The sequence below is a fragment of the Enterobacter sp. HK169 genome (assembly GCF_001719105.1).
GTDB lineage: Bacteria > Pseudomonadota > Gammaproteobacteria > Enterobacterales > Enterobacteriaceae > Enterobacter > Enterobacter asburiae_B.
The window spans coordinates 1,367,729-1,425,399 of record NZ_CP017087.1 but is presented as its reverse complement, the minus strand read 5'-3'; the positions used below and the strand labels follow the sequence as shown (position 1 = coordinate 1,425,399).

Genomic DNA, 57,671 nt, shown 5'->3' with positions numbered 1-57,671 from the left:
CCGGTGCCATTACCTTTGTGGCCGAAGTGGCGCAGATGGCGATCATTCTGCTCATTGCCCGTCCGTTTGAAGATGCGCTGCACCTGGTCAGCAGCATTGCCGCTCCGATGATGGTCACCAACACCGTGGGTGCGGCGCTGTTTATGCGCATTCTGCTCGACAAGCGCGCCATGTTTGAGAAGTACACCTCGGCGTTTTCCGCCACGGCGCTGAAGGTCGCCGCCTCGACCGAAGGGATCCTGCGCCAGGGGTTTAACGAAGAGAACAGCATGAAGGTCGCGCAGGTGCTTTACAAGGAGCTGGATATCGGCGCGGTGGCCATAACCGACCGCGAGCGGCTGCTGGCCTTTACCGGCACAGGGGACGATCACCATCTGCCGGGTAGACCGATCTCCTCAGCCTATACGCTGCGCGCCATTGAAACCGGTGAGGTGGTGTATGCCGACGGTAACGAAGTGCCTTACCGCTGCTCGCTGCATCCGCAGTGCAAGCTGGGCTCCACGCTGGTGATTCCACTGCGCGGGGAAAATCAGCGGGTGATGGGGACTATCAAGCTGTATGAGGCCAAAAACCGTCTGTTCAGCTCCATCAACCGCACGCTGGGGGAGGGGATAGCCCAGCTGCTGTCCGCGCAAATCCTCGCCGGGCAGTATGAGCGGCAGAAAGCCCTGCTGACGCAGTCTGAAATTAAGCTGCTGCATGCCCAGGTCAACCCGCATTTCCTGTTTAATGCCCTCAACACGCTCAAAGCGGTGATCCGCCGCGACAGCGATCAGGCCGCGCAGCTGGTGCAGTTTCTGTCGACCTTTTTCCGTAAGAACCTGAAACGGCCGTCTGAGATCGTGACCCTCGCCGATGAGATTGAGCACGTGAATGCCTATCTACAGATCGAGCAGGCGCGTTTCCAGTCGCGCCTGCAGGTGTCGCTCTCCGTTCCGGACGAGCTGGCGTATCAGCATCTCCCGGCCTTTACCCTGCAGCCTATTGTCGAAAACGCCATTAAACACGGCACGTCACAGCTTCTGGGAACGGGGGAGATAACCATTGCCGCCAGCCGTTTCAACCACCATCTGGTGCTGGATATTGAAGATAATGCCGGGCTTTACCAGCCTTCCGCCTCGGGCGGTTTAGGGATGAGCCTGGTGGATAAACGCCTGCGCGCCCATTTTGGCGACGACTGCGGCATTACCGTCGCCTGTGAGCCAGACCGATTTACCCGTATTACCGTACGACTGCCGCTGGAGGAAAACGCATGTTAAGAGTGCTGATTGTGGATGACGAGCCGCTGGCACGAGAAAACCTGCGCGTTCTGCTGCAGGAGCAGCCCGATATTGAGATTGTGGGGGAGTGCGCGAACGCCATTGAGGCCATCGGCGCGGTGCACAAGCTGCGCCCGGACGTGCTGTTCCTCGATATTCAGATGCCCCGCATCAGCGGGCTGGAGATGGTCGGCATGCTCGACCCGGCGCATCGCCCCTATATCGTGTTTCTGACGGCGTTCGACGAATATGCCGTTAAGGCCTTTGAGGAGCACGCGTTTGACTATTTGCTCAAGCCGATCGAAGAGAAGCGTCTGGAAAAAACGCTCACCCGTTTACGCCAGGAGCGAACCGTACAGGACGTCACGCTGCTGCCGGAAAACCAGCAGCCGCTGAAGTTTATCCCCTGCACCGGGCACAGCCGGATTTATCTTCTGCAGATGGATGATGTGGCGTTTGTCAGCAGCCGCCTGAGCGGGGTATTTGTCACCAGCGCGGAAGGGAACGAAGGGTTTACCGAGCTGACCCTGCGCACGCTGGAGAGCCGCACGCCGCTGATCCGCTGCCACCGCCAGTATCTGGTGAACATGGCGCACCTGAAGGAGATCCGCCTGGAAGATAACGGCCAGGCCGAGCTGGTGCTGCGTGCCGGGCAAACGGTACCCGTCAGCCGTCGCTATCTCAAAAGTTTGAAAGAGGCGATTGGCCTGTAAAACTGGTACACTGCGCGCCATTGCATCATCGACATTCGAAGGCTCTATGCTAAGTAACGACATTCTTCGTAGCCTGCGCTACACCCTGAAAGCAAACAACAACGACATGGTGCGCATTCTTGCGCTGTCGGACATGGAATCCACGTCTGCCGGTTTCGATACCTGGATGACCAAAGAAGACGAAGAGGGCTTCGTTCGCTGCCCGGATATTATTCTGTCGGGTTTCCTGAACGGCCTGATTTACGATAAGCGTGGCAAAGATCCGGCCGCGCCGGAGCTGGCGCTGGAGCGTCGCGTGAACAACAATACGGTGCTGAAAAAGCTGCGCATCGCGTTCTCGCTGAAAACGGACGATATCGTGGCGATCATGACGGAGCAAAAATATCGCGTATCCGTGCCGGAAGTGACCGCCATGATGCGCGCGCCGGATCATAAAAACTACCGCGAATGCGGCGATCAGTTTCTGCGTAACTTCCTGCGCGGGCTGACCCACCGGGTGCATCACCCGAAGGCGTAAAGGCGGTAGGGGGCGGCCTGATGCCCTCACCCCGACCCTCTCCCACGGGGAGAGGGAGAAAACAAAACGCCATAAAAAAAGCCGGAGATTATCTCCGGCTTTTTTGTTATTTCACCTGCTGGCCAGGCTTCGCGCCTTCGTCAGGGCTTAACAGGAAGATATCTTTCCCGCCGGGGCCTGCGGCCATCACCATCCCTTCAGAGATGCCGAAGCGCATTTTGCGCGGCGCCAGGTTCGCCACCATCACGGTCTGACGACCGATCAGCACCTGCGGATCCGGGTAGGCTGAACGGATGCCGGAGAAGACGTTACGCTTCTCGCCGCCCAGATCCAGCGTCAGGCGCAGCAGCTTGTCAGAACCTTCCACGAATTCCGCGTTTTCGATCAGCGCCACGCGCAGGTCAACTTTGGCGAAATCGTCAAAGGTAATGGTCTCCTGAATCGGATCGTCTGCCAGCGGGCCGGTCACCGGTGCCGCAGCCGCTTTAACCTCTTCTTTAGACGCTTCCACCAGGGCTTCAACCTGCTTCATCTCGATGCGGTTGTACAGCGCCTTGAAGGTGTTCACCTTGTGGCCGAGCAGCGGCTGCGCCATGGCATCCCAGGTCAGTTCGGTGTTCAGGAACGCTTCAGCGCGGGCTGCCAGCTGCGGCAGAACCGGCTTCAGGTACGTCATCAGCACGCGGAACAGGTTGATGCCCATGGAGCAGATGGCCTGCAGATCGGCATCACGACCTTCCTGTTTCGCGACAACCCACGGTGCCTGTTCGTCCACATAGCGGTTTGCCAGGTCGGCCAGCGCCATGATTTCGCGCACGGCTTTACCGAACTCACGGGTTTCCCACGCGTCGCCAATGGTGGCTGCCGCGTCGGTAAAGGTTTTGTACAGGGCAGGGTCAGCCAGTTCAGCCGCCATCACGCCGTCAAAACGCTTGGCGATAAAGCCCGCGTTACGGGAGGCCAGGTTTACCACCTTGTTGACGATGTCCGCGTTCACGCGCTGCACGAAATCTTCCAGGTTCAGGTCGATATCGTCGATGCGGGAAGAGAGCTTCGCGGTGTAGTAGTAGCGCAGGCTGTCCGCGTCGAAGTGGTTCAGCCAGGTGCTGGCCTTAATGAACGTCCCGCGAGACTTGGACATCTTCGCGCCGTTCACCGTCACGTAGCCGTGAACGAACAGGTTGGTTGGCTTGCGGAAGTTGCTGCCTTCCAGCATCGCCGGCCAGAACAGGCTGTGGAAGTAAACGATGTCTTTACCGATGAAGTGATACAGCTCGGCCGTGGAATCTTTCTTCCAGTATTCGTCGAAGCTGACGGTGTCGCCACGCTTGTCGCACAGGTTCTTGAAGGAGCCCATGTAGCCGATTGGCGCGTCCAGCCAGACGTAGAAATATTTGCCCGGCGCGTTCGGGATTTCAAAGCCGAAGTACGGCGCATCGCGGGAGATATCCCACTGCTGCAGGCCGGATTCGAACCACTCCTGCATTTTGTTCGCCACCTGTTCCTGCAGCGCGCCGCTGCGGGTCCACGCCTGCAGCATTTCGCTGAAGGACGGCAGGTCGAAGAAGAAGTGCTCGGAGTCACGCATGACGGGCGTGGCGCCGGATACCACGGATTTCGGCTCGATAAGCTCGGTCGGGCTGTAGGTCGCGCCGCACACTTCGCAGTTATCGCCGTACTGGTCCGGGGATTTACATTTCGGGCAGGTGCCTTTGACGAAACGGTCCGGCAGGAACATGCCTTTTTCCGGATCGTACAGCTGAGAGATGGTGCGGTTTTTGATAAAACCGTTCTCTTTCAGACGGGTGTAGATCAGCTCCGACAGCTCGCGGTTTTCGTCGCTGTGCGTGGAGTGATAGTTGTCATAGCTGATGTCAAAGCCAGCAAAATCAGTCTGATGCTCCTGACTCATTTCGGCAATCATCTGCTCCGGGGAGATCCCCAGCTGCTGCGCTTTCAGCATGATCGGCGTGCCGTGAGCATCGTCCGCACAGATGAAGTTAACCTCGTGGCCGCGCATTCGCTGGTAACGGACCCAGACATCAGCCTGGATATGCTCCAGCATGTGGCCGAGGTGGATTGAGCCGTTGGCGTACGGGAGTGCGCACGTTACCAGAATTTTCTTCGCGACTTGAGTCATAGTAGGCATTACTTCTTTTAACTGTGAAAAGGGTTTTTGATGTTACCCGAAAGGTAATAACTACGCCAAGTGATAAGGGCATTAATCCATAAATGAATAATTGTTACCTCTGGGGTAAACTTGGTAATTACACGTCTTTTTTCAGAACAACTACAAAGGAGTCGGGATGAGTTCTCAATCCCAGGCCAAATCACCGGAAGCCTTACGAGCAATGGTCGCCGGGACGCTGGCTAACTTTCAGCATCCAACCCTGAAGCACAATCTCACTACGCTGAAAGCGTTACACCACGTTGCCTGGCTGGACGATACCCTGCACATTGAGCTGCAGATGCCGTTCGTCTGGACCAGCGCTTTTGACGCGCTGAAAGAGCAGACCAGCTCTGAGCTGCTGCGTATTACCGGTGCGAAGGCGATCGACTGGAAGCTGAGCCACAGCATCGCCACGCTGAAGCGCGTGAAAAACCAGCCTGGCGTGAACGGCGTGAAAAATATCATTGCCGTCAGCTCGGGCAAGGGCGGGGTAGGGAAATCTTCTACCGCCGTTAACCTGGCGCTCGCGCTGGCAGCGGAAGGGGCAAAGGTCGGTATTCTGGATGCGGATATCTACGGTCCGTCTATTCCTAACATGCTGGGCGCGGAAAACCAGCGCCCCACCTCGCCGGACGGGACCCACATGGCGCCAATTATGGCGCACGGTCTGGCGACCAACTCCATCGGTTACCTGGTGACTGACGATAACGCCATGGTCTGGCGCGGCCCGATGGCCAGCAAAGCGCTGCTGCAGATGCTGCAGGAGACGATGTGGCCGGATCTGGATTATCTGGTGCTGGACATGCCGCCGGGCACCGGTGACATTCAGCTGACGCTGGCGCAGAACATTCCGGTCACGGGAGCGGTCGTCGTGACTACGCCGCAGGATATCGCGCTGATCGACGCCAAAAAAGGCATCGTGATGTTCGAGAAGGTGGAAGTGCCGGTGCTCGGTATCGTCGAGAACATGAGCATGCACATCTGCAGCAACTGCGGTCACCACGAACCTATCTTCGGTACGGGTGGTGCAGAAAAACTGGCCGCGAAGTATCACACCCAGCTGCTGGGACAGATGCCGCTGCACATTACCCTGCGTGAAGATCTGGACAGCGGAAAGCCAACGGTGGTCAGCCGTCCGGACAGCGAATTTGCGGAAATGTATCGCCAGCTGGCGGGACGCGTTGCGGCGCAGCTCTACTGGCAGGGTGAAATCATTCCAGGGGAAATCGCGTTCCGCGCGGTGTAATTCCTCAGCTCCTAATTGCCGGGTGGCTTCGCTTACCCGGCCTACAAATGGCACCATCACCTAGGTCGGGTAAGGCGAAGCCGCCACCCGACTTTAACCCAACCGATAGTGCATCAAATAATACTCTCCGTCCGGAGAATTACCCGTCGCCTCTATGTGCCAGCCGTGTCGCTGGTAAAACGCAATAGCCCGCGCATTCTTCACCAGGCACTTAAGTGAACCCGTACTGGTAAACGTCTTCTGTACGTGTTCAAGCAACTCATGCCCGACGCCCAGGCTCTGATACTGCGGATCGACAAACAGGTTGTGCAGGAAATTATCGTTCGTCCAGACGGAGGCAAAACCCAGGCGATGACCGTTCTGAACAGCAACCCAAATCACTTCGTCGCGGGTTGCCGCGTCAAAGTCTTCAAGCTGCCAGTCCGCGTTGTCCAGCCATGGCCAGGCTTCACGCCGGGCGTGGAGGTAGAGCGTGCGCAGGAAAGGGCGGTCGCTTTCCTGCCAGGGGCGAATCAGAATTGCGTTAGCGGTGATAGAAAATATCTCCATTGTAGGCTTTGTAGATCTTGCCATCAGCATCGCCGATCAGCACGTAGTTCTCACCCATGTAGGTCCAGTGGGTTCCGGCATCCGGAGCCGGCAGGTTACGCAGCTGGTACTGTTTGATAGTGTACTCCGGTGTTTGATACTGCGCCGGCGCGGTATCGCCAATCTTGAATTTCGTAAAGTCAGCGATGAACTCTTGTTCTTCATAGGCCTTGATGCCCGATGGCGCAGCGGCCGTTTGCGGGGCAGCGAATGCGGATCCCGCCAGAGACAGTAATACACCCAGAAGCAGCAATTTACGCTTAGCCATTTTTTCTCCAGTGATATCGTTACAGATACTTTTCGTCTGCAGGTCGTGCAAAGCGGAGCAGACAGTCCATTTTAAGTATCAACGCAGGGTATGTTTGAAAAAAAATGTAACAAAAGTGGACGGTTTTGTGTAGTCAAACTGGATGATGTTTATCATTGTGGTGAATATTTTCTGTGTTATGTATTTTTAATATTTATTATTTCATTCATTAATTCTAAAAATAACTTTCTAATTCAAAATTGGACTTCTATACGAATGCTTTCTCACTCAACAAGATTTAATATCGTCGTCGGGTGAAACGTACTCACTTACTTTTTAGAAGGCTGAGTATTCTCATTGTTTTTACTAGAGAGCTGATGGGTTGCGGTTAATTATGCCATAAACTCATGTTAAGGAAAATAAATAATTAAATTTCATGGTGTTAGCTCGAATCTCTTTGCAGGTTTAACAATAAACATAACGTTAAAAAACGAATATTTATATAAATGAAAAATATAACTGCGTTTTCTCTGTTATTTCTCACTGTTAGTCAGTTGGCAGGGTGTGTTTTTTCCTCAGGTCAGAACTTAAGCGTATCCGGGAAAAAAGTCATTTCTGTGGAAGAGAACAATTATCAGCTTGATAAGCGCGTGGAGATTTTTCCACTGACGCCGGGATTAATTGAAAAACTACTTCCGACCGTGTCGAAATCTCAGGCAAATCCTAATCTGGATGAGCAGATCAAAAACTGGGAATACCGTATTGGCACAGGCGACATCCTGACGGTCACCGTCTGGGATCACCCTGAATTAACGACGCCCGCGGGACAATATCGTAGTGCGAGCGATGCCGGCAACTGGGTCAACGCCGATGGTACGCTCTTTTATCCCTACGTCGGTAAGCTGCGGGTGGCGGGAAAAACGGTTTCACAGGTACGTGAAGAGATTACATCTCGACTGGATAAAGTCATTGAGAGCCCGCAGGTGGACGTCAGCGTTGCCGCCTTCCGTTCCCAAAAAGCCTATGTCACCGGAGAGGTCGAAAAATCAGGCCAGCAACCCATAACCAATATTCCGCTGACGGTGATGGATGCGGTTAACGCCGCTGGCGGTCTTTCTGCGGATGCCGACTGGCGTAACGTCGTGCTGACGCATGATGGCAAGGACTCCCGCCTTTCGCTCTATGCACTGATGCAGCATGGCGATTTGATGCAAAATAAGCTGCTTTATTCAGGCGATATCCTGTTTATTCCCCGAAACGACGCGCTGAAAGTGTTCGTGATGGGCGAGGTGGTTAAACAGAGCACGCTTAAGATGGATCGTAGCGGCATGACGCTGGCCGAAGCCCTGGGCAATGCCGGTGGGCTTAACCAAAATATGGCTGATGCAACCGGCATTTTTGTTATCAGGCAGGTAACGGAAAAAGGCGACACGGGCAAAATTGCCAACATCTATCAACTCAATGCGGAAGATGCCTCAGCCATGGTGCTGGGTACGGAATTCCAGCTGGAACCGTATGACATTGTCTACGTCACCACGGCACCGTTATCACGCTGGAATCGCGTGATCTCCCAGCTGGTGCCTACCATCAGCGGCGTCCATGACCTGACCGAAACCGTTCGTTACATCAGATCGTGGCCGCAGTAATGTTCCAGTCAATCTTAGTGGTCTGCACCGGCAATATTTGCCGTTCACCGATTGGTGAGCGGCTGTTGCGACAGCAATTACCCGGCAAGCAGGTGAACTCGGCAGGTATTTTGGGGCTTGAGGGGCATCCGGCGGATGCGGCTGCGCAGGCTGTGGCCCGGCGTCATGGCGTTTCGCTGGAGGGGCATATTGCCCGCAAGGTGACGCGTAACCTGTTGCAACAAGCCGATTTGATCCTGGTGATGGGGCCGGAACACCTCCGTTTCATTGCCACAATGGCCCCGGAGAACCGGGGAAAATCGCTGCTCTTTGGACAATGGCTGGACATCAGGGACATTCCCGACCCTTACAACAAAAGTCGTGAAGCCTATGAATATGTTTTCGAGCAATTGGGAAAAGCCAGTCAGGAATGGGCTCGTCGTTTGAGTCAATAAGGAATGATGCCGTTATGTCGTCTTCTAAATCAGAGAAATATAAGGCTGCGACACCGCAGAATAATGAGATCGATCTTCTTCAGTTGCTTGCTGAGATGTTTGATCACCGGATGACGATCGCGTGTGTCACGCTCCTGCTCACGGTATGTGCGGGGATATATGCGTTCAGCGCCACGCCAGTTTATCAGGCTGATGCCCTGATACAGGTTGAAGCGAAGCAGAATAACTCACTGCTCAAGAACCTGACTCCGTTCGGGCCCGATCTCTCACCTGACGTCGCGCCGGAACTTTTACTCCTTAAATCACGGATGATCCTGGGAGAAACCATCGATCAATTAGGGTTGACGTACTACGTCAGGCGGCGCGTGTTTCCCGTCATCGGGCCTTTGTTAGAATACGTGCAGGGACGTAAATCCGCTGAAATAACGATCGGCGCGCTGACTATTCCCCTTCTGGAAGGTAAGCCACAAACGCTTTTACTCACCGTACGGGAAAAAGGGCGATATCGTCTTGAGGGAAAAACGCTTGAAGCAGACGGCATCGTGGGGAAAACGCTGGTTAAAAATGGATTATCGCTTCTGGTGACATCCCTCAGCGCGGAACCAGGCACCCAATTTACCCTCGAAACCGTCTCAAGGCTTGACGCCATCAACGCCATTCAGAACAGGCTTACGGTTGTTGAGTCGGCGAAACAGAGCGGCATGATCGCATTAACGTTAATGGGTGAAGACCCCGCCAGGATCGCCACGGTACTTAATACCATTACTGAAAATTTTCTCAGCCAGAATATTGCGCGCCAGGAAGCGAAAGATTCCCGCAGCCTCACGTTCTTACAGGAGCAATTACCTAAGATCAGCCGGGAGCTGGATGAATCCGAAGCGAGACTGAATGCCTACAGAGAGCAACGCGATTCTGTCGACTTATCTCTGGAGGCAAAGTCAGTGCTTGATCAGGTGGTTAACGTGGAAAACCAGCTTAACGAACTGACGTTTCGCGAAGCAGAGGTTTCCCAGCTTTTCAAAAAGGACCATCCCACCTACCGTGCCTTGCGGGAGAAGAAACAAACGCTTGAGCGGGAGCGTGCGCGCCTGAATAACCGCGTCTCATCCATGCCTTCCACGCAGCAGGAAATCTTGCGCCTGAGTCGTGACGTTGAATCCGGGCGTACCATATATCTGCAGCTGCTGACGCGTCAGCAAGAGCTGAGTATATCGCGCTCCAGCGCTATCGGGAACGTGCGGATCATTGACCCCGCCATGACGCAGCCAGAGCCGATCAAACCGCGCAAAGCGCTAATTATCGTACTGGGTATGCTGATGGGGTTGATGCTCTCTGCCGGCATGGTTTTAATGCGCTCAGCCTTTAATCGGGGCATTACCTCGTCTGAACAACTGGAAGTGCAGGGGATACCGCTTCTGGCGACGCTTCCGCGCTCGGTGTGGCTCTGGAAAAAAACGCACCTGCGCAGGAAAACCCTGTTTGCTTCCCGATGGAAGCACAGGACGTCGAATGTTCCTTTTTTGCCCGTTGACCGCCCGGCAGATATGTTTGTCGAGGCGGTGCGCGGGCTGCGCACCAGTCTGCATTTTACCATGATGGATGCCACAAACCGGATCGTCGTAGTGTCTGGCCCCACGCAGGACTGCGGAAAGACGCTGGTCAGTACTTCACTGGCGTCGATTGCCGCTCAGGCCGGACAGCGAGTGCTGTTTATTGACGCTGATATGCGCAAGGGATATGTCCACAGTGTTTTCCAACTGCGCAATCATCGGGGATTATCCTGCGTGCTCGGAGGAGCCGTTGAGTGGCAGGAGGCGGTTCAACGCGTTGAAAAAGGCGGTTTTGATGTATTGACCTGCGGACCCCAACCTTCACATCCCGTTGAGCTGCTCATGAGTGAACGCTTCCAGGCCGTAATGTCGCAGATAGACAAACTGTATGACATCGTGATTGTCGACACCCCACCCGTGCTTGCCGTAACGGATGCCTTGCTGATAGCCAGAGCAGCGGCGACCACGCTTCTGGTCGCCCGCTTTGGTAAAACCAGCGTCAAGGAGATCGAGAACTGCCTGAAGCGTCTGCAGCAGATGGGTGTGCAGGTGAATGGCGCGATCCTCAATGATATCGTGAAATCGGCTGCGCTCTATTACAACTCGGGATATAGCCATTACGACTACGGTTATACCCAGGAGTAAACCTGACGCGACATTTCTTTATAGCGTGATGGCGTATTGCCCGTTAAGATGACCTTCGTTAAAACATGAGGTCACAATGGATAACCGCAAAATCAGTCGACTGCGCCGCTGGGTGCGGGAAGGGATCATATTCGTTCTGCTGACGCTGGCCGTAGTGTGGGGTGTTGATCGGTACCGAAAACCGACACTCCCCGCCAGTTTTAGTGCAACACCGATGCAGAGCATCGACGGCAATATTCACGATATCGCGGCGCTGAGCCAGGAACGCCCGCTGCTGATTTACGTCTGGGCCACCTGGTGCAGCATATGCCGTTACACGACGCCTTCCGTTAATCAGCTGGCAGAAGAAGGCGGGAACGTGGTGAGTATTGCCATGCGTTCCGGCGATAACGCAAAGCTTGCGCGCTGGGTTGAAAAGAAACAGCTGAAAATGCTGGTGATCAACGATGAAAACGGTGCGTTGTCGCAGCAGTGGCAGGTGAGCGTAACGCCGACGCTGGTCATTGTGTCGAAGGGTAATGTGGTCAGCACCACGACGGGCTGGACGAGCTACTGGGGTTTAAAATTAAGGATGTGGTGGGCAGGCGTTTAAAAATAACCCCTCTCCCGGCGGAAGAGGGGTGCTGTATTACTTAGCCAGAACTTCCTGCGCGGTGCGCTCAACCAGAGACAGCAGGATTTTAATATCTTCCAGCGTCACGGTTGGGTTCAGCAGCGTCAGCTTCAGGCAGGTGACGCCGTTGTGCTCGGTCACACCAACGTTCGCACGGCCGGATTCCAGCAGCGCATCACCAATTTTCTGGTTCAGCAGGGCGATGCCCGCGTCATCCATCTGCACCTGTCCGCGGAAGCGGAACAGAACGCTTGCCAGCTGTGGCTGCATAACCAGTTCCAGAGCAGGCTGCTCTTTCACGTAGGCCGCAACCTGCTGCGCCAGGGTCACGCCGTGATCGATGATCGCCGCGTATTGCTCCTGCCCCAGCGCTTCCAGGCTCATCCACAGCTTCAGCGCGTCAAAACGACGGGTGGTCTGCAGAGATTTTGACACCAGGTTAGGCACGCCGGCTTCTTCGTCGAACTCGGAGTTCAGGTAGGCCGCCTGATAGCGCATCAGCTCATAGTGACGCGCTTCTTTCAGCAGGAACGCGCCGCAGCTGATGGTCTGGAAGAACTGCTTGTGGAAGTCCAGAGTGACGGAATCCACCAGCTCGATGCCGTCCAGGTAGTGACGATACTGCTCAGACATCAGCAGCGCGCCGCCCCAGGCCGCATCAACGTGTACCCAGATGTTCTGCTTCGCGGCCAGCTCTGCAATCGCACGCAGCGGGTCGATAGCACCGGCATCGGTGGTACCTGCCGTTGCGACGATCGCCAGAATCTGCTCGCCGTTCGCGTTGCACTGTTCGATTTTCGCCGCCAGATCGGTCAGATCCATGCGGGAGAATTCGTCCGTTTTCACCTGCACGACGGACTGGTAGCCCAGACCCATCAGCGCCATGTTTTTCTGCACGGAGAAGTGTGCGTTTTCAGAGCACAGTACGCGAATTTTGCGCAGATCGCCGACCAGGCCGTCCTGCTGAACGGAGTGACCCTGACGCGCGAAGAACGCATCGCGAGCCAGCATCAGGCCCATCAGGTTGCTCTGGGTGCCGCCGCTGGTGAAGACACCTGCGTCGCCGGCCTGATAACCCACGCGGGTACGCAGCCACTCGATCAGTTTGATCTCGATAATGGTTGCGGACGGGCTTTGATCCCAGGAGTCCATACTCTGGTTAGTAGCGTTGATCAGCACTTCCGCCGCCTGGCTTACCACCAGGCTTGGGCAGTGCAGGTGCGCCACACACTGCGGGTGATGAACGGACAAGCTGTCTTTCAGGAAGAACTCCACGGCGCGTTCAATCGCCGCTTCGTTGCCCAGCCCTTTCGGGTTGAAATCCAGCTTAATACGGTCGCGCAGCTCTGCGACCGTTTTGCCCTGGTACATCTCAGGCTGTTTCAGCCACTGCATCACAGCCTGAGTGCTTTGTTCGATCGCCTGCTGGTAAGCTTCAATGCTCTGCGCAGAGGAGAACAAAATTGGGTTTGAATCAGACATCGTAATCAATAACTCCGGTTACGCCGGGCGAACGCCCGCAGCAAGCAGTGCCTGCTCAAATTTATCCAGGAAGATTTTCAGCTCTTCGTCGCTGATCAGCAGAGACGGCAGCAGACGCAGAACGATACCGTTACGGCCGCCGCGCTCCAGAATCAGACCGGCTTCGAAGCACTTCTTCTGAATCAGTGCAGACAGCTCGCCGTCGCCCGGGAAGCAGCCCATGTGGTCAGCGGCTTCGTGTGGCTTAACGATCTCAATACCGATCATCATGCCCAGACCGCGCACGTGGCCGATAACAGGATAGCGTTTCGCCATCTCTTTCAGCTGGCCTTTCAGCCATTCGCCCTGAGCGGCAACTTTGCCCGCGATGTTCTGATCTTTCAGGATTTTCAGCGTCGTCAGGCCGGTCGCCATCGCCAGCTGGTTGCCGCGGAAGGTACCGGTGTGGTGACCTGGTGCCCATGCGTCAAACTGCTTTTTAATACCGAGAACGGCCAGCGGCAGACCGCCACCTACGGCTTTAGACATCACGATGATGTCTGGCTCAATGCCCGCATGCTCGAAGGCGAAGAATTTACCGGTACGGGCAAAGCCAGCCTGAACTTCGTCGAGGATCAGCAGAATGCCGTGTTCCTGAGTCACTTTACGGATGCGCTGCAGCCACTCAGCCGGAGCCGGGTTCACGCCGCCTTCGCCCTGAACGGCTTCCAGAATCACCGCAGCAGGTTTACGCACGCCGCTTTCAACGTCGTTGATCAGGTTATCGAAGTAGTACGTCAGCGCTTTCACGCCCGCTTCACCACCGATACCCAGCGGGCAACGGTACTCGTGCGGGTAAGGCATGAACTGCACTTCTGGCATCATACCGTCTACCGCTTCTTTCGGAGACAGGTTGCCGGTCACAGACAGCGCGCCGTGGGTCATACCGTGGTAACCACCAGAGAAGCTGATGATACCGCTACGACCGGTCACTTTTTTCGCCAGCTTCAGCGCCGCTTCAACGGCGTCAGCACCGGATGGACCGGTGAACTGCAGGCAGTACTCTTTGCCCTGACCAGGCAGCAGAGAGAGCAGGTATTCAGAAAACGCGTCTTTCAGAGGCGTAGTCAGATCCAGGGTATGTAACGGCAAGCCGCTGGTAATGACATTTTGGATGCTTTTCAGCACATCAGGATGGTTATGGCCAAGCGCAAGGGTCCCTGCGCCTGCTAAACAGTCAAGGTATTCTTTATTATCTGCATCGGTGATCCACACGCCTTCTGCTTTAGTGATGGCTAAAGGCAGTTTGCGCGGATAACTCCTGACGTTAGATTCAAACTCGGCCTGACGGGCCAGATAGGTTTCGTTGCTTTTGTGGGCATCTACGGTGTCAATACGGACTTTATCCGTCATCATATCACTCCTACAACCGCCGCTTCGTTATGAGCCACGATTGAATAAAAAGTTAAAAAACAGATGGGGGCCTGAAAAAAACGCCGCCAATATAGAGCCTTTTGCCACGGGGCTCAATGGTTAATTTGTTTACTGTTTTGTGACATGGCGCTCAGGGGAGGGGATATCCCCTTTTTAAGAAAGAAAATTGCACTTTATGGTAAAGAAAAACAGACTGTTACGTGTGTTCTGCCCTGACTGTAAATTCATAAAAAAGAGTGTGACAAATCGTGCCATTCGCTGACCGAAAAGGAGGCAGACTGCCTCCTTGTTCGCTTTATTTCTGCGACACCTGCAAAATGCCGTGGTTACGCCCCGTCGTCTTATTCCAGGACGCCGCCGTAATGCCGTTCTCATCAATGCTTAGCGATATAACAAAACCATTACCGTGAATCTCATAGAAATGAGCATTCAGACGCTTAACGGTGGCCTTTTTGCCGTTAATGGTGGCGTTAAAAAAGCCATTTGAAATCGTGGCGTTAACCGCATCCGATGTAAAAGTGGCTTCACGCAAAGGGTCGTGGCCCGCAGCTGTTGAGTGCTGCGCCGCATTTTGGGCTTTTGTTTTGTGGATATCACAAGAGCCGTCATTCGCGTTCATCTCAGTACATCCTGAACGTTCTAATTGAGCACGATAATGCGCGTTAATCGCATGAGCCGGTGTTGTCGCTACCGTTAACATCAGTGCAATCCATATTAATTGAGTTTTCATGGCTAAACTTTTGTTCACCTTATAAAACGCACAGATAATAGGAGACGTACATCATGCCGATCCAAATACCGACGCCAATGAGCATCAGATACAGGGTCGCTGAAATAATGATATGTCTGAGCATGTTTTTTCTGTCATCGCTATTCTTGCCGGAGGCAAGCAGGTTATTAACTTAATGGCGTAAGTTAATAATGCTTAAGTTGTATTTCGTTAAAAGCCCATTCCGACGCCAACTGACGCTCCCATATTATTGGCGGTATCATCAGAGAAGCTCACTTTCGCGATCACATGTGAACTAAAGTTAACGGATGCCCCAACGGCAAGGGCGCTTTCACTATTGTATGTGGCTCCGCCAGCAGAGAACATAACATGCTGATTCGTTTGTACCTGCGGTAATCCAGCCATCGCCATGGCACCTGAAATACCGGCATTAGCTTGCTTCTTATTATTATCTACTTCATCGTGCAGTGATTTAAATTGCTGGTTGGTATTGTTATTCATTGCCTGTAACGTCTGTTTCGTTGCCAGCAGATCCTGTGCGGTGGCGGTAACTGCCTGGGTATTATTAGCCACTTTAGTTTGTGTTGCTGCGTCTACCTGCATGTGCGTCACGGTGGTCGTCACGCCATCTTTGCCATCTACGCCGTTAGTGGGTTTAGGGGCATTTTCCAGGCTGTCAAGACGGTTATCTTGCACTTTGTTAACGTTTTCCATATTGATAATTTCTGTGCCGTTCGTCATAACGCCCTGTAAAGCCGCATCGCTTTTTTGATTGGCGGTATCTGCAAGCGCACCAGCAAGCAAGGCTTTTTGGTAAGCGTCATTTGTGGCTTGCTCAATAACCAAAACACCTAATTTAGTGGATTGAAGGTCGCTATCCACCTGCGTTAAGCGATTTTCAGTTGAGAGATCGCGAGCAATGCTATCGACCCTGTTTTGCGTAATTTGGTCTTGATGGTCATTCACAATATCTGTGATTGATGCGTCATCCCAAACGGCAGCAGCAGCGTTGGTAATATTCACGGCGCTACCGGCGACCACCCCAAATACAAAAACAGGAATAACAGATTTATTGAAAATTTTCATTCGAAGGACTCACATCATTAACGTATTAAAAAACAAAATTAAGCAGAACAGTTTTGGCTTTAGTGGCATGTGGATATCTGTATTTCCATATCTCAATACAGGATATTCAATGCCCGGACCTTTTTTAGTAGCGTGAATAAACTATCGATTAAACCCAAATTGATGATTTTGATCTAAATCATAAATGATATGAATAAATGAAAGGGCAGGGTGCGGTATCGAGGAGGTTTATTTAATGTATACATTAACTTATGGATTATGCGATAAATCCAGGGGAGCGTTAAGCTATTGATCAAAGTACAAATGTTTAATAGAGTTAAATAAATTAATACTGTCTTATTCTTTCATGCGAAAGAAGTTTCCCTATCTTATAAAAGCGTAATGAGCACGTAATAAAAAATAAAAATAATAGTCTCAGTAAAAGTACGTAATAAAGTTTTTCAATAACGTATTAACAATTACTGAACCAGAATTAACTAAAGCGTAATAAATGTTGGCAAATAACGGGAAAGAGCGCCTGGAGATTTCCGCGGTGACAACGGCGTGATAAATCGAAACTCCTTGCGCCTGGCCTGGGGCCGCGGTTACACTACATAACGTTAATGAGTTTTATAACTCACTGTTTTAAAAGTGTTTTGACTCGGGGTGCCCTTCTTTGTGAAGGCTGAGAAATACCCGTATTACCTGATCTGGATAATGCCAGCGTAGGGAAGTCAGATGCCTTCCCGGTCATCGCTTCTTCACGCAAGGCAGGAGCGAACCCATGCAGCCTGACCTGCTCGATTTACACGTTTTACACCACTTCCGAACCCGTTCTCCGCTGACCCACTGTATGACTAACGATGTCGTACAGACCTTTACGGCCAACGTTTTGCTGGCGCTTGGCGCCTCACCCGCGATGGTGATTGAAGCCGAAGAGGCTGAACAGTTCGCCGCCATCGCCGATGCGCTGCTGATTAACGTAGGCACGCTGACCTCGCCGCGCGCCCAGTCGATGCGTCGGGCAATAGAAAGCGCGGTGGCGGCAGGCAAGCCCTGGACGCTGGACCCGGTTGCTGCGGGCGCCCTGACGTTCCGCACCCGTTTTTGCCATCAAATCCTTGCCCTGAAACCGGCCGCCATTCGCGGCAATGCCTCCGAGATTCTGGCCCTTGCCGGAATGAGCGCGGGCGGGCGCGGCGTCGATACAACCGATACCGCAGCCAGCGCGGTGCCCGCTGCACAGGCGCTGGCGCGCCAGACCAATGCCGTTGTGGTCGTCACCGGTGAGGTGGATTACATCACTGACGGGCAACGCACCCGCACGGTAACGGGCGGCGATCCGTTGATGACGCGCGTAGTGGGAACGGGATGCGCGCTTTCTGCCGTTGTGGCGGCGAGCTGCTCGCTACCGGGCGACCGGATGGATAACGTCGCTGCCGCCTGCGGATGGATGAAGCGGGCCGGAACGGTGGCCATTGCGCAGTCGCGTGGACCAGGCAGTTTTGCCAGCGCGTTTCTGGATGCGCTTTATACGCTGGAGGAGCAGGCATGAAGCGGATTAACGCCCTGACCATTGCCGGCACCGATCCCAGCGGTGGCGCGGGTATCCAGGCCGATCTCAAAACCTTCTCGGCCCTTGGCGCGTACGGCTGCTCGGTCATTACCGCGCTGGTGGCGCAAAACACGCGCGGCGTGCAGTCGGTCTACCGTATCGAGCCGGATTTTGTTGCCGCGCAGCTGGATTCAGTGTTCAGCGATGTGCGCATCGATACCACCAAGATCGGCATGCTGGCGGAGACGGATATTGTGGAGGCGGTGGCCGAGCGGCTTAAACGCTATCAGGTGCAAAACGTGGTGCTGGATACCGTCATGCTGGCAAAAAGCGGCGACCCGCTGCTCTCCACCTCCGCCGTGGAGACGCTGCGTACAAAGCTACTGCCGCAGGTGGCGCTTATCACGCCCAATCTGCCGGAGGCCGCCGCGCTGTTAGGCACATCGCATGCGCAAACTGAACGCGAGATGAAAGCGCAGGGAAACGCGCTGCTGGCGATGGGCTGCGGGGCGGTTCTGATGAAGGGCGGTCATCTGGATGATGCTGAAAGCCCGGACTGGCTCTTTACCCGCGACGGCGAAGTACGTTTTACCGCTCCGCGCGTGCAGACCAAAAACACCCACGGCACTGGCTGTACGCTCTCCGCCGCGCTGGCGGCGCTGCGCCCGCGGCATGAAGGCTGGGCCGATACGGTGCGCGAAGCGAAAACCTGGCTCTCGGCGGCGCTGGCAAAAGCCGATACTCTGGAAGTGGGTCACGGTATTGGGCCGGTTCATCATTTTCATGCATGGTGGTAACCCAGTATACTGGCAGGAAACACCACGCCTGAGAAAACAGAGATGGAACAAGCGCATACCCGGTTAATCGCTCAACTGAATGAACGGATCGCCGCGCCTGACAACACGCCGCTGTACCTGAAATTTGCCGAAACGGTAAAAAACGCGGTGCGCAGCGGGGTGCTGGAGCACGGGAATATTTTGCCCGGCGAGCGCGATCTGAGCCAGTTAACCGGGGTGTCGCGCATCACCGTGCGAAAGGCGATGCAGGCGCTCGAGGAAGAGGGCGTGGTCACTCGCTCCCGTGGCTATGGCACGCAAATCAACAATATCTTTGAATATTCGCTGAAAGAGGCGCGCGGTTTTTCCCAGCAGGTAGTGCTGCGCGGCCAAAAGCCTAATACGCTGTGGGTCAACAAGCGGGTGGTGAAGTGCCCGGAGGAGGTCGCAAACCACCTGTCGATCCCTCCGGACAGCGAGGTCTTTTTGCTCAAGCGCATTCGCTATGTGGATGACGATGCGGTATCGATTGAAGAGTCCTGGGTGCCGGTCGGGCTCATTCCCGATCCGGATGCGATTGGCATTTCGCTGTACGATTACTTCCGCAGTCAGAATATTTTCCCGCAGCGCACCCGTTCACGGGTTAGCGCCCGCATGCCGGACAGCGAGTTTCAGGCGCACATTAAAATGGACGAAAAAATACCGGTGCTGGTGATCAAGCAGGTCGCGCTTGACCAACAGCACCGGCCGATTGAGTACAGCATCAGCTACTGTCGCAGCGATCTATACGTCTTTGTGTGCGAGGAGTAGCGCCTCGCGAGTCGGGGCGCAGTCCCCGCCGCGGTGGCTGACTACCCAGGACGCCAGCCCGGCAAGCGTGCCGCCCGCGTGGCTGTCGCCAGCGCCAATGGTGTCCACAACCGTCGCCGGGAACGCCGGAACAACGCCCGCATCGTCGCCGTCATACCACGCGGCACCGTCTTTATCATGACGCACAATCAGCGCGGCGCCGAAGCGCTGCTGCCACTCAGCACCCAGGTTGTCAGCCGCTACGCCCAGTCGTTCGGCTGCGATCTCTGCTTCCTGACGATTAAGCGACACGATCGGCCTGCAGGCCATAATCCGCGCCATCAGAGCGTCGGGAATATCCGCGGTGCGGGGGCCGAAATCGATAAAGGCCGTCACGTCCTGTAATCCCTCCAGCCAGCGTGTCAGCAGCTCGCCGCACGGCGAGGCGAGCTGATAGCCGGATAAATAGACCAGGCTGTTCGACGGGATGTTAAGCACATCAAGCCAGCTCTGCTGCCACTGGTTCTCCACGCCGCTAAAGGACATGAAGGTGCGCTCTCCGTCTGGCTCCACCAGCGCCAGGCACCAGCCGTTATCGCCGGTTTCGGCCGCAATGGCGCTGTGCAGATCCTGCTTCGCCATGGCGTTGCGAATAATATCCGCCCAGACGCCGTGACCGACGGGCAGGGCGTTTTGCGACGCAATGCCGAGCCGTTTCAGAGCGATGGCAATGTTTAGCGCGCAGCCGCCAATATTCACGCCCTGCTGTTTGAGTTCGATATCGCACCCGCGCCAGGGCAGGGCGTAGGCGTCGGCGATGACGTCAATCACCGCCGCGCCCAGCACCGTCACCGGCCGCGCGGCGTGCAGGGTGTCGAGACGTTGGGCAAACGAATTCATACGCCCTCCCTTTGCTCCCGGTAGTGCAGCAGTTTCTCGCAATAGTGGCCGAAATCGAGCCGGTTGACGGCGTCGAGCTCGGCTTTGAGCGCCGGGTCAATCGCCTGCACGCCGTGGAGCGCGCCGCAGATGGCCGTCGCCATCGCGCCAATGGTGTCGGTATCGCCGCCCAGGTTGGCGCATAAAATGGCGCAGCGGTTTGGGTCGGTTCCCGCCAGTTCGACCATCGCAATGGCCGCCGGAACGGACTCAATGGTGCTGGTTCCGGCCCCCACGAGCTGGTAAACCTGCTCGCTGGCGGACTCAACCCCGTTGGCTTCCCGCACGGTCTTAAGCGCCAGCTCAATACGTGCCGCCAGCGATGCGCTGAAGGTGGTGGTTTTCGCCTCCTGCGCATAGCGGGCGATACCCGGCAGCGCATCGACGATGTTCTGCCAGCTTTCGCCGTCGATAGCGCGGGAAACCGCCCAGGCAATCACCACCGCGCCGGCAATGGCGAGGTCCGATTTATGGGTCGGGCTGGAGGCCAGCGCCACCTGCTCAACAAAGTGTTCCAGACGCGTGGCCGGGAGCAGGCAGCCGAGCGGAGAGGCGCGCATCGCTGCCCCGTTAGTCACGCCGTTGTTGTCCAGTTCGCTAACCGGCTTGCCGTCGCGAATCGCGTTAAGCGCGATTTTGGAGGTCGGGCCGAGCACGTTCTTATTAAACGCGTCAAAATCGAGCGCCCAGCGCAGAATATGCTTGCCGATAACGTCCGCGTTAATCTCCCCGTCGCACTCGACGATCGCATCCGCCAGGCACAGCGCCATTGAGGTATCGTCGGTGAACTCTGCCTGTTTGAAATAGCAGGCCGCATTATTCTCTGCCGGGCCGGGTAAAAAGCGGTCGATCCAGCCGAAATGCGCCTTGACGCGCTTTCTCGGCCACAGCTCCGACGGCATACCCATCGCATCCCCTAACGCCTGCCCGTAAAGGGCACCGAGAATACGTTCTTGTTTCATTTAACTTCCCCTTGTGTCAGCGCGGCATCGCCATCAACCACCGCAATGGCGGCGATCTCTTTATCCGATTCGCGGAAAAACAGCATAAACAGCACGGCAATCACGGCAATCATGATTGCACCAAACGTCCACATTCCGGCCCAGTTGAAGGTCAGCCCATTCACCGGCTCTTTGTATGCGAACATTTTTTCCATCATCACGCCGCCCAGGCGGTAACCCAGCAGGCTACCAAAGCCCTGACAGCACAGCGTAATCAGGCCCTGCGCGGCGGTGCGCATGTGCACCGGCGCTTTTTTGTCCACGTAGATGTACGCGGTGACGTAATAGAAGTCGTAGCTAACGCCGTGCAGCAGAATGCCGAGGAACAGCAGGGCGTAGGTAAAGTACTGTTCCGCTCCACCGTAAACAAAGAACCCGTAGCGGATGGCGGCGGTAATCAGGCCCAGCAGTAAGACCTTCTTAATACCAAAGCGTTTGGTAAAGAACGGCAGGGCGAGCATAAAGAAGATTTCGGAGAACTGGCCGAGCGTCATCCAGCCGGTGGCGTTTTTCATCCCCACTTCGGTGAGATAGCCGTTGGCGAAGATGTAATAGAAGGCCAGCGGCATGGCGAACAGGAACGAGCAGAAGAAGAACACTAGGAAGTTTCTGTCGCGCAGCAGGATTAACGCGTCCAGCCCGAGCATCACTTTGAAATCCAGCTTGCCGGTACTTTTCGGCGGCGTATTCGGCAGGAACAGGGCAAACACGCCGAGCAGGGCGGAGCTGGCTGCCGTCATCAGCAGCGGGATGTTGGTGTCGGAAATATCGCTGTAGCCCAGCATCTGCGGCAGGAAACCGCACGCCAGCCCGGAGGCGATCCAGCCGATGGTACCCATCACGCGGATGCGCGGGAAATCGGCCTCAACGTCGTCCACGTTGGCAAAGGCGATACTGTTGGTCAGCGCGATGGTCGGCATATAGGTCAGGGAGTAAACCAGCAGCAGCGGGAAGAAGGTGCTGAACTGGGTTTGCTGCGCGGCGAAGTACATCAGAATGGCTCCGGCGAACATCAGCACTGACAGCACTTTCTGCGCGGCGAAGAAGCGGTCCGTCAGCGAGCCGACCAGAATCGGGGAGAGGATCGCGGCAATAGCGGTACAGGCGTAAGACCAGCCGATTTCCCCGGCGGTAAAACCGCTTTTGCTCAGCCACAGCCACAGCGGCACAAACCACGCGCCCCAGATAAACCATTCAACAAACATCATGAATGACAGTTGGACTTTCGTTTTCATTTTTTAATCCTGCATGTCAGAGAGGGTACGCCTTTAACATACCACTCAATAATACCTTTTAAATACCTTTGTGGCGATTGTTTGATCAATGTAACAGTTTTGTTGTACACGAATCGAGCCAGCAGATTGTGCTGAAAAAAAAAGCAAAGAGTGGAAAATCTGTTAAGTCGGTACCAGGCTTAGTCTGCCCATAAAAGATGGGACTGGATAAACACACACCGACACGACGTCGGACTTACGGGAGTATCACATGACTGATATTGCGCAGTTGCTTGGCAAAGACGCCGACAGCCTTTTACAGCATCGTTGTATGACCATTCCAGCCGACCAGCTGTATCTGCCTGGTCACGACTACGTTGACCGCGTGATGATCGATAACAACCGTCCGCCTGCGGTCCTGCGAAATATGCAGACGCTCTACAACACCGGGCGGCTCGGCGGCACCGGGTATCTCTCTATTCTGCCGGTGGACCAGGGCGTGGAACACTCTGCGGGCGCCTCTTTTGCGGCAAACCCGCTCTACTTCGATCCGAAGAACATTGTTGAGCTGGCGATTGAAGCGGGCTGTAACTGCGTGGCGTCTACCTACGGCGTGCTGGCCTCGGTTTCGCGTCGCTATGCCCACCGCATTCCGTTCCTTGTGAAGCTGAACCATAACGAAACTCTTAGCTACCCAACCGAATATGACCAGACCCTCTACGCCAGCGTCGAGCAGGCGTTCAACATGGGCGCGGTGGCGGTAGGGGCGACGATTTACTTCGGCTCCGAACAGTCCCGTCGTCAGATTGAAGAGATCTCCGCGGCGTTTGAGCGCGCGCACGAGCTGGGCATGGTCACCGTGCTGTGGGCATATCTGCGCAACAACGCGTTCAAGAAAGACGGCGTGGATTACCATGTATCCGCCGACCTGACCGGGCAGGCGAACCACCTGGCGGCGACCATCGGCGCGGATATCGTGAAGCAGAAAATGGCCGAGAATAATGGCGGCTACAAAGCGGTGAACTTTGGCTACACCGATGACCGCGTTTACAGCAAGCTGACCAGCGATAACCCGATCGACCTGGTGCGCTACCAGCTGGCGAACTGCTACATGGGCCGCGCGGGGCTGATCAACTCCGGCGGCGCGGCGGGCGGTGATACCGACCTGTCAGACGCGGTGCGTACGGCGGTGATCAACAAACGCGCGGGCGGCATGGGGCTGATCCTTGGCCGTAAGGCGTTTAAGAAATCGATGGCCGACGGCGTGAAGCTGATCAATGCGGTTCAGGACGTCTATCTGGACAGCAAAGTCACGATTGCCTGACGGCTCCATCTCCCTCTCCCCGATAAGAGAGGGTTGGGTGAGGGCATCATTGCTCACCGTGTGATACATCAGCGCAAAAGCACGCAGTCCGGCGGTAGCCGGCACTGCAGCGCGCCGGGCAACACCTCAATGCGGAACTGCGTTCCGCTCAGCGGCTCTCCGTCGAGGTTAAAGGTCATCCCGTGCGGCGCATTCACTTCAAACCACGCCGATTTCCCGGCGATGATATTTGGACTCTCTTCCGGCTGCGTCAGCGTGGTAAACAGCGCGGGCAGCAGGCCGTCGCCCGTGAAAATACGCAGCTGGAGCTGACCGTCATTGATCAGCGCCTCCGGGCAGAGCTGCTGTCCGCCGCCCGCCTGACGCCCGTTGCCAATCCCAATCACCAGCGCATCACCCTGCCACTGAAAATCCTCGCCGCGAATTTCGCAGCGGTCAGGCTTGAGGGTGTCCATGCGCATCAGGCCGTGGATCAGGTATGACACGCCGCCCAGCGCCGCCTTCAGCTTTTCCGGCGTTTCGCTGGTGATGCGCGTGCCAAACCCGCCCGTCGCCATATTGATAAAGCAGGTTTTATCATTCACCTGCGCAATATCCACAGCGGTGGCCTTGCCGAGGATCGCCAGCTGGAGCGCTTTCTCCAGCTCTTCCGGGATCCCGGCGCTGGTGGCAAAATCATTGGCGGTGCCGAGCGGTAAAATACCCATCACCGGCCGGTTTGCCGGGGGCAGGTCGATAAGCGCTGACGCAATCTCATTGATGGTGCCATCGCCGCCGCCGGAAATGATGGTGCTGACGCCAAGCCCGAGGGCTTCATTGATATAGCGTGCCGCGTCGCCTTTTTCCCACGTCACCCTGACGTGAATGCGCGCGCCGTCATCGCGCAAACCCTGAATTGCCTGACGCAACAGATCGTTGCCCGCGCTTTTGCCATTGAGAATCAATAAACTGTCTGGATAGGTTGCCATCCGCGCTGCTCCCTTTTTTAGCGTTAGTAAGAGTGTATAGCAGAGAGGAAAAAAGCGGGTAAGAACAGGATGAAAGGAACAAAATATGCCCGAAAGCGCGTTACACTCCAGCGATGATAGTAACGTAATCACAGGAAAGTGATGATGAATAAAATTTTGGTAAGCGCGTGCCTGATGGGCTTTAAGGTTCGTTATAACGGAAGTGAAAAAGCGCGAATGAACGAGCTGCTCGCTCGCTGGCAGCAGGAAAAGCGTCTGGTGATCCACTGCCCTGAACTTGCGGCCGGGATGCCTGTCCCTCGTCCTCCGGCAGAGATTATGTCCGCTGATGGCAAAGACGTAATGCACGGGCAAGCCAGAATTAGTGAAAATACAGGGCAGGATGTGACTGAGCAGTATCAGCTTGCAGCCTGGCTCGCGCTACGCGCTGCTCAGGAGTCGGGGTGTAGCGCAGCGCTATTAACCGATGGCAGCCCCACGTGCGGCAGTCAGTTTATTTATGACGGATCTTTTCGCGGGATCCATAAAGCGGGGAGGGGTGTGGCTGCATCGTTGCTCGCAGAGCATGGGATAACCGTGTTCTCTGAGGGGCAAATCGACGAGCTTATTGCCTGGATTGAGGAGAGAGAAGGCAAAAAATAAGCCCGCGTAAGGGAGATTACGCAGGCTAAGGAGGTGGTTCCTGGTACAGCTAGCATTTATGGGTTATGTTTTTCAGCGGGGGGATAATACCCGTATTGAACGAAGCGGTATGTGATCCGATTCTAAGAATTATCCCAGCGCGAAAAAATTTCCCTGATTAACTATTTGCCGTGCGGGTTTCGGGTGCTTTCACCGTTGAAGTTACGCATCAGCAGCGCAAACTTCAGCTCCACCTCTTCCGGAACCGGCAGCCATACGGTATGCCCGTCGCCCGGCGCCACGTCAATCGCCTCGCCTTTGCCGTTTTCCAGATGCTCCAGCGTAAAGTTCATGTTGCCCTGCGGGGTCATCAGCTCCAGGCTGTCGCCTTTGGTGAACTTGTTTTTCACCGCGACGGCCGCCAGCGCGCCTTTGCGCTCGCCGGTAAAGTCACCGACAAACTGCTGGCGCTCGGAAACGGAGTAGCCGTGCTCGTAGTTCTGGTAGTCATCGTGAGTATGACGACGCAGGAAGCCCTCGGTATAGCCGCGGTGCGCCAGGCCTTCCAGGGTTTCCAGCAGGCTGGTATCGAACGGTTTACCGGCCGCCGCATCGTCGATGGCTTTGCGGTACACCTGTGCGGTACGCGCGCAGTAGTAATAGGATTTGGTGCGGCCTTCGATCTTCAGGGAGTGCACGCCCATCTGCGTCAGACGCTCGACGTGGGCGATGGCGCGCAGATCTTTCGAGTTCATGATGTAGGTGCCGTGCTCGTCTTCAAAGGCGGTCATGTACTCGCCCGGACGTTTGGCTTCTTCAATCATAAACACGCTGTCGGTTGGCGCGCCGATGCCCAGCGTCGGCTCAACGTTGGTTACCGGAATAGGCTCGTGCTTGTGCACGATATTACCGACGTCATCCTCTTTGCCTTCCTGGACGTTATATTCCCAGCGGCAGGCGTTGGTGCAGGTGCCCTGGTTCGGGTCGCGCTTGTTGATATAGCCGGAGAGCAGGCAGCGGCCGGAGTAGGCCATGCACAGCGCGCCGTGAACGAAGATTTCGATTTCCATATCCGGCACCTGGGTGCGGATCTCTTCGATCTCTTCCAAAGAAAGCTCGCGGGACAGGATGACGCGGGTCAGCCCCATCTGCTTCCAGAATTTCACCGTTGCCCAGTTGACGGCGTTAGCCTGTACGGAGAGGTGAATATCCATCTCCGGGAAATTCTCCCGAACCAGCATGATTAAACCCGGGTCCGACATGATCAGCGCGTCCGGCCCCATATCCACCACCGGCTTCAGGTCGCGGATAAACGTTTTCAGCTTGGCGTTGTGCGGCGCGATGTTCACGACCACGTAGAATTTTTTGCCCAGGGCATGCGCTTCGTTGATGCCGAGCTGCAGGTTCTCGTGGTTGAATTCGTTGTTGCGCACGCGCAGCGAGTAGCGCGGCTGGCCCGCATAAACGGCGTCGGCACCATAGGCGAAAGCGTAACGCATATTTTGCAGCGTTCCCGCCGGGGAAAGGAGTTCCGGTTTAAACATGTTTGTTCTCGTTCTGATGACAGGTCAGATCCGCGTGCACCAGGTGCAGCGGTAAGGGGAGATCCCCCACTTTAAGGGCGGGCATTGTAGCGCCGCGGGGCAGGGAGGTAAAGCGTCGAGTCGTATCACCGCCCATCCGGCGTGTACGCATATTTTTAGGTATTGTCTTTACCATCTGGCTTGAAAGACCGAGGCAATGCCGTTTCCCGCTTTCAGTACAAGCGTGGACTGAACGTCATTGCTTTTGCTTAATTCGAATCAACCAGATACAGGAAAACTAACTGATATTGAGATCGTGTATAACTTTTGAGCGTCATCAAGTCGTCTGTTCAGGAACCTATCTGAATACGTAGCTTGATTAATGAAGAGAAAAAGACGGAATCTGTTTATGAACCGTTACCATTTGTCAGGGGAAGAGTATGGCGAGGCTGGATTTCTGTGAACTTGCTTCTGCAAGCGCAGATACTGCAGATAGCGACCAATTTGAGAAGTTCGCAAAAATATTCATGGAAAAAATTTTGGGAGGGATTGTAACTAAAGGCCCAAGCCGGGGGGCGGATGGTGGCATAGATATACGGGTTGAGTTTGATATTGCCGGATGTCGAATTGCCAAACTTGTTAGCTGCAAACACTACGCTCCTTCTAAAAAGTCCGTTGGTCGCAGTGATGAAGAGGACATTCAGGACAGACTTGCTGAATTTGAATGTGATGAGTTTGTTGGATTTTATTCCACCATTGCATCGTCCGGACTTGAGCAAAAACTGGAGCGACTGAAAGCTAAAAAAGGGATTTTGTACCAGATTTATAATTCAGAGGATATTGAAACCTTATTACTGGAAAATCATGCGGGCTTTCAGTTAGCAAAGCGTTTTTTTCCTCGTTCAGTACAAAATATATTACCACAATTTATTGCTCTACTGCCCACCTTCACATCCTGTGACGCAGTGCGTCATTCTTCAGGTTGGATAGTCCCGGATGTTTATAGTGACTACGAGCCACGGGTCTACGCCTGTAATGCTAATTTAGCTGCACAGTATGCAAATGAGAAGGCGATGAATGATATCCATGAACCTATGTTCTTGCAGGCATGGAAAGATGCCGTTCATATGTTTTCAGATTATTTCATTATCCCTGCTGCCGGTATTAACAGTGTAAGCAATATTAATGAATTACCACCGGACTGGGATACTTCAGACGATATAATAAATTTATCCGCCGGGAAACGATGGGCACTTTTGGCTATCTGGAGTTTTTTTGATGATAAAAAGGTTAATGCTATTTTGAAGAAAATGCATAAACATCCTTCTCAGCAAGATTTGAACGTTATTAGCTTCGCTTTCCTGGCGATGATAACTGGCACCGAGCGTCGCGATGTATTAGCGCGACTTTTTGCTTATGCTACACCTTTTCGTTCCTGGTAAGGCCACAGTTTTAATGTCTGGAGTCTCTGCCCCGCAGTGCTGCGGGGCAATATTCTCACATTATCCTGCACGCATCCGCTTCCCAGCGATACCCCACGCCATACACCGCGCGGATAAACGACTGCTCGGCGTCTAGCGCCTCCAGCTTGCGGCGCAGGTTTTTGATGTGGCTGTCGATGGTGCGGTCGGTCACGACGCGGTAATCGTCATACAGGTGGTTCAGCAGCTGCTCGCGGGAGAACACTTTTCCCGGCTCGTGGGAGAGGGTTTTCAGCAGGCGGAACTCCGCAGGCGTCAGGTCCAGCAGCTTGCTGCGCCAGCTCGCCTGGAAGCGGCTTTCGTCGACAATTAGCGGGCTTTCGGCATCGAGCACCTGAAGCTCGCGCTGCGGCCTGCAGCGGCGAAGAATGGTTTTCACGCGGGCGACCACTTCACGCGGGCTGTAGGGTTTGCAGATGTAATCGTCCGCACCAATTTCGAGCCCCAGCAGGCGGTCAATCTCTTCAATTTTGGCGGTGACCATGACGATCGGCACGTCGGAGAAGCGACGAATTTCCCGGCACAGGGTCAGACCGTCAACGCCCGGCAGCATCAAATCCAGCAGGATCAGATCCGGCGGGGTCTGGCGCACGTATGGCAGCACCTGGTCGCCGTGGCTTATCAGCGATGGAGCGTAGCTGGCCGCACGTAAATAGTCGATCAGCAGCTGCCCAAGCTTCGGCTCGTCTTCCACAATCAAAATGCGCGGCGTGTTTTCGTCAATCGGTAACTCGGTCATACTTCTCTCGATAAATCCCGTTCCAGAGGTAACTCTACTGTAATGCTAACCCCGCCAAAAGGCGAATGGGCGGCGCGGATCGTGCCATTATGCGCCTCGACGATGTTAACGCAAATCGCCAGCCCCAGTCCGGAACCGCCGCTGGCGCGGTTACGGGAGCCTTCGGTACGGTAGAAACGTTCAAACAGTTTTTCCAGCTGCGCGTCCTGCACGCCGGGGGCGGAGTCCGCGAAGGTGAGGGCAAAGCGCCCGTTTTCCTGCCTGCCGGAGATATGCAGCCCGCCGCCGCTGTCGGTGTAGCGCAGGCTGTTTTCCAGCAGGTTATTGAACAGCTGCATCAGCCGGTCTTTGTCGCCAAACACCACCGCGCTGTCCGGCAGGGAGAGATCGATTTTCAGGTTGCGGCTGGCAAACCGCTCGCGGAAGGCGCCGCTGATCACTTCCAGAATGTTAATCACGTCCACTGGCGCCTTCTGGTAGGCCAGCGCGCCTTCATCGGACATGGAGAGCTGGTGGAGATCGTCCACCAGCTTGGTGAGCGTGCCCACCTCCGCCTGCAGAGAGGCCACCGATTCAGGCGTAAACTGGCGCACGCCGTCCTGGATGGCCTCCAGCTCGCCGCGCAGCACCGCCAGCGGCGTGCGCAGCTCGTGGGAGATATCGGCCATAAAGTCGCGGCGCATCTGCTGGTTCTTCTCCAGCGTGCTGGCAAGCTGGTTAAAATCCTGCGCCAGCTTGCCCAGTTCGTCCTGGCTGCGGGTATCGACGCGGGTGGTAAAATCCCCGGCGGCCAGCTTGTGCGTGCCTTCCACCAGTCTTTTCACCGGGGCGAGCAGACCGCGCGCCAGCGGGAAGGTGGCGAGCGCGGCGAGCAGGGTGGAGAGGGCGACAATCAGCCAGCTTGTCCGGCGCTGCTGACGGTCAAAGTTGATGTCGGTGTTGCGCGTCAGACGCTCCACCGGGGAGGCGATAACCCAGCCGACCGTCGCATTGTTGACTTTGATTGCACGACGGGTGCCGTCCGGCGGGATCGGCGCACGCGGACCCACCAGCGTGCGCATGTCCTGGTCAATCACCCAGAACTGGGTGCGCCAGCCGTGCGGCGGCATGCCCGGCCCCGGGCGATCGTCACCGGTATCGTGCTCCAGCGAGCGCAGGATCTGGAAAATAAAGCGGTCGTTATTGCGCAGAAAACGCCAGTTGCCGTGCTGGGCGTACTGTTCACTCAGCGCATCGCTTAAGCCCTGTAAACGCTGTTCATTGCCATGCTTGATGTAATCAATAAAACCGCGCTCGAAGCTAATCCGCACCGCCCAGTGCATGGTGATCAGCAGGACGATACAGGTGGCAAATATCGCCAAGAAGAGCTTGCCGGTAATGCCCGGACGCCAGAATTTCATGAGCCACTCCTTTTGCCGCGCCTAATCACGACGTTCTTGCTGGTATCATCCGGCACTCTGGCGAAGATGAAAGCGGGCAGGGCGATGATGACCGCCATGCTGAGATAGGTATACAAAAAGACCTGATGCGCCACCGGCGTGTCGACGCTGAGATGGTGCTGGCCGTACATGCCGAGCAGTAAACCCGCGATGGTCACCCCGACGCTCATTGAGAGCTGCATGATCATCGACAGCAGGCTATTGCCGCTGCTCGCCAGATCGTCCGGCAGATCCTTCAGCGTCAGGGTATTCATCGACGAGAAGCGCATGGAGTTGACGATCCCCTGGCAGAACAGCACCAGCGGCAGAACGTAGTACCAGCCCATCAGCGCCACGGCCATAAACAGCAGGCTCACCAGCGCAAGCCCCAGCGTGGCGGTCACCAGCACGTGACGATAGCCAAAGCGGTTCACCACCTGCACCACGATGCGCTTCATTCCCATGCTGCCGAGCACCATCGGGATCATCATCAGGCCCGCGTGGAACGGCGAAAATCCCATTCCGATTTGCAGGAAAACGGGCGTCATAAACGGCAGCATGCCGCTGCCGACGCGCCCGGCGAAGCTGCCAAACAGGCCAAGGCGATAGGTGGGGTTTTTAAACAAGCTCAGGCTGAACAGCGCCTTATCGTTACCTCTGGCATGCCGCAGATACCACAGAATGGCGGTGATGCCGATAACGACCAGCATCCCCAGCGTCAGGGGCGAAATGCCGAGCCCCTTTTGCCCGTCGAGCGCCAGGGTCAGCGTGGCCATGCCCGCCGCCAGCAGGATAAAGCCGAAGAAATCAAAGCGCCGCGTCTGCATTTTGTAGTTCGGCATCAGCGTCAGGGTGGCGATGGCGCCGATGATGCCAACAGGAAGATTGATTAAGAAGATCCAGTGCCAGGAGGCGTACTCCACCAGAATGCCGCCGAGCGCCGGGCCCAGCAGCGGACCCACCTGACCGGGCAGGGTCACAAAGGTCATCGCCGCCATGTACTGCTCGCGCGGCACGATCTTCATCACCGTTAGCCGCCCGACGGGCACCATCATCGCCCCGCCGACGCCCTGCAGCACGCGTGCCATCACCAGCTGGTCGAGGGTGTTGGCCTGGGCGCAAAACAGCGAGCCGGTGGTAAACAGCACGATGGCGGTAAAGAAGATATTGCGCACGCCCACTTTGTCCGCCAGCCAGCCGCTGGCTGGCAGCATGACGGCCACCGTCAGCACGTAGGAGACAATCACCATATGCATATGCAGCGGGCTCTCCCCCAGGCTTTTCGCCATGGAGGGGAGGGCGGTGTTGACGATGGTCGTATCCAGCGACTGCATAAAGAAGCCGAAAGCGACTATCCAAAGCTGCCAGCGAACGTTAGCGGGAAGATCGGTCATTTACTCGGTCACCGTGGTTCTGTTTTTACGCGAAAAGCGCAGCCGCAGGCGGTCGAAGAACAGATAGACCACCGGCGTGGTGTACAGCGTTAGCAGCTGGCTCATGACCAGGCCGCCGACGATGGTGATCCCCAGCGGCTGGCGCAGCTCTGAGCCGTCGCCGCCCGAGATAACCAGCGGCAGTGCGCCAAACAGCGCCGCCAGGGTGGTCATCATGATCGGACGAAAACGCAGCAGGCAGGCCTGGAAGATGGCCTCTTCCGGCGACAGATTGCCGTTGCGCTGGGCGTCCAGGGCGAAATCCACCATCATGATCGCGTTTTTCTTCACGATGCCGATCAACAGCATGATCCCAATGAGCGCGATCAGGCTGAACGGCGCGCCGAACAGCTCCAGCGCCAGCAGCGCCCCCACGCCCGCCGACGGCAGCGTCGAGAGAATGGTCAGCGGGTGAACGTAGCTCTCGTACAGCACGCCCAGCACAATATAAACCGTGGCGATGGCGGCCAGAATCAAAATCACCTGCGAGTTCATCGTCTCCTGGAACACCTGCGCGGTGCCGGCAAAGCTGCCGCGCACGGTGGACGGCACGCCAAGCTGCGTCATCGCGCGGTTGATTGCGTCGCTGGCTTCAGAAAGCGACGAACCGGCGGGCAGGTTAAAGGAGATGGTCGACGCCGCCGACAGCCCCTGATGGTTCACCGACAGCGGCGCGTTGGCAGGCTGCCAGCTGGCAAAGTAGGAGAGCGGAATCGCCTTGCCGTCGTTGTTAATCACAAACATTTTGTCCAGAGCGCTGATGTCCTGGGTGTAGCGCGGATCAACTTCCATCACCACCTTGTACTGGTTCATCGGCTGGTAGATGGTGGAGATCTCGCGCTGGCCGAAGGCGTTGTTCAGCAGGCTGTTGGCGGCTTCAACGTTAATGCCCAGCCGCGACATGGTTTCGCGGTCGTAGGTCAGGGCCATCTCGGCGCCGTTGTCCTGCTGATCGGAGTTGACGTCCGCCAGCTCCGGCAGGGCGGCCAGCGCCTTGCGGATCTTCGGCTCCCACTCGCGCAGGGCGGCTAAATCGTCCGAGAGCAACGTGTACTGATAGCTGGCGTTCGCCTGACGGCCGCCGACGCGGATGTCCTGAACGGCCATCAAAAACAGGTTTGCCCCCGGCTCTTTGGCGAGCTTCACCCGCAGGCGGTCAATCACCTGCTGGGCGGTTTCGTTGCGCTCGCCGCGCGGTTTCAGGGTAATAAACATCATCCCGCTGTTAACGCGTGACCCGCCGGTAAAGCCGGTGACGTTATCCACGGCTTTGTCTTCACGAATGATCTTCATAAAGTCCTGCAGCTTGCCGCGCATCGCCTGGAACGAAATGCTCTGGTCCGCCTGAATCCCCCCCATCAGCACGCCGGTGTCCTGCTCGGGGAAGAAGGTTTTCGGGATGGTGATGTACATCCAGACGTTGAGCACGATGGTGCCGATCAGCACCAGGCCGACCAGCCGGGTATGGTTCAGCACCCACTTCAGCGATTTGCCGTAGCCTTCCTGCATCGCCATCAGGAGGCGACCAAAGCCTTTGCGGCGCGGCTGCGAATGGGGCTTGCTGCGCTTGAGCATCCAGCCGCACATCATTGGCGTCAGCGTAAGGGAGATAACCAGCGAAATCCCGATGGCGACGGAGAGGGTGACGGCGAACTCGCGCAGCAGCCGGCCCGGCAGCCCGCCCATCAGCAGCAGCGGCAGGAATACCGCCACCAGCGACAGGCTCATGGAGAGCACCGTAAAGCCCACCTCGCGCGTGCCCTGCAGCGCGGCCTGCAGCGGCTTCACGCCCGCTTCCAGGTGGCGGGAAATGTTTTCCAGCACCACGATGGCGTCATCCACCACGAAGCCCGTCGCTATCGTCAGGGCCATCAGCGACAGGTTGTTGAGGCTAAACCCGCACAGGTACATGGCGGCAAAGGTACCGATCAGCGAGACCGGCACGGCCACCGCCGGGATAAGCGTCGCGCGACCGGATCGCAGGAACAGGAAGACCACCAGGATCACCAGCGCGACGGAGATAATCAGCGTTTGCTCCACCTCTTCAAGCGAGGCGCGAATGGTCGGGGAGCGATCCTGGGCAATTTGCAGATCGATTGCTGCCGGGATGGTCTCCTGCAGGTCCGGAAGACGGGCGCGAATGCTGTTCACCGTCTCAATAATGTTCGCTTCCGGCAGCTTGCGGATCATCAGCAGAATGGCCGGTTTCGCGTTGGTCATCCCGGCGTTACGCACGTCCTGCACCGAGTCGGTGACGCTGGCGACGTCGCTCAAGCGCACCGCCGCGCCGTTGTTGTAGTGAATAATGAGCGGCTGATATTCCGCGGCGGTTTTCAGCTCGTCGTTGGTGTGGATTTGCCAGCGGTGGCTACCGTCCTCAATCGCCCCCTGCGGTTTGCGGACGTTGGCCGTGCTGATGGCGGAGCGCACGTCATCCAGCGACACGCCCTGGTTGAACAGCGCCTGCGGGTTTAGGCCGACGCGCACGGCGGGCAGGGAGCTCCCGCCGACGCTCACGTCACCGACGCCGTTAATTTGTGAGATTGTCTGCGCCAGCTGGGTAGACGCAAAGTCGTAAAGCTGCCCCTGCGAATACGTATCCGAGGTCAGCGTCAGGATCATGATCGGCGCATCGGACGGGTTGGCCTTGCGGTAGGTTGGGCGGCTCGGCATCCCGCTCGGCAGCAGGCTTTGTGCGGCGTTGATGGCCGCCTGCACGTCGCGCGCCGCACCGTTAATATCCCGGTCGAAGCTGAACTCCAGAATGATGCGCGTGCTGCCCAGCGAGCTGCTGGAGGTCATCTCGTTGACCCCCGCAATCCGCCCGAGCGAGCGCTCCAGCGGCGTGGCAACCGACGAGGCCATGGTCTCCGGTGACGCGCCCGGCAGCGAGGCGCTGACCATGATCACCGGGAAATCCACCTGCGGCAGAGGCGCTACCGGCAGCAGCCGGAAGCCCAGCACGCCGCAGAGGGTAATGGCGAGCGAGATTAAAATCGTCGCCACCGGGCGATAAATGAAGAGGGCGAAAAACTTCACTTATGCCTCCTCTTCACGTTTCGGGAAGCGGCTTTTGGTCCACAGCGCCAGGCGGTCAAACAGCAGGTAGATAACCGGCGTAGTGAAGAGCGTGAGCACCTGGCTTACCAGCAGACCGCCGACCATGCCGATACCCAGCGGACGGCGCAGCTCCGCGCCGACGCCGGTGCTGAGCATCAGCGGCAGCGCGCCCAGCAGGGCGGCCAGCGTGGTCATCAGGATCGGGCGGAAACGCAGCAGACAGGCCTGGAAGATGGCGTCGCGCGGCGACATGCCCTGCTCGCGCTCGGCGGCCAGGGCGAAGTCGATCATCATGATGGCGTTTTTCTTCACGATCCCGATAAGCAGGATAATGCCGATGATGGCAATGACGTCCAGCTCGCTGCCCGCCAGCATCAGTGCCAGCAGCGCCCCCACGCCCGCCGTCGGCAGGGTAGAGAGGATGGTGATCGGGTGGATAAAGCTTTCGTACAGCACGCCGAGCACGATGTACATCGCCACGACCGCCGCGACGATAAGCCAGATGGTGTTACCCAGCGCGGCCTGAAACGCCAGCGTGCTGCCCTGGAACTGGGTCTGAATATCGGACGGGAAGCTGAGCTCTTTTTCAGCAGCCTGAATGGCCTCCACCGCTTCGCCGAGAGAATAATTGTCCGGCACGTTGAAGGAGATGGTGGTGGACGGGAACTGATCCAGATGGTTAATCGACAGCGGGGTATAGCGTTCTTCCACCGTGGCGATAGCGCTCAGCGGCACAATGCCGCCGTCTTTGCTGGTCAGGCGCACCGAGTCGAGCCCCGCCAGGCCGGGCGTATTCTCCGTGTTGTGCTCCAGCACCACGCGATACTGGTTGGCCTGGGTGTAGATGGTGGAGATCAGGCGCTGACCAAAGGCGTTGTACAGGGCGTTGTCCACATCCGACATGGTAATGCCCAGGCGGCTGGCGGTATCGCGGTTGACGTTCACGTATGCCGCCAGCCCTTTGTCCTGCCAGTCGCTGCTGACGTCGGCGAGCTGCGGCAGGGTGTTAAGCTTATTCACCAGCTGCGGCACCCAGGTGCTGAGCGCGTCCAGCGAGGTGGCCTGCAGCGTGAACTGGTACTGCGTGCGGCTGACCTGGGTATCAATGGTCAAATCCTGAATCGGCTGCAGGTAAAGCTCAACGCCCGGCACCCGCGCGACGGCGTTTTGCAGACGCTCAATGACGGCGTTGACGCGATCGTCGCGTTCATCCAGCGGCTTGAGGTTGATCTGCAGACGCGCGCTGTTGAGCGACGGGTTGGTGCCGTCGACGCCCACGTAGGAGGTCAGACTCTCGACCGCCGGATCCTTCATGATGATTTCGGACACCTGCTGCTGGCGCTGGGCCATACTGGCGAAGGAGACCGACTGCGGGGCCTGAAGCGTGCCCTGAATAATGCCGTTGTCCTGAATCGGGAAGAAGCCTTTCGGAATGAAAATCCACAGCATCACGCTGAGCGCCAGGGTTCCCAGCGCCACGCCGAGCGTGGCCCACGGATGGTTCAGGACTTTCGCCAGCACGCGTCCGTAGGCGGCAATAATCCGCTCGAACATGCGCTCGGAGGCGCGCGAGAAGCGGTTTTGCTTGCGAAGGGACTCGTGGCTCAGCATGCGGGCGCACATCATTGGCGTCAGGGTCAGCGACACCACGGCGGAGATCAAAATGGCGACCGCCAGCGTCACGGCAAACTCGCGGAACAGACGCCCGACGATATCGCCCATAAACAGCAGCGGGATCAGCACCGCAATCAGCGAGAAGGTCAGCGAGATAATGGTAAAGCCGATTTCGCCCGCGCCCTTCAGCGCGGCCGACAGCGGCTTTTCGCCTTTCTCGATATAGCGCGAAATGTTCTCGATAACGACGATGGCGTCATCCACCACGAACCCGGTGGCGATGGTGAGCGCCATCAGCGTCAGGTTGTTAATCGAAAAATCGAGGAACACCATCACCGCAAAGGTTCCGACCAGCGAGAGCGGCACGGCGACGGCGGGAATAATGGTTGCCGGGACGTTACGCAGGAACAGATAGATGATCATGACCACCAGCGCAATCGCCAGCATCAGCTCAAACTGGGTGTCGGTGACCGACGCGCGAATGTTCGTGGTACGGTCGGAAAGCACCTTCACGCTGACCGATTTCGGCAGGCTTTCGATCAGCTGCGGCAGCATGGTGCGGATGCTGTCGGCGGTTTCGATGATGTTAGCGCCCGGCTGGCGCTGCACGTTCATCACGATCGCCTGCTGCCTGTTGGCCCAGGCGCCGAGCCAGCTGTTTTCCGCGCCTTGCTCCACGGTCGCCACGTCGCCCAGACGCACCGGGGCGCCGTTCTGGTAAGCAATAATCAGCTGACGGTATTCATCGGCGGACTGCATCTGATCGTTGGCAGAGAGCGTCACGGCGCGGGTGGGACCGTCCAGCGAGCCTTTTGCCGAGTTAACGTTGGCGCTGCTGATGGCGGTGCGGATGGTTTCGCTGGTCAGCCCCAGCGCGGCAATCGCCTGCGCGTTAAGCTTCACGCGTACGGCGGGGCGCTGGCCGCCCGCCAGCGTGACGAGGCCGACGCCGGAGACCTGAGAAATTTTCTGCGCCACGCGCGTTTCGACCATGTCTTCGACCTGGGTCATCGGCATGGCGGAGGAGGTGACGGCCAGCGTCATGATCGGCGGATCCGCCGGGTTCACCTTGCTGTAGACCGGCGGGTTAGGCAGGTCGGACGGCAGCAGGTTGGTGGCGGCGTTGATGGCGGCCTGTACTTCCTGCTCGGCGACGTCCAGCGACAGCGTCAGCTGGAACTGCAGCGTCACGACGGATGCCCCGCCGGAACTCTGGGAGGACATCTGTTTTAGCCCAGACATCTGCCCAAACTGGCGCTCCAGCGGCGCGGTAATGGCGGACGTCACCACGTCCGGGCTGGCGCCGGGATAGAGTGTGACAACCTGAATCGTTGGGTAATCCACCTCCGGTAGCGCCGACACGGGCAGGAAGCGATAGCCGATAATCCCGGCGAGCAGGATCGCCACCATCAGCAGCGTGGTGGCGACAGGACGGAGGATAAACAGGCGTGACGGCCCGCCTGTAGAGCCTGGGGGCATAACCTGCATCAGGATTTCTCTCCCTGTTTCGCAGGTTCAACCACTTCCACTTTAGCCCCTTCGGTCAGACGGTCAATGCCGTCGGTGACCACGCGGTCGCCTGCGGAAAGGCCGGCGGCGATGACCACCGTCTGGCTGTCCTGGATACCGGTTTTCACCAGGTGCTTGCTGACCTTATTGTCGCTGTTAAGTACCCAGACGAAGTTACCTTCGTTACCCATCTGCAGGGCAGCCGTTGGGATCACCACCGCGTTCTCTTCGGTGGCGACCAGCATGCGCGCGTTGACGAACTGGTTCGGGAAGAGGGCATCGTCCTGATTGTTAAAGCGCGCCTTCAGCTTGATGGTGCCGGTGGTGGTGTCGATCTGGTTATCCAGGCTGAGCAGGGAACCTTCGCTCAGCTTCTGCCTGTTGCTGCGGTCCCAGGCTTCCACCACCAGACCTTTACCGGCTTTTTGCGCCTGCACCACGGTCGCGATTTCGCTTTCCGGCAGGGTAAAGACTAAATCAATCGGGTGAGTCTGGGTGATCACCACGATGCCCGTGGTGTCGCCGCTGGAGATCTGGTTGCCGATATCGACCTGCTTCAGGCCCACGCGTCCGTCAATCGGCGCGGTGATGCGGCTCCAGTCCAGCTGCAGCTGTGCGCTGGCGACGGCGGCCTCGTCGGCTTTGATGGTACCCTGCGTTTCGCTGACCAGCGACTGCTGGGTGTCCAGCTCCTGACGAGACACGAGGTTGGTTTTCACCAGCTGCTGGTAGCGGGCCAAATCGCGACGGGCGTTGGCGAGCGTGGCTTTGTCCTTCGCGAGCTGCCCCTGCGCCTGGGCGAGGGCGACCTTAAACTGGCTCGGGTCGATTTCCGCCAGCAGATCGCCCGCTTTAACCTGCTGACCTTCCTGGAAGTGAATGGCCATCAGCTGACCGTCGACGCGGCTGCGCACCGTCACGGTGTTGGCGGCGGTAATGGTTCCGAGACCGGTAAGGTAGCGAGGAACGGCTTTATTCACTGCCGTCGCCGCCTGTACCGGCGCCAGCGCGCCGCCGCGCATGCCGTGACGCCCTCCGCCTGCCGGGCGCTGTGCCTGACTATTGGCACCGGCGGGGGCTGCGGAGTTCGCGGATTGACTGTGCCAGTACCAGGCGGCGGCAAGGACCACCACAATGATGCCAGCGGCGATTGCCCAGCGGGATTTGTTACTGCCTTTCATCGTTATACGTTCTCATCCTGAAGACTTCGGGGAATGATACTAGTTTAGTCAGCTAACACAGCGGAAAAATGGAGGAAATATGGAAGACTGTCAGGAATGGTCTGAGTGTGGCGATCTTTTTAGCCGGGTGGCGCTTCGCTTACCCGGCCTACGGTTCGAGGATTTTGTAGGCCGGGTAAGGCGAAGCCGCCACCCGGCATAACCGCACTAGCTAAACATCACCTGCGCCCAGCGCGCCAGCCCGGCGGTGACGGAGCCAAAGTCATCCCCACCGGCAATCGGAATGCCCGGCAGCTGTTCCGCCAGCGCTTTCTTGATCAGCGGCGAACGGGCGCTCCCTCCGGTCAGGTAAATCACGTCCGGCTTCTCTTTGCCGTTCTCCAGCGCCAGCTGCACCTGCTCCAGAATACGCTGCAGCGGCTGCGCGAGCGCCGCCTCCAGCCCGTCCTGCGAAATCGCGGTGGCCAGATCGTCGCTGATAAACGGCAAGGAGACCGCATGCTCGGTACGATCGGAAAGGGCAATTTTGCTCTCTTCGGCAGTACGCACCACGCGGTAGCTCAGGCGCTGACGCCACACTTTATACAGCAGGGCGACTTTTTCGGCGTCCTGCGCGTCGCGCACCAGATCGTTCAGGAAGCGGCCGTTCGCGGTGCTGTAAAAATCACTTTGCGCAGGCACATCGTTGATGGCAATCGCGTTCCACCACGGCAGGATCGGCAGGGCGATGCCTTTTTCCGTCTGACCGCCCATGCCGAGCAGCGGCATCAGGCTCTTGAATGCCAGCGCGATATCGAGATCGTTACCGCCTATGCGGCAGCCGCTGTGCCCGAGCAGGCTATTTTCACGGTCGCGACGGTTATGCCACTGCGGCCCCATCAGCAGCAGCGAGCAGTCCGTTGTGCCCCCGCCGATATCCACGACTAACACGCGCTTCTCTTCCGTCAGCGTGGCTTCAAAATCCAGCCCCGCGGCAACCGGCTCATACTGGAACACCACGTCACGGAAGCCTGCCCGGTGCGCCGCGCGTTCAAGGATCCCCTGCGCCTGCTGGTTAGCCTCGTCGCCGCCCAGCCCCTGGAAGTTGATCGGGCGGCCAATGACCGCCTGGGTAATCGCACCGGAGACCTGCGTCTGCGCCTGATTGCGAATATGCAGCATCATCGCGCACACCAGGTCTTCGAACATCGCCACCTGCTGCGGCTTCAGTCCGCTGGCGCCGAGGAAGGATTTTGGCGACTTAACGAAGTAAACCTCTTCAGGATCTTCAATATAGTGCCCGAGCGAAGAGAGGCCGAACTGCACGCTGGAGGGCGTAACGTCGATGTCTTCCTCGCGGTTAAAGCTGACCGCCCGGCGCAGCAGCGCCTGGGTCTCCGCCGCCGTGGCCGGAACCTGATGGTGGCGGAACAGCCATTCGCTCACCGCTTCACGCGTCGGCGCGCAGAGCATTGACGGCAGCAGCGTGCTCTCTTTTTCCATTTTCAGAAGCTGTGGCTGCCCGTTTTGCATAATCGCAACCGAGCAGTTTGCCGTACCGTAGTCGAATCCAATAAACACGATTAATCCCCATGCCAGTGAGAAGGGGCGAGACTTTAACGAAATGTCCGCATGGCGACAACAGGAATATGAAAGCAAGGCAATACAAGGTCTTTCCGTTTATGCTGATATACCCGTCATACTTCAAGTTGCAGGTGTGTTGGCTGCGCTCGCTCACCCCAGTCACATAGTTATCTATGCTCCTGGGGATTCGCTCTCTTGCCGCCTTCCTGCAACTCGAATTATTTAGGGTATAAGAATGAAAAAGGAGCAACGATGTACACCCTGAACTGGCAACCCCCTTACGACTGGCAGTGGATGTTTGGCTTTCTCGGCGCGCGTGCGGTGACGGGCATCGAAACCGTCACCCACGACTACTACGAGCGCAGTTTTGCCTGCGAAGGGCATCAGGGGATATTTCGCGTAACGCCGGATATCGCCACCCATACGCTGACCGTGACGCTCAGTCCGGGATTAGTTCCGGTTGCGCAGACGTGCCTTGAACGCATCGAGCGCCTGTTCGATCTCGCCTGCAACCCGCAGCACATCGCGGATACGTTGGGGGATCTCGGTGCTGCCCGGCCGGGCTTGCGTTTGCCGGGGGCGATGGACGCGTACGAGCAGGGCGTCCGGGCGATCCTCGGGCAGCTGGTGAGCGTGGCGATGGCGGCGAAACTGACGTCGCGCGTGGTGGCGCTGTGCGGCGAACCGATCGCGGAGTGTCCGGGGTATCTCTGTTTCCCCACGCCGGACGCGCTGGCGGCAGCGGACCCGCTGGCGATGAAAGCGTTGGGCATGCCGGTAAAACGCGCGGAGTCGTTAATTCACCTGGCGCAGTCGGTCATCGACGGGACGTTTTCGCTTTTCCCACCCGAGAATATTGAGGCCGGGATGAAGGCGCTACAGCAGCGGCCGGGAATAGGGCGCTGGACGGCAAACTACCTGGCCCTGCGCGGCTGGCAGGCGAAAGATGTCTTTCTGCCTGATGATTATCTGATTAAGCAACGCTTTGCCGGGATGACGCCCGCGCAGATTCGGCGTTATGCCGAACGCTGGCAGCCGTGGCGCTCTTACGCGCTGCTGCACATCTGGTATACCGACGGCTGGATGCCGTCAGTTGATGGCGAAATAGCTGGTGTTGAGCAGTAGATCCAGCGGCTGCGGCTCGGCGATGGTGTCGCCATAGATGAAATCAATGCCGATGCCGGAGAGCGTATCCATCATGATGGGCTGATTGCACGGACCCGCGATGGTTTTCATCCCCAGACGCTGGGCGTGGCCCTGAACAATGGTCACCATCATCTCATCCATCAGGTTGCCATACACGTTGCTTACCACCTCTGCGTCCAGCATCAGATAGTCGGCCATATTGGCGGTCAGGTGGGTGAAGACGTTCATGTCGCGGCCCACCTGGCTGAAGATCACGCGGCAGCCCGCCTGGCGAAGCTTTTGCAGACTCCGCTGCAGGTTTTTATCCGGGCTGCACACCACGTCGGCAGAGATAACCAGATGCAGCAGACGACCCGGCATAGGGCTTTTATCCAGCAGGTCGAGAAGCTCATCGACCAGCGTTACGCTGGCTAAACCGGCCTCAGAAAGCGGCAGCGCCACTCCCATACCTTTACTGGCGACCTGTGCGGCAGAGGCGCGGAAAAACTCATTAAAAATACGTCTGTCGAGGGCGTGCAAAAGCTCAGGCTCGGCCAGACCCGAGCGGAAGGCATGCTCTTCCTGGACTTCGCCCTGGCTGGTCCACAGGCGTAACGACAGCAGCCAGAAATTACTGCTTTCCGGGATACGCGGGGAGGCGACGCTGCGGGCAATCATCATCAGGTGATTGTCTTTAATCATGTGCCACTGTTCATCAAGCGACATCATGCTGCGCGTGTTGTGATCCCGCTCCTGCTGGGGTTCGTAAACCGTCACCATGCCGCGCCCGCTGTTTTTCGAGGCATAACAGGCGATATCGGCCTGCGACATCACCTCCGACGCCTGATGGTTATTTTCATCAATCAGCGTGATGCCTGCGCTGGCGCCGATCCGGTGCAGGCGGCCTTCCCACATAAAGTGATAGTCATTGATCGTGTGGATCAGGCGCCCGGCGATATAGCGCGCGCTTTCAATATTGCAGTCCGGCAGCAGTAACCCGAACTCATCTCCGCCCAGACGCGCCAGCACGTCGCTGGAGCGGAGCATGGTCAACATCAGGGAAGAGAGTTCCCGCAGCAGGGCATCGCCCGCCGCATGGCCTGCCGTATCGTTGACGGCTTTGAAGCGATCGAGATCGATAAAGACCAGAGCGTGACGCTGGCGCGTTTCGCGAACGGTCTGCAGGAGGCGTTTAAGATGATTTTCGAAGCTGACCCGGTTTGCCAGATGGGTCAGGGCATCGTGGGAGGCGCTATAGCTCAGCTGACGCAGCATTTTGCGCGACTCGGTCACGTCCTGAATCACGATAACCGAGCCAATATTCTGCCCGTCCAGCGTGCTGAGCGGCGTAATGCTGTAGTGAATATCAAAATTCCCGCCGGTCCGGCAGTTCAGCACCACGTCCTGATCGATATCGGAACGGGACATATCGCCGCTGTGAATATTCTCCATCAGCGGCCCTTTTTCACCAAAGGTGATGTGCAACACCTTGAGGATCGGCTGGCCGATAGCCTCGGTCTGCAGCCAGCCGCTCATTTTCTCGGCTACCGGGTTCATGAAGGTGACGTTCATGTTGATATCGGTGCACAGCACCGCTTCACCGATAGAATCGAGGGTGATGTGCAGACGCTCTTTTTCCTGGAAGAGGGCCTCGTTGAGCTGCTTCACCTCTGTCATGTCCATGTTGATCCCGAGCAGCCGTTCGACTTCACCCTGCTTATTGAGCACCCGGTTCGCCAGGGAGCGAATGTGGCGCACGCCTTCCTTCACGCGGATGCGGAATTCCAGCTTAAACGGCAGACGGGAAATCAGCGAGTCCCGCAGTACCTGCTCAGCGTGGGCACGATCTTCCGGCAGCATCGTGTCATGCCAGAGCTGCCAGGTAGGCTTGATGTGCGGCGGGATTTCATACAGCTCAAACATCCGCTTGTCCCAGCTGATAATGTCTGGCTCCAGATCCCACTCCCAGATGCCGATGCCGCCCGCCTCGTTAGCCAGCGTAATGCGCTCCATCAGGCGTTTGTTGACCCACTCGGTCTGCTTTAGATCGTTAATGTCTTCAATCTGGGCGATAAAATAGAGCGGCGAGCCGTCGGCATGGCGCACGACGGAGACGGCAAGGAGCGCCCAGACCACTTCCCCGTCGCGAGTGTAATAGCGCTTCTCAAGGGTATAGGTATTGATATCGCCGTTGACCAGCTGTTCGAGCTGTTCCAGGTCGGTGTGCAGATCTTCCGGCCAGGTAAGCTGCTGGAAGGTCAGCGACTGGAGCTCCGTCTGGCTGTAACCGAGGAAATTGCACAGCGCCTTGTTAGCCTGCAGCCATTTGCCCTCAATGCTGACCAGCGCCATACCGATGGCGGAATACTCCATCGCATTGCGGAAACGCTCCTCGCTTTCGGTGATGTGTTTGCGCTCGGCGCGGAAGGCGTACATCACCATGGTCATCACGTTGGCAGGCAGGAGCAGCATCAGGAACGGCAGCCAGGGGGCGTTCAGCATCGCCCCGACGTGCTGGGTTGTGAGCGCCACAGGATTTCGGGCAATCATCAGCGACACAACCATCACGGTGACCAGAAACACCAGGAACGCTTCCATTCGCGGCAAGCGCACGGCGCTCCACATAAGCAAAACGATAACGCAGGTGAAAGGCCACGGCAGCCAGGTGATGGCTGCCCAGCTGAGGGCCAGCGTTACGGCCAGCGTGGTCAGGGTTTCCAGCAGCAGTCTCGGGTCACGGTGGCGCAGCAGATAATGCGGTTTAAACAACAGCCCCAACGGAACCACCGCCAGCGCGCCGATGGCTTCGGACAACACCCAGACGAAGAAATTACGCAGGGGTTCAGGGCCGGGAGCCAGCAGGGACACCAGCAAGCCGCCCACCAGCGGCGGGATCACTGCGCTGCCGATGGCCACGCGGATCCAGTCATTCAGATTCTGCAGCGGGTTGTACCACGGGAGCAATTTGCGCAGCAATAGCGCACCGGTAAAGGCTTCAACCACGTTAATCGAGGTGTAGGTGAGGCTTATCGATCCCCACGAAAAGAGCATCCAGGTGGCCAGAATATTGCCGAACGAACAGGCCAGGGCGATTCCCGGCCACATTTTTCCTGCATGGCGATAAAACGCCACCATCATAATGGCGGTAGGGAACCAGAGCGGGGCCAGCAGGGTGCCGAACCGGGTAAGCTCCAGGGAAAATAAGGTAAAGATAAAGGTGACCAGGCCCAGACAGACAAGTCGTATTAAAGGATGTGGGGTGGTAACCAAAACCCGCTGGTATTGTTTATTCATTACCGCTTTATCCAGAGACGCCATGCCGTCAGGGAAGATGTCCGAACGCGTGAATTTGATAATTTGGTTTATGCTAGTACAAACAATTTACAATTCATATGGTGACCGCTCAGAATTTGACACCACAGACTTATTAAATAGAGGCTCCGTGAAAAAAAACGGTTAAACGCTGAAAAAACGCTCATTTAAATTTCACTCAGGGAATAAGACGTCACTTTTCGGCCAGTCTCGCAGAACCTGTGCTTTCGACTGGTATCACGCCCGTGAAATCCCTATAATTGCCGCGTTTGACGCTCCGGCGTCGTCCTTCCTTAACATCCAGGTTAATCAGGTCGCTAAATTTATGACTGATAAGTCTCATCAATGCGTCATTATAGGCATCGCCGGCGCATCGGCTTCAGGTAAAAGTCTAATTGCCAGTACGCTTTATCGCGAACTGCGTGAACAAGTAGGTGATGAGCATATCGGCGTCATTCCCGAAGACAGCTATTACAAAGATCAATCCCATCTGTCGATGGAAGAACGCGTCAAAACCAACTATGACCACCCAAATGCAATGGATCACAGCTTGCTGTTCCAGCATTTAGAAGCGCTTAAGAGCGGCCAGGCCATTGAACTGCCCGTTTACAGTTACGTAGAACACACCCGCACTCGGGAAACCATCCGCATCGAGCCGAAAAAGGTCATTATCCTTGAAGGCATCCTGTTGCTGACCGACGCCCGCCTGCGTGAATCCATGAACTTCTCGATTTTCGTCGATACCCCGCTGGATATCTGCCTGATGCGCCGCATCAAGCGTGACGTGAATGAACGCGGCCGTTCGATGGACTCCGTCATGGCGCAATATCAGAAAACGGTCCGCCCGATGTTCCTGCAGTTTATTGAGCCATCCAAACAATACGCCGATATCATCGTGCCGCGCGGGGGTAAAAACCGCATTGCTATTGATATCTTAAAAGCGAAAATCAGCCAGTTTTTTGAATAACCCGCGTGAATTGTGTACCGTTCGGAGATAACCTGGTTTTACCCTGAGCGCTTACCGCCTCAGGGTACGATGCATGAAAGGAGAAAGTGGCATGCGTCTTTGCGATCGCGATATTGAAGCCTGGCTGGATGAAGGCCGTTTGTCTATTACCCCGCGCCCACCCGTTGAGCGTATCAATGGCGTGACCGTTGATGTCCGCCTGGGGAATAAATTCCGCACCTTTAGTGGCCACACTGCGCCGTTCATTGACCTCAGCGGGCCGAAGGACGAAGTCAGCGCCGCGCTCGATCGCGTGATGAGTGACGAAATCGTAATTGATGAAGGCGAAGCTTTTTATCTGCATCCGGGTGAACTGGCCCTGGCGGTGACGTTTGAATCCGTCACCCTGCCTCCGGACCTTGTCGGCTGGCTTGATGGCCGTTCTTCGCTGGCGCGACTGGGGCTGATGGTTCACGTGACCGCGCACCGTATCGATCCAGGCTGGTCGGGGCGTATCGTGCTGGAATTCTTCAATGCCGGTAAATTGCCGCTGGCGCTGCGCCCGGGCATGATGATCGGCGCGTTAAGCTTTGAACCGCTGTCAGGTCCGGCAGATCGTCCTTATAACCGTCGGCAGGACGCAAAATATCGCGACCAGCAGGGCGCGGTTGCCAGCCGTATTGATAAAGACTGATCGTTAGTCCATTGAGGATGCCATGAGAAGAGTTCTGACGACGCTGATGATTTTGCTGGTGGTGCTGGTGGCTGGCCTTTCGGCGTTGGTTCTGCTGGTTAACCCCAACGATTTCCGCGCTTACATGGTGCGGCAGGTCGAGGCGCGCAGTGGTTATCAACTGAAGCTTGACGGGCCGCTGCGCTGGCACGTCTGGCCGCAGCTCAGCATTCTCTCTGGCCGCATGTCGCTCACGGCACCGGGGGCGTCCCAGCCGCTGGTGTCCGCAGACAACATGCGCCTCGATGTGGCGCTGATCCCGCTCATTTCCCATCAGCTGCAGGTTAAGCAGGTGATGCTGAAAGGCGCGGTGATTCAGCTCACCCCGCAAACCGAAGCCGTGCGTGATGCCAGTGCGCCGGTTGCGCCGCGCGAAAATACTCTGCCCGATGAACCGTCCGATACCGGCTGGTCCTTTGATATCGGCAAGCTGAAAGTTGCCGACAGCGTGTTGGTTTTCCAGCATGAGCACCAGGAGCAGGTGACCATTCGCAACATCAACCTGCAGATGGAACAGGATGCTCACCATCTTGCGTCGCTGGAATTTAGCGGGCGCGTGAACCGCGATCAGCGCGATTTGACCCTGTCGCTGAATGCTAATGTGAACGCCTCGGACTACCCGCATCAGCTCACGGCCGACATCCAGCAGCTGAACTGGCAGCTGACGGGTGCCGATCTCCCCACCCAGGGAATAACCGGGCAGGGAACGCTGCAGGCCGTGTGGCGCGAAGAGCAAAAGCAGCTCGAGCTGGATAATCTCAACCTGCAGGCAAATGACAGTAGCCTGAAGGGGCAGGCGAGCGTCACGCTCGAAGAGAAGCCGAAGTGGGTGCTGAATCTGCAGTTTGACAAGCTCAATCTGGAAAATCTGCTGCCGCCTCTGCCGGCCAGCGCCACGGACAACGATGCCACCCAGACGGGGCAAAGCCAGGCACCGGCATCACGTCCGGTTATCTCGTCTAATCTCGATCAGCCTGACTATAACGCGCTGCGCGGATTCACGGCGGATATTCTGCTGAAAGCCAATAGCCTGCGCTGGCGCGGCATTGATTTTACCGACGTGAGCAGCCAGATGTTTAACCATAACGGTTTGCTGGTGATCTCCGAACTGAGCGGGAAGATGGGCGCAGGAAACCTCTCGCTGCCCGGCACGCTGGACGTCCGTAAAGACGCTGCCAGCGCCGAATTCCAGCCGCGTCTCGACAACGTTGAGATAGGCACCATCCTGAACGCGTTCAACTATCCGATATCCCTGACGGGGCAGTTGACGCTCGCGGGTGACTTCTCAGGCACGAAAATTGATGCCGATGCTTTCCGCCGCGAGTGGCAGGGGCAGGCGCATCTTGATCTGAAGAATTCCCGTATGGAAGGGCTTAACTTCCAGCAGCTGGTGCAGCAGGCGGTTGAGCGCAGCAGCGATGTGAAGGCCCAGGATAACTACGACAGCGCCACGCGCCTCGACAGCTTCACCGCGGACCTGACGCTGGACAACGGACAACTTACTCTCAACGGAATGCAGGGCGCCTCTTCACTGTTATCCATGACCGGTGAAGGTAAGCTGGATCTGGTGAAAGAGACGGCGGACACGCGCTTTAACGTGCGGGTACTTTCCGGCTGGCAGGGTGAAAGCAAGCTCATCGACTTCCTGAAAGAGACGCCGGTCCCGCTGACCGTATACGGCAAATGGCAGGCCCTGAATTACAGCCTGCAGGTGGATCAGATCCTGCGCAAGCATCTGCAGGATGAAGCGAAACGTCGGCTTAGCGGCTGGGCGGATCGTAATAAAGATTCACAGGACGGTAAGGACGTGAAGAAGCTGCTGGATAAGCTTTGATGTCGTTGCGCCGGGTGGCGTTGCGGCCTGATGCCCTCATCCCGGCCCTCTCCCACGGGAGAGGGCGCAAACACTAAAAACGGCAACCGGGTTGCCGTTTTGTTTTACCTAAACCTCAAAATCCAGCTCTTCCTCATCCCGCAGCGGAATGAGCTGAACCTTCTGCACGCGATGGTTTTCAATCTGCAGCGTTTTGAGCAGATAGTCGCCCACCTGAACCTCTTCTCCCGGCTGCGGGATACGCTGCAAATACTCCATCAGCAGGCCGGCAATGGTGTGATATTCCCGTTTTTCATCCAGCGGCAGCGGCACGTATTGCACCAGGTCTTCCAGCGGCATGTGGCCGTTAGCCGTCCACGACCCGTCTGCGTTTTTCTGAATGTCATGGCGGGCGTCAATCTCATCCACCTCGTTAGGCAGATTACCGGCAATGGTTTCCATGACGTCGCTGAGCGTGACCAGCCCTTCCACCGAACCAAACTCATCCACCACAAAGGCAAAGTGCGTGCGCGCGTTACGGAATTGCTCAAGGGCGGAAAGCAGCGGTAGCCCCTCAGGGAAGACCAGCGGCTGGCGCACCAGAACGCGCAGGTTGAGCGCCTCGCCGTGAAGCTGCTGCTGGAGCAGGTCAATAACGTGCACCACGCCCAGCAGCTCCTCTTCCTCTTCACCGCCGGTCACCACCACGCGGGTGTGCTGGTTTTTATCCAGCAGGGCGCGAATGTGCTCTTCCGGTGCCGTCAGGTCGATATGCTCAATGTCGTGCCGCGAGGTCATGATGCTGCTGACCGTCCGCTGATTCAGATTAAGCACCCGCTCGATCATACGTCGTTCCTGCGGGTCGAAGATCAGCCCGTCGCTGCGATCGGCCAGCATGGCGGAGGATTCGGCATCCAGCTCCGCATCCTCTTTCTTACCGCTTAGCAGGCGCATAACCGTGTCGGCCGTGCGCTGACGCAGGGTCTGATTCGCGGACAGGAAGCGGCGGCGGTTAAATATCGCCAGCTGGTTGAGCGCTTCAATCATGACGGAGAAGCCGATGGCGGCGTACAGGTAGCCTTTCGGAATATGGAAGCCAAAACCATCGGCCACCAGGCTAAAGCCAATCATCAGCAGGAAGCTCAGGCAGAGGATCACGATAGTCGGGTGACTGTTCACAAAGCGGGTCAGCGCCTTGCTGGCCATCACCATCAGCGTGATGGCAATGATCACCGCGGCCATCATCACCGCAAGGTGGTCGACCATCCCGACGGCGGTGATCACCGAGTCGAGGGAGAAGACCGCATCCAGCACCACAATTTGCGCCACCACCGGCCAGAATTTCGCTCCGCGGCGCTGGGTTGGATTCTCGCTGTCTTTGCCCTCCAGCCGCTCGTTGAGCTCCACCGTGGCTTTGAACAGCAGGAACAACCCGCCGAAGAGCATGATCAGATCGCGGGCGCTAAAACTCAGGCCGTGAACGGAGAACAGAGGCTGAGTGAGCGTCACCAGCCAGGAGATAGAGCCCAGCAGCAGTAACCGCATCACCATCGCCAGCAGCAGACCCGTCACGCGCGCGCGGTCGCGCTGGGAAGGGGGCAGTTTTTCAGCGAGGATGGCGATAAAGACCAGATTATCAATCCCGAGCACCAGCTCGATGACGACCAGCGTAACCAGCCCGGCCCAGATTGAGGGATCGGCAATCCATTCCATAGTAATAGCAATACCTTCTGTTATATGACGAATGTCACACTTCGATCATGGATAAAGCTGGGGGAAATTGCAATGCCGGGCTGAGATTTCTCTTAATACGACGGGTAAAAAAGAGAGCATTCTCAATAGGGTGTAAATAAGCGAAATACGTATATTTAATTACAAGGAATGCATTTTAGGATATATCGCAGGTGATGATTTTTACTCTCATTTTGTCAATATAAAGAAATTCCTAAAAGGTCAAAAATTTGCTCTTAATATTAATCTTAAAAACCGATATTAGGACAGTTGTCTCCTTGCCTGCTATTAGGTTAGCTGCAACAATTCTCCCAGCATCAAATGTTAAATCTCGGTGTTGCTATTAATGTTCGGTCTTCAGGGATGGTTATTCATTATCCGTCGGGTTTCTCAAGCGACTGATATATTTCCAGAAGACCTTGCTCAAGAGGGTGTCTATCCATAACACATTGTTTAGTCAGTGGATTGGTAACTGAAAGCCAAGGGCGGTAGCGTGCCTGAAAGCGTGTGAATCAGCCTCGATTATTCTGTCAATAGCCAATGGATGAATAAGCTTTTTTTAGGACTGATGCCAGTTATATTTCTATTTGATTAACTGCATGCTGAAACCCAATACGACTCGAGCTTATTTAAATTGCACAGGATAATTACTCTGCCAAAGTGATAAATAATCAATGATGAAATCCAAAATGAAATTGATGCCATTATTGGTGTCTGTGACCTTGATGAGTGGTTGCACGGTCTTTCCCGGCAGCAATATGTCAACAATGGGTAAGGATGTGATCAAGCAACAGGATGCCGATTTTGATCTCGACAAAATGGTGAATGTTTATCCGCTTACGCCTCGTCTGGTCGAACAATTACGTCCACGTCCGAATGTTGCCCAGCCGAATATGTCGCTGGACCAGGAAATTGCGTCCTACCAGTACCGCGTGGGGCCGGGTGACGTGATCAACGTGACCGTCTGGGACCACCCTGAACTGACCACGCCAGCGGGCCAGTACCGTAGCTCAAGCGACACCGGTAACTGGGTGCAGTCAGATGGCACCATGTTCTATCCCTACATTGGTAAAGTCCATGTTGCAGGGAAAACGCTTGCCGAGATCCGTAGTGATATTACCGGCCGCTTAGCGCAGTACATCGCCGATCCGCAGGTGGACGTTAATATCGCCGCATTCCGCTCGCAAAAAGCCTATATCTCCGGCCAGGTGAACAAATCCGGCCAGCAGGCCATCACCAACGTTCCTCTGACCGTACTGGATGCCATCAACGCCGCAGGCGGGTTAACCGACGGCGCCGACTGGCGCAACGTGGTGCTCACCCACAACGGGAAGGAGCAGCGTATTTCGCTGCAGGCGCTGATGCAAAACGGCGATCTGACCCAGAACCGCCTGCTCTATCCGGGCGACATTCTCTACGTGCCGCGCAATGACGATCTGAAAGTCTTCGTGATGGGTGAAGTGAAGAAACAGAGCACCCTCAAAATGGACTTCAGCGGTATGACGCTGACCGAAGCGCTGGGCAATGCTGAGGGTATCGATCTGACGACCTCTAACGCGACCGGTATCTTCGTTATCCGTCCGCTGAAAGGTGAGGGCAGTGCGAAAGGCAAGATTGCCAACATCTACCAGCTGGATATGTCCGATGCGACCTCTCTGGTGATGGCAACGGAGTTCCGTCTCCAGCCATACGATGTGGTGTATGTCACCACCGCGCCGGTTGCCCGCTGGAACCGTCTGATCAACCAGTTGCTGCCAACCATCAGTGGCGTTCGCTACATGACGGATACGGCGCGCGACATTCATACCTGGTAATCCGCGATGTTTAACAAAATTCTGGTGGTATGCGTGGGGAACATTTGCCGTTCCCCTACGGCTGAACGGTTGTTGAAACACTACCAGCCCGAACTGACCGTTGATTCGGCAGGGCTGGGTGCACTGGTCGGTAAAGGTGCCGATGAGCGCGCAACGAGCGTGGCGCGGGATCATCACCTCTCTCTCGACGGCCACGTGGCCCGCCAGGTCACTGGCCGCATGTGCCGGGAGTATGACCTGATCCTGACGATGGAAAAACGCCATATTCATGCGCTGTGCGATATCGCTCCGGAGATGCGCGGCAAGGTGATGCTGTTTGGTCACTGGGACAATGAACGTGAAATCCCCGATCCGTATCGCAAACGCCATGAGGCCTTTGAGGCGGTTTACACCTTACTTGACCAGTCTGCCCAACAGTGGGCGCAGGCACTGAAAGTTCAGCAGGGATAACAATGACAGAAAAAACAAGACCTTCTGCCGCCCCGACTTCGGGCAGTGATGAAATTGATATTGGGCGCCTGGTCGGCACTGTTGTAGAGGCAAAGTGGTGGGTGCTGGGCATTACCGCCGTGTTCGCCGCGGCGGCCGTCGTCTATACGCTGTTCGCCACCCCTATCTACAGCGCCGATGCGCTGGTGCAGATCGAGCAGAATACCGGCAACTCGCTGGTGCAGGACATTGGTTCCGCGCTGGCGAACAAGCCGCCGGCATCCGACGCCGAAATTCAGCTCATCCAGTCACGCCTGGTGCTGGGTAAAACGGTTCACGACCTCGGGCTCGATATCTCCGTCACCAAAAATACCTTCCCAATCTTTGGTGCCGGCTGGGATCGGCTGATGGGGCGCAACAACGACACGGTGAAAGTCACTGACTTCGTGCTGCCGAAAGGGGCGGCCGATCAGACGTTTACCCTGACGGTGCTTGGCCCGAAACAGTATCAGCTAACCAGTGACGCAGGCTTTAGCGCCCGCGGTGAAGTGGGGCAGATGCTGACCAAAGACGGCGTCAGCATGATGGTTAGCGCCATCAACGCTCAGGAGGGCGGCGAATTCACCGTCACCAAATTCTCCACCCTGGGGATGATCAACAATCTGCAAAACAACCTGACCGTCACCGAAAACGGTAAGGACACCGGCGTGCTGAGCATGACCTTTACCGGTGAAGATAAGGATCAAATCCGCGACATCCTGAACAGCATTACCCGCAACTATCTTGAGCAGAACGTTGAGCGTAAGTCGGCGGAAGCGGCGAAAAGCCTGGCCTTCCTCGCGAAACAGCTCCCGGAAGTGCGCGCCCATCTGGATGATGCCGAGAACAAGCTGAACGCTTATCGTCAGGATAAAGACTCCGTTGACCTGCCGCTGGAGGCGAAATCGGTCCTCGATTCGATGGTCAACATTGATGCGCAGCTCAACGAGCTGACCTTCAAAGAGGCGGAGATTTCCAAGCTTTATACCAAACGTCACCCGGCCTACCGCACGCTGCTGGAGAAACGCCGTACCCTGGAAGAGGAGAAGGCGAAGCTCAATGACCGCGTGACCGCGATGCCGAAAACGCAGCAGGAGATCGTGCGTCTGACCCGCGACGTGGAGTCTGGACAGCAGGTTTACATGCAGCTGCTGAACAAGCAGCAGGAGCTGAAAATCACCGAAGCCAGTACCGTCGGTGACGTACGCATCGTCGACCCGGCCATTACCCAGCCTGGCGCGCTGAAGCCGAAGAAAGCGCTGATTATTCTCGGCAGCATTATTCTCGGCCTGATGCTCTCCATCGTGGGCGTGCTGCTGCGTTCCCTGTTCAACCGCGGTATCGAAAGCCCGCAGGTGCTGGAAGAGAGCGGTATCAACGTCTATGCCAGCATTCCGCTGTCCGAGTGGCAAAAATCCCGCGACAGCGTCAAAACCATCAAGGGCGTCAAGCGTTACAAACAGAGCCAGCTTCTGGCGGTGGGTAACCCGACCGACCTCGCCATCGAAGCGATCCGTAGCCTGCGTACCAGTCTGCACTTCGCCATGATGCAGGCCAAAAACAACGTCCTGATGTTAACCGGCGTAAGCCCGTCAATCGGTAAAACCTTCGTCTGCGCCAACCTGGCGGCGGTGGTCAGCCAGACCAACAAGCGCGTGCTGCTGATCGACTGCGATATGCGTAAGGGCTACACCCACGAGCTGCTGGGCACCAACAACGTGAACGGCCTGTCGGAAATCCTGCTCGGCAAAGGTGAAATCAGCCAGAGCGCGAAACCTACAACGGTGCCGAAATTTGACCTGATCCCACGCGGTCAGGTGCCGCCTAACCCGTCCGAGCTGCTGATGAGCGAGCGCTTTACCGAGCTGGTGGAGTGGGCGAGCAAAAATTACGACCTGGTGCTGATCGATACGCCGCCAATTCTGGCCGTGACCGACGCAGCGGTTGTTGGCCGCCACGCTGGCACCACGCTGATGGTGGCGCGTTACGCGGTCAACACCCTGAAAGAGGTGGAAACCAGCCTGAGCCGCTTCGAGCAGAACGGGATTGAGGTGAAAGGGGTGATCCTGAACTCCATCTTCCGCCGCGCGACCGGGTACCAGGATTACGGCTATTACGAGTACGAATATAAGTCTGACAGTAAATAACAAAACACACCCCACACCCCTCACCCTAACCCTAACCCTCTCCCCAAAGGGGAGAGGGGACTGTTCGGTGCTGGATGTGGGGGACGAACGTAATGATAACCACTGGCTGCCTTTCACCCTCTCCCCTTTGGGGAGAGGGCCGGGGTGAGGGGAAAAGATGACCACACAACGCCCTTTAGTTTCAATCTATATGCCGACATGGAATCGCCAGCAGCTGGCGATCCGCGCAATCAAATCCGTCCTGCGACAGGATTACGATAACTGGGAGCTTATCATCGTTGATGACTGCTCTTCCTCGTATGAACAGCTGCAAAAGTTTGTGACTGACCTCAACGACCCGCGGGTGGTCTATACGCATAACGCCATTAACTCCGGCGCATGCGCGGTGCGTAATCAGGCGATTATGCAGGCCAAAGGGCAGTATCTGACCGGGATCGACGACGATGACGAATGGACGCCGAACCGCCTGTCTATCTTCCTGTCGCATAAAGAACAGCTGGTCACGCACGCTTTCCTGTATGCCAACGACTATGTCTGCCAGGGCGAGGTTTATTCGCAGCCCGCGAGTCTGCCGCTGTACCCGAAATCGCCGTATTCTCGCCGCCTGTTCTACAAGCGCAACATTATTGGTAACCAGGTCTTCACCTGGGCGTGGCGTTTCAAAGAGTGCCTGTTCGATACCGAACTCAAGGCCGCGCAGGATTACGATATCTTCCTGCGCATGGTGGTGGAATACGGCGAGCCGTGGAAAGTGGAAGAGGCCACGCAGATCCTGCATATCAACCACGGGGAGATGCAAATCACCTCCTCGCCGAAGAAGTTCTCCGGCTACTTCCATTTTTACCGCAAGCACAAGGACAAGTTTGACCGTGCCAGCCGTAAATATCAGCTCTTTACCCTCTATCAGATCCGCAATAAGCGCATGAACTGGCGCACGCTGCTGACGCTGCTGTCCGTGCGTAACGGCAAACGCCTGGCTGATGGACTTCGGGGGAAATAATGTTTCTGGAAGATTGCCGCGCTAACAGCTGGAGCCTGCGTCCGTGCTGCATGGTTCTGGCGTACCGCATCGCGCACTTTTGCTCGGTGTGGCGTAAGAAAAACGTGCTGAACAATATCTGGGCGGCGCCCGTGCTGGTGCTGTACCGCATCATTACCGAATGCTTTTTTGGCTATGAAATTCAGGCCGCTGCCACCATTGGCCGCCGCTTTACCATCCACCACGGCTATGCGGTGGTGATCAACAAGTTTGTGGTCGCCGGGGATGATTTCACCATTCGTCATGCGGTCACCATTGGCAACCGCGGGCCTGACAGCCTGGCCTGCCCGGTCATCGGCAATAACGTCGAGCTGGGCGCGAACGTGGTGATCGTCGGTGACATTACGATTGGTAATAACGTCACGATAGGTGCTGGCAGCGTAGTGCTGGACAGCATTCCGGATAACGCGCTGGTGGTGGGAGAAAAAGCCCGCGTGAAGGTGATTAAATGAACATTCTGCAATTTAACGTACGCCTCGCAGAAGGCGGAGCGGCAGGCGTGGCCCTGGATCTGCACCAGCGCGCGCTGCAAAAAGGACTTCAGTCTCGGTTTATTTACGGCTACGGCAAAGGCGGCAAGAAAAGCGTCAGCCACGATAACTTCCCTCAGGTGCACAAGCACACGCCGCGTCTGACCTCGATGGCCAACATTGCGCTGTTCCGTCTGTTTAACCGCGACCTGTTTGGCAACCTGAACAATCTTTACCGCACGGTTACCCGCACCGCGGGCCCGGTTGTGCTGCATTTTCACGTTCTGCACAGCTACTGGCTGAATCTGGAAGAGGTGGTGGCGTTTTGTCAGAAGGTGCAGGCCCACAAGCCCGACACCCGCTTTGTGTGGACGCTGCACGATCACTGGAGCGTGACCGGACGCTGCGCGTTTACCGACGGCTGCGAAGGCTGGAAAGATAACTGCCAGAAGTGCCCGACGTTAAGCAACTACCCGCCGGTGAAGGTGGATCGAGCGCATCAGCTGGTGGCCGGAAAGCGTCAGCTGTTCCGCGACATGCTCTCGCTCGGCTGTACGTTTATCTCTCCGAGCCAGCACGTGGCGGATGCCTTCAACAGCCTGTACGGGGCAGGGCGCTGTCAGATTATCAACAACGGCATCGACGTGGCGACGGAAGCCATTCTTGCCGAGCTAACCCCGGTGGCCGAAACCGCGGGCAAACCGAAAATCGCTATCGTTGCGCATGATCTGCGTTACGACGGTAAAACCAACCAGCAGCTGGTACGCGACATGATGGCGCTGGGTGACAAGATAGAGCTTCACACCTTCGGCAAGTTTTCACCGTTCGAAGGGGCCAACGTGGTGAACCACGGGTTTGAGACTGACAAGCGCAAGCTGATGAGCGCGCTGAATGAAATGGACGCCCTGGTGTTCAGCTCCCGCGTGGATAACTACCCGCTGATCCTCTGCGAGGCGCTCTCTATCGGCGTGCCGGTGATTGCCACCCACAGCGATGCGGCGCGCGAAGTGCTGGAAAAGTCCGGCGGGAAAACCTTCACGGAGCAGG

Annotated in this window: 45 protein-coding genes and 1 riboswitch (2 of these 46 running past the window's edge); of the genes, 24 read left to right on the top strand and 21 right to left on the bottom strand. The window is 56.7% G+C overall.

Annotation, left to right across the window (positions count from 1 at the left end; all coding sequences use genetic code 11):
- The 3 genes in view from EnteroDNA1_RS06815 to EnteroDNA1_RS06805 are tightly spaced (at most 46 nt apart) and all read left to right on the top strand, a layout consistent with a single transcriptional unit that may run on beyond the window.
- Positions 1-1,259: the 3' portion of a sensor histidine kinase gene (locus EnteroDNA1_RS06815; RefSeq protein WP_064672826.1), read on the top strand. The gene continues 427 nt to the left of window position 1, outside the view; only the last 1,259 of its 1,686 coding nucleotides appear in the window; the start codon falls outside the window, past its left edge; its stop codon occupies positions 1,257-1,259.
- Entirely contained in the window at positions 1,253-1,972 is a 720-nt protein-coding gene (gene btsR / locus EnteroDNA1_RS06810; RefSeq protein WP_023312443.1) for a two-component system response regulator BtsR, read from the top strand. The genes EnteroDNA1_RS06815 and btsR overlap by 7 nt, the downstream gene beginning before the upstream one ends.
- 46 nt (positions 1,973-2,018) lie before the next feature.
- Positions 2,019-2,489, top strand: coding sequence for a DUF1456 family protein (locus EnteroDNA1_RS06805; protein ID WP_023312442.1), 471 nt, complete (start codon positions 2,019-2,021; stop codon positions 2,487-2,489).
- 106 nt (positions 2,490-2,595) lie between these two features.
- Here EnteroDNA1_RS06805 and metG read toward each other — a convergent pair whose 3' ends face one another.
- The gene (gene metG, locus EnteroDNA1_RS06800; RefSeq protein WP_032658904.1) at positions 2,596-4,629 is read right to left on the bottom strand and encodes a methionine--tRNA ligase; all 2,034 of its coding nucleotides are present in this window, start codon (positions 4,627-4,629) and stop codon (positions 2,596-2,598) included.
- A gap of 166 nt (positions 4,630-4,795) precedes the next feature.
- Here metG and apbC point away from each other — a divergent pair, with 166 nt between their 5' ends.
- Complete coding sequence (gene apbC / locus EnteroDNA1_RS06795; protein WP_029740176.1) at positions 4,796-5,905, top strand: iron-sulfur cluster carrier protein ApbC; 1,110 nt, start codon at positions 4,796-4,798, stop codon at positions 5,903-5,905.
- A 93-nt stretch (positions 5,906-5,998) separates the two neighbouring features.
- On the opposite strand, the gene EnteroDNA1_RS06790 is transcribed toward apbC, so the two are convergent.
- Both EnteroDNA1_RS06790 and EnteroDNA1_RS06785 read right to left on the bottom strand, forming a co-directional pair.
- Complete coding sequence (locus EnteroDNA1_RS06790; protein WP_231926990.1) at positions 5,999-6,454, bottom strand: GNAT family N-acetyltransferase; 456 nt, start codon at positions 6,452-6,454, stop codon at positions 5,999-6,001.
- Positions 6,429-6,761 carry an RcnB family protein gene (locus EnteroDNA1_RS06785; protein WP_023336316.1) on the bottom strand — a complete coding sequence of 111 codons (333 nt, stop codon included), beginning with the start codon at positions 6,759-6,761 and terminating at the stop codon, positions 6,429-6,431. The genes EnteroDNA1_RS06790 and EnteroDNA1_RS06785 overlap by 26 nt, the downstream gene beginning before the upstream one ends.
- Before the next feature lie 485 nt (positions 6,762-7,246).
- On the opposite strand from EnteroDNA1_RS06785, the gene EnteroDNA1_RS06780 reads away from it, so the two are divergent.
- The 4 genes from EnteroDNA1_RS06780 to EnteroDNA1_RS06765 all read left to right on the top strand — a co-directional run bounded on the left by EnteroDNA1_RS06780 (position 7,247) and on the right by EnteroDNA1_RS06765 (position 11,607).
- Entirely contained in the window at positions 7,247-8,386 is a 1,140-nt protein-coding gene (locus EnteroDNA1_RS06780) for a polysaccharide export protein (protein WP_033146007.1), read from the top strand.
- Positions 8,386-8,820, top strand: coding sequence for an arsenate reductase/protein-tyrosine-phosphatase family protein (locus EnteroDNA1_RS06775; protein ID WP_033146006.1), 435 nt, complete (start codon positions 8,386-8,388; stop codon positions 8,818-8,820). The genes EnteroDNA1_RS06780 and EnteroDNA1_RS06775 overlap by 1 nt, the downstream gene beginning before the upstream one ends.
- Positions 8,821-8,834: 14 nt before the next feature.
- A complete protein-coding gene (locus EnteroDNA1_RS06770; protein ID WP_064672822.1) occupies positions 8,835-11,015 on the top strand; it encodes a polysaccharide biosynthesis tyrosine autokinase in 2,181 nt (726 codons plus the stop codon).
- A gap of 76 nt (positions 11,016-11,091) precedes the next feature.
- Complete coding sequence (locus tag EnteroDNA1_RS06765; RefSeq protein WP_064672821.1) at positions 11,092-11,607, top strand: protein disulfide oxidoreductase; 516 nt, start codon at positions 11,092-11,094, stop codon at positions 11,605-11,607.
- Positions 11,608-11,643: 36 nt separating this feature from the next.
- On the opposite strand, the gene EnteroDNA1_RS06760 is transcribed toward EnteroDNA1_RS06765, so the two are convergent.
- The 4 genes from EnteroDNA1_RS06760 to EnteroDNA1_RS22545 all read right to left on the bottom strand — a co-directional run bounded on the left by EnteroDNA1_RS06760 (position 11,644) and on the right by EnteroDNA1_RS22545 (position 16,339).
- Positions 11,644-13,110, bottom strand: coding sequence for a pyridoxal phosphate-dependent decarboxylase family protein (locus EnteroDNA1_RS06760; RefSeq protein WP_023312433.1), 1,467 nt, complete (start codon positions 13,108-13,110; stop codon positions 11,644-11,646).
- An 18-nt stretch (positions 13,111-13,128) separates the two neighbouring features.
- On the bottom strand, positions 13,129-14,505 hold the full coding sequence (locus tag EnteroDNA1_RS06755; RefSeq protein ID WP_014884533.1) for a diaminobutyrate--2-oxoglutarate transaminase: 1,377 nt from the start codon (positions 14,503-14,505) through the stop codon (positions 13,129-13,131).
- Positions 14,506-14,818: 313 nt separating this feature from the next.
- Complete coding sequence (locus EnteroDNA1_RS06750; protein ID WP_045887888.1) at positions 14,819-15,253, bottom strand: hypothetical protein; 435 nt, start codon at positions 15,251-15,253, stop codon at positions 14,819-14,821.
- Between the two features lie 210 nt (positions 15,254-15,463).
- Entirely contained in the window at positions 15,464-16,339 is an 876-nt protein-coding gene (locus tag EnteroDNA1_RS22545; protein ID WP_231926989.1) for a YadA C-terminal domain-containing protein, read from the bottom strand.
- 631 nt (positions 16,340-16,970) lie between these two features.
- Positions 16,971-17,067: riboswitch (TPP riboswitch) on the top strand.
- Positions 17,068-17,102: 35 nt separating this feature from the next.
- Between EnteroDNA1_RS22545 and thiM the strand changes: the two genes are divergently transcribed.
- The 3 genes from thiM to EnteroDNA1_RS06730 are packed head-to-tail and all read left to right on the top strand — an operon-like array spanning position 17,103 to position 19,459.
- Positions 17,103-17,873, top strand: a complete 771-nt coding sequence (thiM, locus tag EnteroDNA1_RS06740; protein WP_069303071.1) for a hydroxyethylthiazole kinase — start codon at positions 17,103-17,105, stop codon at positions 17,871-17,873.
- Positions 17,870-18,670 carry a bifunctional hydroxymethylpyrimidine kinase/phosphomethylpyrimidine kinase gene (thiD, locus tag EnteroDNA1_RS06735; RefSeq protein ID WP_039263125.1) on the top strand — a complete coding sequence of 267 codons (801 nt, stop codon included), beginning with the start codon at positions 17,870-17,872 and terminating at the stop codon, positions 18,668-18,670. Before thiM ends, thiD begins: the two co-directional genes overlap by 4 nt.
- A 42-nt stretch (positions 18,671-18,712) precedes the next feature.
- Positions 18,713-19,459: a GntR family transcriptional regulator gene (locus EnteroDNA1_RS06730; RefSeq protein WP_023312428.1), complete on the top strand. Its 747-nt coding sequence runs from the start codon at positions 18,713-18,715 to the stop codon at positions 19,457-19,459.
- Here EnteroDNA1_RS06730 and EnteroDNA1_RS06725 read toward each other — a convergent pair.
- From EnteroDNA1_RS06725 to EnteroDNA1_RS06715, 3 genes are read right to left on the bottom strand one after another with little or no spacing between them, the layout of a single operon-like run.
- Positions 19,433-20,338: a PfkB family carbohydrate kinase gene (locus EnteroDNA1_RS06725; protein WP_069303070.1), complete on the bottom strand. Its 906-nt coding sequence runs from the start codon at positions 20,336-20,338 to the stop codon at positions 19,433-19,435. The two genes, EnteroDNA1_RS06730 and EnteroDNA1_RS06725, sit on opposite strands and share 27 nt — an antisense overlap.
- Entirely contained in the window at positions 20,335-21,339 is a 1,005-nt protein-coding gene (locus EnteroDNA1_RS06720; protein WP_064672817.1) for an ADP-ribosylglycohydrolase family protein, read from the bottom strand. The genes EnteroDNA1_RS06725 and EnteroDNA1_RS06720 overlap by 4 nt, the downstream gene beginning before the upstream one ends.
- Positions 21,336-22,613, bottom strand: a complete 1,278-nt coding sequence (locus EnteroDNA1_RS06715; protein WP_033145997.1) for a nucleoside permease — start codon at positions 22,611-22,613, stop codon at positions 21,336-21,338. Before EnteroDNA1_RS06715 ends, EnteroDNA1_RS06720 begins: the two co-directional genes overlap by 4 nt.
- Positions 22,614-22,863: 250 nt before the next feature.
- Between EnteroDNA1_RS06715 and fbaB the strand changes: the two genes are divergently transcribed.
- Positions 22,864-23,916 (top strand): class I fructose-bisphosphate aldolase, encoded by a 1,053-nt coding sequence (gene fbaB / locus EnteroDNA1_RS06710; protein WP_023312424.1) that lies wholly within the window; start codon positions 22,864-22,866, stop codon positions 23,914-23,916.
- Positions 23,917-23,984: 68 nt separating this feature from the next.
- Here fbaB and yegS read toward each other — a convergent pair whose 3' ends face one another.
- Entirely contained in the window at positions 23,985-24,884 is a 900-nt protein-coding gene (gene yegS, locus EnteroDNA1_RS06705; RefSeq protein ID WP_033145995.1) for a lipid kinase YegS, read from the bottom strand.
- A 141-nt stretch (positions 24,885-25,025) separates the two neighbouring features.
- On the opposite strand from yegS, the gene EnteroDNA1_RS06700 reads away from it, so the two are divergent.
- On the top strand, positions 25,026-25,526 hold the full coding sequence (locus EnteroDNA1_RS06700; protein WP_064672814.1) for a DUF523 domain-containing protein: 501 nt from the start codon (positions 25,026-25,028) through the stop codon (positions 25,524-25,526).
- 161 nt (positions 25,527-25,687) lie between these two features.
- Here the strand turns inward: EnteroDNA1_RS06700 and trhP are convergent, their stop codons facing one another.
- Complete coding sequence (gene trhP, locus EnteroDNA1_RS06695; protein WP_023312421.1) at positions 25,688-27,049, bottom strand: prephenate-dependent tRNA uridine(34) hydroxylase TrhP; 1,362 nt, start codon at positions 27,047-27,049, stop codon at positions 25,688-25,690.
- A gap of 419 nt (positions 27,050-27,468) precedes the next feature.
- Here trhP and EnteroDNA1_RS06690 point away from each other — a divergent pair, with 419 nt between their 5' ends.
- The gene (locus EnteroDNA1_RS06690; RefSeq protein WP_048976170.1) at positions 27,469-28,470 is read left to right on the top strand and encodes a hypothetical protein; all 1,002 of its coding nucleotides are present in this window, start codon (positions 27,469-27,471) and stop codon (positions 28,468-28,470) included.
- A 55-nt stretch (positions 28,471-28,525) separates the two neighbouring features.
- On the opposite strand, the gene baeR is transcribed toward EnteroDNA1_RS06690, so the two are convergent.
- The 7 genes from baeR to yegD all read right to left on the bottom strand — a co-directional run bounded on the left by baeR (position 28,526) and on the right by yegD (position 41,023).
- Entirely contained in the window at positions 28,526-29,248 is a 723-nt protein-coding gene (gene baeR / locus EnteroDNA1_RS06685) for a two-component system response regulator BaeR (protein WP_023312418.1), read from the bottom strand.
- Positions 29,245-30,648, bottom strand: coding sequence for a two-component system sensor histidine kinase BaeS (baeS, locus tag EnteroDNA1_RS06680; protein WP_069303069.1), 1,404 nt, complete (start codon positions 30,646-30,648; stop codon positions 29,245-29,247). The genes baeR and baeS overlap by 4 nt, the downstream gene beginning before the upstream one ends.
- Positions 30,645-32,060: an MFS transporter gene (locus EnteroDNA1_RS06675; protein ID WP_069303068.1), complete on the bottom strand. Its 1,416-nt coding sequence runs from the start codon at positions 32,058-32,060 to the stop codon at positions 30,645-30,647. The genes baeS and EnteroDNA1_RS06675 overlap by 4 nt, the downstream gene beginning before the upstream one ends.
- Complete coding sequence (gene mdtC, locus EnteroDNA1_RS06670) at positions 32,061-35,138, bottom strand: multidrug efflux RND transporter permease subunit MdtC (protein WP_047647327.1); 3,078 nt, start codon at positions 35,136-35,138, stop codon at positions 32,061-32,063.
- Positions 35,139-38,261 (bottom strand): MdtB/MuxB family multidrug efflux RND transporter permease subunit, encoded by a 3,123-nt coding sequence (locus tag EnteroDNA1_RS06665; RefSeq protein ID WP_069303067.1) that lies wholly within the window; start codon positions 38,259-38,261, stop codon positions 35,139-35,141. It lies immediately after the preceding gene.
- Positions 38,261-39,463, bottom strand: coding sequence for an MdtA/MuxA family multidrug efflux RND transporter periplasmic adaptor subunit (locus tag EnteroDNA1_RS06660; RefSeq protein ID WP_069303066.1), 1,203 nt, complete (start codon positions 39,461-39,463; stop codon positions 38,261-38,263). Before EnteroDNA1_RS06660 ends, EnteroDNA1_RS06665 begins: the two co-directional genes overlap by 1 nt.
- Before the next feature lie 207 nt (positions 39,464-39,670).
- Positions 39,671-41,023 carry a molecular chaperone gene (yegD, locus tag EnteroDNA1_RS06655; RefSeq protein ID WP_069303065.1) on the bottom strand — a complete coding sequence of 451 codons (1,353 nt, stop codon included), beginning with the start codon at positions 41,021-41,023 and terminating at the stop codon, positions 39,671-39,673.
- Between the two features lie 255 nt (positions 41,024-41,278).
- Here yegD and alkA point away from each other — a divergent pair, with 255 nt between their 5' ends.
- Positions 41,279-42,151 carry a DNA-3-methyladenine glycosylase 2 gene (gene alkA, locus EnteroDNA1_RS06650; RefSeq protein WP_069303064.1) on the top strand — a complete coding sequence of 291 codons (873 nt, stop codon included), beginning with the start codon at positions 41,279-41,281 and terminating at the stop codon, positions 42,149-42,151.
- Here the strand turns inward: alkA and EnteroDNA1_RS06645 are convergent.
- Complete coding sequence (locus EnteroDNA1_RS06645; protein WP_039263258.1) at positions 42,116-45,445, bottom strand: diguanylate cyclase; 3,330 nt, start codon at positions 45,443-45,445, stop codon at positions 42,116-42,118. The two genes, alkA and EnteroDNA1_RS06645, sit on opposite strands and share 36 nt — an antisense overlap.
- 343 nt (positions 45,446-45,788) lie before the next feature.
- Here EnteroDNA1_RS06645 and udk point away from each other — a divergent pair, with 343 nt between their 5' ends.
- The 3 genes from udk (at position 45,789) to asmA (ending at position 48,976) form a co-directional block, all read left to right on the top strand.
- A complete protein-coding gene (udk, locus tag EnteroDNA1_RS06640) occupies positions 45,789-46,430 on the top strand; it encodes a uridine kinase (protein ID WP_033145985.1) in 642 nt (213 codons plus the stop codon).
- Between the two features lie 91 nt (positions 46,431-46,521).
- The gene (gene dcd / locus EnteroDNA1_RS06635) at positions 46,522-47,103 is read left to right on the top strand and encodes a dCTP deaminase (protein ID WP_023312408.1); all 582 of its coding nucleotides are present in this window, start codon (positions 46,522-46,524) and stop codon (positions 47,101-47,103) included.
- Between the two features lie 22 nt (positions 47,104-47,125).
- Positions 47,126-48,976: an outer membrane assembly protein AsmA gene (gene asmA, locus EnteroDNA1_RS06630; protein ID WP_069303063.1), complete on the top strand. Its 1,851-nt coding sequence runs from the start codon at positions 47,126-47,128 to the stop codon at positions 48,974-48,976.
- Between the two features lie 108 nt (positions 48,977-49,084).
- Here asmA and EnteroDNA1_RS06625 read toward each other — a convergent pair whose 3' ends face one another.
- A complete protein-coding gene (locus EnteroDNA1_RS06625) occupies positions 49,085-50,668 on the bottom strand; it encodes a TerC family protein (RefSeq protein ID WP_069303062.1) in 1,584 nt (527 codons plus the stop codon).
- Between the two features lie 692 nt (positions 50,669-51,360).
- On the opposite strand from EnteroDNA1_RS06625, the gene EnteroDNA1_RS06620 reads away from it, so the two are divergent.
- From EnteroDNA1_RS06620 to wcaC, 6 genes are all read left to right on the top strand, one after another.
- Positions 51,361-52,500 (top strand): polysaccharide export protein, encoded by a 1,140-nt coding sequence (locus EnteroDNA1_RS06620; protein WP_014170829.1) that lies wholly within the window; start codon positions 51,361-51,363, stop codon positions 52,498-52,500.
- 6 nt (positions 52,501-52,506) lie between these two features.
- Positions 52,507-52,950: a low molecular weight protein-tyrosine-phosphatase Wzb gene (gene wzb, locus EnteroDNA1_RS06615; RefSeq protein WP_069303061.1), complete on the top strand. Its 444-nt coding sequence runs from the start codon at positions 52,507-52,509 to the stop codon at positions 52,948-52,950.
- A 2-nt stretch (positions 52,951-52,952) separates the two neighbouring features.
- Positions 52,953-55,115, top strand: a complete 2,163-nt coding sequence (wzc, locus tag EnteroDNA1_RS06610; protein ID WP_069303060.1) for a tyrosine-protein kinase Wzc — start codon at positions 52,953-52,955, stop codon at positions 55,113-55,115.
- Between the two features lie 157 nt (positions 55,116-55,272).
- The gene (gene wcaA / locus EnteroDNA1_RS06605; protein WP_023312403.1) at positions 55,273-56,115 is read left to right on the top strand and encodes a colanic acid biosynthesis glycosyltransferase WcaA; all 843 of its coding nucleotides are present in this window, start codon (positions 55,273-55,275) and stop codon (positions 56,113-56,115) included.
- On the top strand, positions 56,115-56,606 hold the full coding sequence (gene wcaB, locus EnteroDNA1_RS06600) for a colanic acid biosynthesis acetyltransferase WcaB (RefSeq protein WP_032642828.1): 492 nt from the start codon (positions 56,115-56,117) through the stop codon (positions 56,604-56,606). The genes wcaA and wcaB overlap by 1 nt, the downstream gene beginning before the upstream one ends.
- Positions 56,603-57,671 carry the 5' portion of a colanic acid biosynthesis glycosyltransferase WcaC gene (wcaC, locus tag EnteroDNA1_RS06595; protein WP_039263106.1) on the top strand. It continues 149 nt past the right edge of the window, so only the first 1,069 of its 1,218 coding nucleotides appear in the window; it begins with the start codon at positions 56,603-56,605; its stop codon lies off the right edge, out of view. The genes wcaB and wcaC overlap by 4 nt, the downstream gene beginning before the upstream one ends.

Coding starts and splice junctions, on each gene's coding strand:
- btsR (WP_023312443.1), top strand. CDS start 1,253: ATGTTAAGAGTGCTGATTGTGGATGACGAGCCGCTGGCACGAGAAAAC.
- EnteroDNA1_RS06805 (WP_023312442.1), top strand. CDS start 2,019: ATGCTAAGTAACGACATTCTTCGTAGCCTGCGCTACACCCTGAAAGCA.
- metG (WP_032658904.1), bottom strand. CDS start 4,629: ATGACTCAAGTCGCGAAGAAAATTCTGGTAACGTGCGCACTCCCGTAC.
- apbC (WP_029740176.1), top strand. CDS start 4,796: ATGAGTTCTCAATCCCAGGCCAAATCACCGGAAGCCTTACGAGCAATG.
- EnteroDNA1_RS06790 (WP_231926990.1), bottom strand. CDS start 6,454: ATGGAGATATTTTCTATCACCGCTAACGCAATTCTGATTCGCCCCTGG.
- EnteroDNA1_RS06785 (WP_023336316.1), bottom strand. CDS start 6,761: ATGGCTAAGCGTAAATTGCTGCTTCTGGGTGTATTACTGTCTCTGGCG.
- EnteroDNA1_RS06780 (WP_033146007.1), top strand. CDS start 7,247: ATGAAAAATATAACTGCGTTTTCTCTGTTATTTCTCACTGTTAGTCAG.
- EnteroDNA1_RS06775 (WP_033146006.1), top strand. CDS start 8,386: ATGTTCCAGTCAATCTTAGTGGTCTGCACCGGCAATATTTGCCGTTCA.
- EnteroDNA1_RS06770 (WP_064672822.1), top strand. CDS start 8,835: ATGTCGTCTTCTAAATCAGAGAAATATAAGGCTGCGACACCGCAGAAT.
- EnteroDNA1_RS06765 (WP_064672821.1), top strand. CDS start 11,092: ATGGATAACCGCAAAATCAGTCGACTGCGCCGCTGGGTGCGGGAAGGG.
- EnteroDNA1_RS06760 (WP_023312433.1), bottom strand. CDS start 13,110: ATGTCTGATTCAAACCCAATTTTGTTCTCCTCTGCGCAGAGCATTGAA.
- EnteroDNA1_RS06755 (WP_014884533.1), bottom strand. CDS start 14,505: ATGATGACGGATAAAGTCCGTATTGACACCGTAGATGCCCACAAAAGC.
- EnteroDNA1_RS06750 (WP_045887888.1), bottom strand. CDS start 15,253: ATGAAAACTCAATTAATATGGATTGCACTGATGTTAACGGTAGCGACA.
- EnteroDNA1_RS22545 (WP_231926989.1), bottom strand. CDS start 16,339: ATGAAAATTTTCAATAAATCTGTTATTCCTGTTTTTGTATTTGGGGTG.
- thiM (WP_069303071.1), top strand. CDS start 17,103: ATGCAGCCTGACCTGCTCGATTTACACGTTTTACACCACTTCCGAACC.
- thiD (WP_039263125.1), top strand. CDS start 17,870: ATGAAGCGGATTAACGCCCTGACCATTGCCGGCACCGATCCCAGCGGT.
- EnteroDNA1_RS06730 (WP_023312428.1), top strand. CDS start 18,713: ATGGAACAAGCGCATACCCGGTTAATCGCTCAACTGAATGAACGGATC.
- EnteroDNA1_RS06725 (WP_069303070.1), bottom strand. CDS start 20,338: ATGAATTCGTTTGCCCAACGTCTCGACACCCTGCACGCCGCGCGGCCG.
- EnteroDNA1_RS06720 (WP_064672817.1), bottom strand. CDS start 21,339: ATGAAACAAGAACGTATTCTCGGTGCCCTTTACGGGCAGGCGTTAGGG.
- EnteroDNA1_RS06715 (WP_033145997.1), bottom strand. CDS start 22,613: ATGAAAACGAAAGTCCAACTGTCATTCATGATGTTTGTTGAATGGTTT.
- fbaB (WP_023312424.1), top strand. CDS start 22,864: ATGACTGATATTGCGCAGTTGCTTGGCAAAGACGCCGACAGCCTTTTA.
- yegS (WP_033145995.1), bottom strand. CDS start 24,884: ATGGCAACCTATCCAGACAGTTTATTGATTCTCAATGGCAAAAGCGCG.
- EnteroDNA1_RS06700 (WP_064672814.1), top strand. CDS start 25,026: ATGATGAATAAAATTTTGGTAAGCGCGTGCCTGATGGGCTTTAAGGTT.
- trhP (WP_023312421.1), bottom strand. CDS start 27,049: ATGTTTAAACCGGAACTCCTTTCCCCGGCGGGAACGCTGCAAAATATG.
- EnteroDNA1_RS06690 (WP_048976170.1), top strand. CDS start 27,469: ATGGCGAGGCTGGATTTCTGTGAACTTGCTTCTGCAAGCGCAGATACT.
- baeR (WP_023312418.1), bottom strand. CDS start 29,248: ATGACCGAGTTACCGATTGACGAAAACACGCCGCGCATTTTGATTGTG.
- baeS (WP_069303069.1), bottom strand. CDS start 30,648: ATGAAATTCTGGCGTCCGGGCATTACCGGCAAGCTCTTCTTGGCGATA.
- EnteroDNA1_RS06675 (WP_069303068.1), bottom strand. CDS start 32,060: ATGACCGATCTTCCCGCTAACGTTCGCTGGCAGCTTTGGATAGTCGCT.
- EnteroDNA1_RS06665 (WP_069303067.1), bottom strand. CDS start 38,261: ATGCAGGTTATGCCCCCAGGCTCTACAGGCGGGCCGTCACGCCTGTTT.
- EnteroDNA1_RS06660 (WP_069303066.1), bottom strand. CDS start 39,463: ATGAAAGGCAGTAACAAATCCCGCTGGGCAATCGCCGCTGGCATCATT.
- alkA (WP_069303064.1), top strand. CDS start 41,279: ATGTACACCCTGAACTGGCAACCCCCTTACGACTGGCAGTGGATGTTT.
- EnteroDNA1_RS06645 (WP_039263258.1), bottom strand. CDS start 45,445: ATGAATAAACAATACCAGCGGGTTTTGGTTACCACCCCACATCCTTTA.
- udk (WP_033145985.1), top strand. CDS start 45,789: ATGACTGATAAGTCTCATCAATGCGTCATTATAGGCATCGCCGGCGCA.
- dcd (WP_023312408.1), top strand. CDS start 46,522: ATGCGTCTTTGCGATCGCGATATTGAAGCCTGGCTGGATGAAGGCCGT.
- asmA (WP_069303063.1), top strand. CDS start 47,126: ATGAGAAGAGTTCTGACGACGCTGATGATTTTGCTGGTGGTGCTGGTG.
- EnteroDNA1_RS06625 (WP_069303062.1), bottom strand. CDS start 50,668: ATGGAATGGATTGCCGATCCCTCAATCTGGGCCGGGCTGGTTACGCTG.
- EnteroDNA1_RS06620 (WP_014170829.1), top strand. CDS start 51,361: ATGATGAAATCCAAAATGAAATTGATGCCATTATTGGTGTCTGTGACC.
- wzb (WP_069303061.1), top strand. CDS start 52,507: ATGTTTAACAAAATTCTGGTGGTATGCGTGGGGAACATTTGCCGTTCC.
- wzc (WP_069303060.1), top strand. CDS start 52,953: ATGACAGAAAAAACAAGACCTTCTGCCGCCCCGACTTCGGGCAGTGAT.
- wcaA (WP_023312403.1), top strand. CDS start 55,273: ATGACCACACAACGCCCTTTAGTTTCAATCTATATGCCGACATGGAAT.
- wcaB (WP_032642828.1), top strand. CDS start 56,115: ATGTTTCTGGAAGATTGCCGCGCTAACAGCTGGAGCCTGCGTCCGTGC.